Source organism: Bradyrhizobium sp. USDA 10063 (assembly GCF_054063735.1).
Genome location: NZ_JBSSGP010000002.1, coordinates 3,093,942 through 3,151,612 on the forward strand (window position 1 = coordinate 3,093,942; position 57,671 = coordinate 3,151,612).

Consider the following 57,671-nt stretch of genomic DNA (forward strand, 5'->3'; position numbering starts at 1 on the left):
TGCGGGATCGTGACGGCAGAGACGGTGCCGAGCTCGGGAATCGAGACCTGGAAGTCCGACAGCAGTTCGAGCAGGAACGCCTCGAACTCGTCATCGGCGCGATCGATCTCGTCGATCAGCAGCACGGGGGCCTGCTCGCGGCGGATCGCGGCGAGCAGCGGCCGTTCGAGAAGATACTTTTCGGAGAAGATCCGGTCCTCGACCGCGTCGGCATCCTCGCCATGATGGGCCTGGATCGCCAGGAGCTGCCGCTGGTAGTTCCATTCGTAGAGCGCGGCGGACTGGTCGAGCCCTTCATAGCATTGCAGGCGGATCAGTCCGGTGGAATAGGCCTGCGCCAGCGCTTTCGCGACCTCGGTCTTGCCGACGCCCGCCTCGCCCTCCAGCAGCAGCGGGCGCCGCAGCAATTGCATCAGCGAGATCGCGGTCGCAAGCTCCGCATCGGCGATGTAACCCGATCTAGCCAGCGCTTGCGCGATCTCCTCACGTCCCTTCATCTAGGCGACCGCTCCGAGAGTCTTCGCCGCCTTCCAGTTGCGCCAGAAGTCGTGCGGCATCTGGATGTGGGTCGAGCCGAGGAACGAGAAGGCGTCGTTGACGGCGTTGGAGAACGCCGGCACGCCGCCGACATTCGGGCTCTCGCCGACACCCTTGGCGCCGATCGGATGATGCGGCGACGGCGTTACCGTGAAGTCGGTCTCCCAGTGCGGCGTCTCAACCATGGTCGGCATGAAGAAATCCATGAACGAGCCGGTCACGACGTTGCCGGTGTCGTCGTAGCGGATCTCCTGGCCCATCGCGATCGCGAAGGCCTCGGTGAGCCCGCCATGCACCTGGCCCTCGATGATCATCGGGTTGATCCGAGTGCCGCAATCGTCGAGCGCATAGAAGCGCCGGACCTTGTACACGCCTGTATCGACGTCGATGTCCATCACGCAGAGATAGGCGCCGAACGGATAGGTCATGTTGGGCGGATCGTAATAGCTCACCGCCTCCAGCCCCGGCTCCATGCCCGGCGGCACGGAGTTGTAGGCCGCCCAGCAGATGTCCTTCATCGACATGAACTTCTCCGGCAGGCCCTTGACGCGGAAGCCGTCGATGTCCCACTCGAGATCGTCCTCGTGGACTTCGAGCTTGTAGGCCGCGATCATCTGCGCCTTCGCCTTGATCTTGCGCGCCGCCATCGCGATCGCGGCGCCTGCGACCGGCGTCGAGCGCGAGCCGTAAGTGCCGAGCCCGTAGGGCGCAGTATCGGTGTTGCCCTCCTCGACCATGATGTTGTCGGCGGGAATGCCGATTTCGGTCGCGATGATCTGAGCCCAGGTGGTCTCGTGGCCCTGGCCCTGGCTCTTGGTGCCCATGCGCGCGATGCCCGCACCGGTCGGATGCATGCGGATCTCGCAGGAGTCGAACATCGCGATGCCGAGGATGTCGCAATTCTTCGACGGGCCGGCGCCGACGATCTCGGTGAAGAAGGACACGCCGAGCCCCATGATCTCGCGCGTCTCGCCGCGCTTGAAGGCCGCGCGCCTCGAAGCCTGCTCCTTGCGGAGCGCGGCGTAGTCAGTCACCTCCATCATCTTGCGCATAGCGGTGTGGTAATCGCCGGAGTCGTACTCCCAGCCAAGCGCCGAGTGATACGGGAACTGCTCCGGCTTGATGAAATTCTTCAGCCGCAGCTCTGCCGGGTCCATGCCGAGCTTCTGCGCCAGGATGTCCATGGCACGCTCGATGCAATAGGCCGCCTCGGTGACGCGGAAGGAGCAGCGATAGGCAACCCCGCCCGGCGCCTTGTTGGTGTAGACGCCGTCAACGGCCAGATGCGCAGTCGGGAAGTCATAGGAGCCGGTGACGATGTTGAAGAAGCCCGCCGGCCATTTCGACGGGTCGGCGCAGGCATCGAAGGCGCCGTGATCGGCGAGCACATGGACGCGAAGGCCGGTGACCTTGCCCTCCTTGGTCGCGGCGATCTCGGTCGTCATATGGTAGTCGCGCGCAAACGAAGTTGCAGTCAGGTTCTCGATCCGGTCCTCGACCCATTTCACCGGTTTGCCGGTGACGATGGAGGCGACCGCCGCGCAGATATAGCCGGGATAGGCGCCGACCTTGTTGCCGAAGCCGCCGCCGATGTCGGGGGAGATCACGTGGATCTTCTGCTCCGGCAGTTTCGCTATCAGCGACACAACCGTGCGGATCACGTGCGGCGCCTGGAAGGTGCCCCAGATCGTCAGCTCGCCCTTGACCTTGTCGAAGGAGCAGACGCACTGGCAGGTCTCGAGCGGCGACGGATGGGTGCGGTGATAGGAGATCATCTCCTTGATCGTGACCTCCGCCTTACGGAAAGCCGCATCGGTCAGGTCCTTGTCGCCGACCGTCCACTCGAAGATATGGTTGTGGTGCTTGCGCGGGCCGTGCGCGCCGGTGGTCTTTCCGGCGAGATCCTCGCGCAACACCGGCGCATTATGGTCCATCGCCTTGAACGGATCGACCAGCGGGGCGAGCTGCTCGTATTCGACCTCGACCTTGTTGATGCCGTCATCGGCGGCGTAGCGGTCGGTCGCGACCACAAATGCCACCTCCTGATTCTGGAACAGCACCTTGCCGTCGGCCAGCACCATCTGCACGTCGCCGGCGAGCGTCGGCATCCAGGCGAGGTTGACGGTCTTCAGCGTCTCGGCGGTGATCACCGCGAGCACGCCCGGCACCTTCAGCGCCTCTTCGGTCTTGATCGCCTTGACGCGCGCATGCGCATGCGGCGAGCGGACGAAATCACCATGCAGCATGCCCGGCAGCTTGACGTCGTCGACATAGTTGCCCTTGCCTTGCGTGAAGCGGATGTCCTCGACGCGCTTGCGCTTGCAGCCCATGCCTTCGAGGGCGGCGGTGCGTTGTTCCCGCGTGGGAGTCATGTCGTTCATTCCGCGGCCTCCTTGAATTCGACATTGTTGAGCTTGGCGGCGGCGTACTGGATCGCCCGAACGATGTTCTGGTACCCGGTGCAGCGGCAGAGATTGCCCGACATGCCGATCCGGATTTCCTGCTCGGTCGGCGACGAGTTCTCTTGCAGCAGCCGGTGCGCGCGCATGATCATGCCTGGCGTGCAGAAGCCGCATTGCAGTCCGTGCATCATGCGGAAACCTTCCTGCAGCGCCGACAGCGAGCCGTCGGGATTGGCCATGCCTTCGACGGTGGTGATCTCGGAGCCGTCGGCCTGCACCGCGAACATCGTACAGCTCTTCACCGACATGCCGTCGAGGTCGACGGTGCAGGCGCCGCAATGGGTGGTCTCGCAGCCGACATGGGTGCCGGTGAGTTGCAGGTTCTCGCGGATGAAATGCACGAGGAGCGTGCGCGGCTCGACCAGCCCTTCGACCTCCGCGCCGTTGACCTTCATGGTCACGTGTGTCTTTGCCATCTGTTCCCTCCCTCTAAAGCTTGAGCATGATCTTTTCGGAAAACCGGCTTCCACTTTTCCGGATCATGCTCTATGCCGCCCGGCCCGCGGCGCGCTGCAGCGCCCGCATCACCATGATGCCGCCGACCTGCCTGCGGTATTCGACTGGACCTCGGGCGTCCGCCGCCGGCGACATGATCGCTTCCGCTGCGGCCGCGGCTTGCTTCAAGGTGGCTGCATCGAGACTGGTGCCGATGACAGCATTGGCAGCGTCCGTCGCCAGCAGCGGTGTCTCGTGCAGATTGGTCAGCCCGATCGCGCAGGTCGCGACCTTGCCGCCCGCCATGGTCAGCACGACGGCCGCGGCGGCGGTGGCGTAATCGCCCACCTTGCGCTTCAGCTTCTCATAAGCGTAGCCGTGACCGGCCGGCGGAGCCGGAATGAAGATCGACGTCAGGATTTCGCCAGGCTCAAGTGCGGTAAAATAGGCGCCCTGATAAAATTCGCTCGCCGCGACCTCGCGCTCACCGCCGGGTCCGGTCAGACGGAAATTCGCGCCGAGCACCATCATCAGCGCCGGCATGTCGTTGCCGGGATCGCCATTGGCGACATTGCCGCCGATGGTGCCGAGATAGCGGACCTGGGGATCGGCGATCAGGGCGGCTGCCTCCTGCAGGACCGGCAAGGATTGCCGGATTTCCCCGGAGGCAAGCAGCTCGTGCTGGGTGGTCATCGCGCCGATCACGATCGTTTCGCCGTAGCGACGGATGCCCTTGAGATCGGCGACGCCGTGAAGGTCGACCAGATGAGCGGGCGCGGCGAGCCGCAGCTTCATCATCGGCACCAGGCTGTGCCCGCCGGCCAGGGGCCGGGCGTCGTCGCCCAGATCGGCCAGCAATTTGACGGCGTCGGCCAGGCTTGCCGGCCGGTGATAGCTGAAGGGTCCCGGGATCATCGCTTCCTCCAATCGTCCTTTGGCGCCGGTCGGGCGCGCGGACGTTGGCGGGACGGTCTCTCCGGTTTTTCCCGATCGCAATCGTTCGGGCACGGAATGGGGTTTTTCGCACGAAATGCGGATGGCGGGACACGAATTGCGTCAACCGCTGCGACCTACGGCCGGCGGCTGGGCCTAGGCATGGCGACGGGTAAGACCAAGTCGCGCCTTCACCTCGGCAATCTTGGCGCGGCTGACAGGGACGCGATGCGGCGACGAACCGTCAAGCTCGATGATGGCGCCGTCGCCCTCCCTGCGGACAAAAGCGACATGGGGGATCGCGACGATATGGCTGCGGTGCACCCGCATGAACAGGGCGGGATCGAGTTGCGCTTCAGCCTCCGAGATCGACCACGGGCACATCCGCTCCCGGGTGCCGTCATGGATCCGGGTATAATGAGCATCAGCCCTGACGCTGCGCACATCCGCGATATCTATAAAGTGTGTGCCATCGGCGCCCTCCACCGGCAGTCGCGGCGCAGGTGCCGGACGGGGCGGCCGGCCGACACCGCCAAGCGGGGCCACGCTCATTCGCGGTGCAGCAACGCTGGCCGCGACCTTGTCGGGCCCGAGCGTGTCGGCAGGCAACGCGACCTCACCGGCCATCGCAGGAACCAGATTCTGCCGTCGTGGATCCGGGACCAGCGACAGCAGGAAGCCAGCCGTGATCACGAAGCAGAGCACGGCAACGATGATCGAGAGAATCTGTTGCGATGCAGCAAGGCTGCCGCCAAGATGCTGATGCGCGCCTGCCGCGAGCGGCACGAAATGCATCCCGGCCATCGCCGTGTAATGCATGCCGGAAACCGCGACACCGAAGACGATCGAACTGACGACCAGGCGAAAGCCCTCCTGCTGTGCCAGGAAGGCACGCAGGCCGCCATAGGCTGTCACCATCGCGACGATCACCGACAACAGGACGAACACGCCGTCATGTTCGATCGTGAAGCGACCGGACAGGCCGTGGATGCCGACATAATGCATGCTGGCAATACCGGCGCCGAGCAAAACGGCGGACGAGACCACCCGTTTGAGCGAAGGTTCGCCAATGCTGACGAAGAACAGGGAGATGCCGACCACCAGCGCGCAGATCAGGAACGAGATGATCGTGGGCAGGACCAGATAGACGGTGTCGGGCGGCAGCGGCGCGGCCAGCATGCCGACGAAATGCATGGTCCAGATGCCGACAGCCAGAAACGCGGCGGCGCCCGCGAGCAGGATGCGGTTGCTGCCGCCCGGCGTGCCGCGAATCCGCGCCGCCAGGCTGAAGCCCGTATATCCACCCAGGATCGCGATCGCCACCGACAGCGCGACGAGATAGGGATCGTGTCCTTCGAACATGATCGTCTCGGCCGCCCGTCTCCACGGGCTGGCCCCTCCCTAGCCTTCCTACATAACCGGACAGCTAGAGACAGTCTACCGCTGCAGCGGCACCTTGTTCCCCTCGCAAATGCAATGTTAATTGCAAGGCGATACCGTCATCAGCTCAAGGGCGAATGGCGGCCTATCTCCAACTCGATCGCAGGAGAGGCAACGCTGGTAAATGAAAGTCTCGTCCACGATCTCGAAGAGCTTGTGGTTGCGCGTGCACGTTCAATTGCGAAAGACATCGTCGCGCGCGTTGTCATTTTGTAACCACGTAACATTTGGCCGCATACAAGGAGATGAACCCATGGACAAGGTCGCGCCATTCGGGGCCGCCATCCTCATCCTGCTTCTGACGATTCCGCCAAGCCACGCCGGTCCCTGCGAGGACTCGATCGCACGCGTTCAAGCCCAGGCCGATGCCGCCATCGAGAAGCGCGCCGGCGCCGGGGGTTGGCAGAAGGAGAGTCTCGACGCGACGCGGAACTATCAGCCGACGCCGCGATCGATCGCGGCCACCGAGGGCAAATATGGGCGGCGTCTGCAACGCGTTCTCAACGCGCTCGACCTCGCCCGCGCCGCCGACCGCGCAGGGGATGTGGCGCAATGCAACGCCCAACTGAACAGGGCCACGCGCGCGCTCGCGGCGGCGCGCTAAGCGGTCAGATGCGGCCAGCGTTACTGGGCAGCTTCGCCGGCAGCATAGTGCGCGTTTCGCCACTGGGCCGGCGTGCTTCCCGCGATCCGCTTGAACACCGTGGTGAAATGGGCCTGGGTCTGGAATCCGACACTGAAAGCGACCTCGACGATGGTCATCGTCGTGTGTCGAAGCAGTTCGTCGGCGCGGCGGATGCGCTGCCGCAGCAGATATTCGTGCGGCCGAAGGCCGGTCGCCATCCGGAACTGGGAGGCGAAATGCATCCGGCTCAATCCCGTGACGGCCGCCAGATCAGACAGCGTGATCTTCTTCGATAGATGGCTGTCGACATATTCGGCGACGCGCTTGAGGCGCCATTTCTGCAATCCCCCGATCGGTCGCTCGGCCGGAGCCGCGGGAGCAAATCTTCTATCGTCGATGAACGACCCGTTCCCGTCCTGCAAGCCGAGCAACCTGATAGCGACGGCGAGCCGCAGCGCATCGGCGCGAATTCCGGCATGACGATCATGGGCCTCTCCGGCATCCCCGAGCGCATCCGACAGGCATTTGATGACGGGATCCTTGAGCCGTTCGATCGCAGCCTTGTGCTGGAAGACGTCGAGGCTGTTGGCGGCGTTCAGCAGCGCATCGCGTTCAGCGCCATTCCCCTCGGCATAACCCTGCGCTGCGATCGCGAGCATGACGTGCAGGCGTTCAAAGGCGAGTGCCAAAGGGTCGGTTACGGCTGTCTTGCCGCGATATGGTCTTTCACGGACAGTCGCGTGAAATGGCAGATTATCGTTGACGTGAACGGTGTCATCTCGTCGAAGCTGAATCTGCGGCATGGTACCATCTCTCCGTCGCCATGGTGACCGTAAGCCGGAAGGCCTCTTCAAGTTGGCAATCGAGAGATCACTCTTCTTTGAGCGCCTCGGAGCGGCAGCATTCCGACTTGTGCCTTGGAGAATATCGAGCACTACCGCACGCTCCATTCTACGGGCGTTTTCGCGCACGTATATTGTGGGCTAGGGACATCATACCTTGGTATCTGCTGCGTGCGTTCGGCGGGTGTGGCGTGCGTTCTTGAAATACCGTCGCGGAAGCCGGGAAGTAACTTTTCGGAGAGCTTAACCTCCGGAGAGCCGTCCTATGACAGGTCTGCTTCGGTCGAAGCGAAACCAGCTTTCGCGTACGTCCGGACGACTATCCCCGATCGCCGTACTCGCCGCTTGCATATCGCTGTGGCTCGCCGTCGAATCGATCTCGTTCGAACCCGCAAGCGCGCAGGCAGCGACGCCTGGCGTGCAGCCATTTTCGAATCTCACCTCGCCGTTCGGCTCGGCAACGGGCTCCGTCGTCCGGCCGGCGGGCATTCCGCTGGCATCGACCGAACTTGCGATACCCGGCACAAGTCCGGTCCTGCCGCAATCCGGCGTCAACATGAGCTTTGGAAACGAGAACTGTTTCATCGCCAGCAAACCGGGAGCGGTTTTCGATGGCGGCGGCCTGTCGGGGAATTCATCGACCGGCTGCGGCGCGCGCGGCACCACAAGCATCGTGCGTCCCGCGACTTCGACATCGTCATCCGTGGGACTGAGCGGAATTCCCCTGGGCTCAACTGAACTGGGCGGCGCAGGCCTCAGTCCGGCACTGTCGCTCCCATTACCTACGTCATCGCCAATAGACTCTTCGCCTCCAGCCGAAGCAATGCCTTGCCCGATGGATGGCGCGACAACAACGACAACGGCGCCAAGCGGCTGCTGAGACAGACACATTTGCGAGGCATGCCGTGAAGCGAAAGATCGCGATCGCATTGGTCGTTCTGCTCGTGGTGCTTGCGGGCAGCGGATTCTGGTATTTCAGGCGCTCGCTGCCGTCTGAGCAAGCCGCCGCAGTGCCGATGCCGGCGCCGATCCCGGTGGTTGCGGCGACCGTCACCAGCGGCGACGTTCCGATCTATCTGACCGGCGTCGGCACGGTGATCGCCTACAATACCGACGTTGTGCGCAGCCAGATCCAGGGACAGATCACCCAAATCACCTTCGTCGAAGGACAAACCGTCAAGGCGGGAGATCTGCTGGCGCAGATCGATCCGCGGCCCTATCAGGCGGAGATCGAGCAGCTCACCGCGAACCTCGCCCGCGACAATGCGCAGCTCGAGAACGCGCAGGCCAATCTGGCGCGCTACACCCAGCTCGGCAACAAGGGCTATGCCACCCCGCAACTGGTCCAGACCCAACAGGCGCAGGTGGCGCAACTGCAAAGCGCGGTGAAGGCGGATCAGGCCCAGATCGACGAGGCCAAGATCCAGCTCAGCTACACGCGCTTGACGTCGCCGATTCCCGGCGTGACCGGCGTGCGCCAGATCGACGTCGGCAACATCATTCACCCGACCGATCCGAACGGACTGGTGGTCGTCACCCAGATCGAACCGATTTCACTGATCTTCACCCTGCCCGAAACCTATCTGCCGAAGATCCAGCAGGAGATGGCCAAGGGGCCGCTAAAGGTGATCGCCTACAGCCAGGACAACAAGATCAAGCTGGATGAAGGCAAGCTGCTCCTCGTCGACAACGAGATCGTGCAGACGACAGGGAGCATCCAGCTCAAGGCCGAGTTTCCGAATACCGCGCATCGGCTCTGGCCCGGCCAGCTCGTCAACGTCAACCTGCTGCTCGAAACCCGAACGGATGGGCTGACGATCGCCGCCTCCGCGGTCCAGCAGGGCCAGACCGGCTCCTATGTCTACGTGGTGGCGCCGGATGGCACCGCGCAGTTGCGCTCCGTGAAGGTCGGGCAGATCAGTCAGGGGCAGGCGCTGATCGACGACGGGCTCAAGGCCAACGAGACCGTCGTGGTCGATGGACAATACAGGCTGCAGCAGGGCAGCCGCGTCAGGGAATTGCATGGCAAGGCCGCGACGGAAGCCGACCTGCAAAGCTCGGTGCAGAAGGCCATTCCATGAACCTCTCGGCACCGTTCATCGCCCGGCCGATTGCGACCGTCCTCCTGATGGCCGGGTTATTGCTGTGCGGGCTTGCCGCCTATCCGCTGTTGCCGGTCGGCGCACTGCCAAATGTCAACTACCCCACGATCCAGATCTCGGCGCAATTGCCCGGCGCCGATCCGCAGACGATCGCATCTTCCGTCGCAACGCCGCTCGAGCAGCAATTGAGCCAGATCCCCGGCGTCACGCAACTGACGTCGTCGAGCGCGCTCGGTGTCGCCCAGGTCGTCGTGCAGTTCGAGCTCTCGCGCACCGTCGACAGCGCCGCCGTCGACGTGCTCTCGGCGATCAATGCCGCCAGCCCCTATCTGCCCCAGAACATCCCCTACCCACCGACGATCCGAAAGGTGAACCCGGCCGAGACGCCGATCATGCTGATCGCGCTGACCTCGGAATCGCTGCCGATGACCACGGTCGATGCCTATGCCGAGAACATCCTGCTGCCGAAGATCTCACAGATTCCCGGCGTGGGCCTCGTCGGCATCGGCGGTCAGCAGAAACCCGCCATCCGCATCCAGGTCAATCCGCAGGCGCTTGCGGCACGGGGAATAAGCCTGGAGGACGTTCGCACCGTCATCGCCGGCGCCAATGTCGATCTGCCGAAGGGCACGCTCAACAGCCCGCGCGTGACCTACACGCTCAATACCAACGATCAACTGCTCAACCCCCAAGCCTATGACGAACTGATTATCGCCTACCGCAACGGCTCTCCAGTGCGGATCCGCGATATCGGCAAGGCGATCGAGGCTCCGGAAAACGACCTGCTGGCCGGGTGGTATGACAAGCAGCCGGCGATCATCCTCGCGGTCCAGCGCGTGCCCGGTGCCAACGTCATCGAGACCGTGGACCGAATCAAGAAGCTATTGCCCACGCTTCAGGCTTCCATTCCGCCCGCGATCAAGGTGACGATCGCGGCCGATCGCACCACCACCATCCGCGCCGCCGTCGCCGACGTCCAGTTCACTCTGATGCTGACGGTCGCATTGGTGGTGATGGTGATCTTCCTGTTCCTGCGGAATCTCTGGGCGACCGTGATTCCGGCGGTGACCGTGCCGCTATCGCTGATCGGCACCTTCGCGGCGCTCTACGTGCTGGGCTACAGCCTCGACAACCTGTCGCTGATGGCGCTGTCGATTGCGGTGGGCTTCGTCGTCGACGACGCCGTCGTCGTCATCGAGAACATCGTGCGTCATCTCGAGAAAGGCCTCACCCCGATGCAGGCTGCGCTCAAGGGCTCAGCCGAGATCGGATTCACGATCGTGTCGATCACGCTGTCGCTGATCGCCGTATTCATCCCGCTGTTCCTGATGGGCGGCTATGTCGGCAAGCTGTTCCAGGAATTCGCGATCACGATCACCGCCTCATTGCTGCTGTCGCTCGTGATCTCGCTGACGCTGACGCCGATGATGTGCTCGCGCCTCTTGAAGGACGACAGCCACAAGAAGCATGGCAGGATCTATCTTGCTTTCGAATGGGGCTTCGATTCCCTGCTCGCGCTTTATGCCCGCGGCCTGAAAGTCGTCCTGCGCCATCGCTTCATCACCTTGATGGTGATGCTGGGCACGATCGCGCTCACCGGATATCTCTACGTCATCATTCCGAAAGGCTTCTTCCCGCAGGAAGACACCGGCCAGATCGTCGGCATCACCGAGGCCTCGCAGGATATCTCGTTCCCGGCGATGTCCGAGCGGCAGCAGGCGCTGGTCGACACGCTGCTGAAGGATCCCGCGATCGATTCGGTCGCGAGCTACATCGGGCCGGGCGGGCCGACCGCGACGCTCAATCAGGGCCGCATCTTCATCATGCTCAAGCCCAAGCCGCAGCGCAAGGCGAGCGCGGACGAGATCATCAACCGCCTGAGGCCGCAGCTCGCTCATATCCAGGGTATCACCCTCTACATGCAGGCCGCGCAGGACATCACCATCGGCGCGCGCCTGTCGAAGACCCAGTATCAGTACACGTTGACCGATGCTGATTCCGACGAGCTGACGCATTGGTCGGCGATCTTCCTCGAACGGATCAGGGCCCTTCCCTTCGTCACCGACGTCGCCAGCGATCAGGCCAACGCCGGACCGATGCTGGACGTGACCGTCAATCGCGAGGTGGCGTCGAGCTTCGGCATCCTGCCCTCCACCATCGACAACACGCTCGACGATGCGTTCGGCCAGCGCATCGTCTCGACCATGTTCACTGCACTGAACCAGTATCACGTCGTGATGGAGGTCTATCCGAGCTTCCAGTACGGGCCCGAGGCGCTGAAGGACATCTACGTGAATTCCGCGAGCGGCCAGCAGGTGCCGCTCAGCCAGCTTGTGAAGAGCGAGATCAAGCCGGCGCCGATCCTCATCAACCATCAGAGCATGTTTCCGTCGGTCACCATTTCCTTCAACCTGAAGCCCGGCGCGTCGCTGGGCGAGGCGGTGACCGGCATTCAGAGTATCGAAAAGGAAACCGGCAAGCCGGCGTCGCTCGCAACGTCGTTCCAGGGCAACGCTCAGGCCTTCCAGTCGTCGCTGTCGGGCACCCCGCTCCTGATCGGCGTGGCGCTGATCGTCATCTACATCATCCTCGGCGTGCTCTATGAGAGCTTCATCCATCCGATCACGATCCTGTCGACGCTGCCTTCGGCGGGCATCGGCGCGCTATTGTTGCTGATGGCCGTGCGCATGGATCTCACCGTCATCGCCATCATCGGCATCATCCTGTTGATCGGCATCGTCAAGAAGAACGGCATCATGCTGGTCGACTTCGCGCTGGAGGTCGAGCGCAACGAGGGCTTGAGCCCGGAAGAGGCGATCTATCGGGCCTGCACCATGCGGTTCCGGCCGATCCTGATGACGACCATGGCGGCGCTGCTCGGTGGCGTGCCGCTGATGGTCGGAACCGGCACCGGGTCGGAGCTGCGCCAGCCGCTCGGCTACACCATCGTCGGCGGCCTGATGCTGTCGCAGGTCCTGACCCTGTACACGACCCCGGTGGTCTACCTCTATCTCGACAGGCTGGGCGAATGGCTCGGCAATATCGGCAAGCGGCCCGCCAAGAAAGTGGTTGCGGCGGTCGCAGAACAAGGAAGCGGATATGGATGCACGTGAGCTGTTGAAACTCGACATGACCGCAGAGACGACGATCATCGTGACGCCGGAATTGACGGTCGCACATTTCGTGCCAGGCATGCCGCGGGTCTATGCGACCCCGATGATGATCCTGCACATGGAAATCGCCGCAGGCGCCGCCATCTCAGCCGCGCTGCCGAAAGGATTTGTCAGCGTCGGCATGGAGATGAACGTCCGCCATCTCGCGGCAACCCCGATCGGCCAGACCGTGCGCGCGACTGCTCGCGTCATCGAGCTCGATTCCAAGCACGTCCTGTTCGCGGTCGAGGCCTGGAACGAGGAGCGCAAGATCGGCGAGGGCACGCACCGCCGTGGCATCGTCAACGTCGCAGAATTCGAGAAGCGGTTCGGCGTGAATGAGAATGCGGCCGCCTGACCGCGATTTCTGCCTCACCTCGCTTGCGGCAGCGCGGCTGTGAGCGAGGCGGGCCTCATGGTTCGAGACGCGCCGCAAGCGGCGCTCCTCACCATGAGGGTCTAAGATTTCGCCGCGAAATCAGACCTCATCCTGAGGAGCCCGCCAACGGCGGGCGTCTCGAAGGATGGGCCGCAAAGGGACCGCTTACCAAGTTCTATTTGATATGCGATAGCCGTGCCGCTTGCGGGAAGAGAAAGTGATCTTCACTCGCTCCGAGTATCCCGCCCTAGCCCTGTTCCATCTCCGATCGCACAATCCGGACCGGAATTCCCTTCGACGACGGGGTGAAGCTCATGGGATCGTGCGCATAGAGCGGCACCAGCGGATTGGTCTCGGGATAGTAGGCGGCGCAGCAGCCGTTCGGGAAGGAGTAGCTGACGACCCGAAAATTGTGCACGCTGCGCTCCATCCCATCGGTCGACAGCGTAACGAGATCGACCCGGTCGCCGTCCGCAAGGCCGCGCTTCTTCATTTCCAGCTCGTTCAGGAACACCACGTCGCGCTGGCCGTATACCCCGCGATAGCGGTCCGACATCGAATAGAGCGTCGTATTGTACTGGTCATGGCTGCGGATGGTGCTCAGCCACAGCATCTCCGGATCGCTCTCGCAGCTATCCTCGCCCAATCCTTCGAACAGCAGGAAATTGGCTTTTCCCGACGGCGTCATCCAGATGCGCTCACGCGCCGTCGAGGTGAGATGGAAACCACCGGGCACGCGGATGCGGGCGTTGTAGCCCTGGAAGATCGGGAACACGTCCTCAATCGCATCGCGAATGCGGTCGTAGTCGGCGACGAAGGCCTCCCAATCCACCACGCTGCGGTCACCGAGGGTGGCGCGCGCGATTCCAGCGATGATCGCCGGCTCACTCAGCAGATGCTCGGAGGCCGGCTTGTTGCGGCCGCCCGAGGCGTGAACCATCGACATGGAATCCTCGACCGTGACCGATTGCGGTCCGGTCGCCTGAATATCGACCTCGGTGCGCCCGAGGCACGGCAGGATCAGCGCATCGCGCCCGTGGATCAGATGGCTCCGGTTGAGTTTGGTCGAAACATGGACCGTAAGGTCGAGATTGCGTAACGCGGCCTGCGTCTGCTGCCAGTCCGGGATCGCCGCGGCGAAGTTCCCGCCCATGGCGACGAACACCTTCACCTCGCCGCGCAACATCGCTTCCAGCGCCGTCACCACGTTATGCCCGTGCGCCGTCGGCGGCTTGAAGCCGAACCGATGCTCCAGCCGGTCGAGGAATTCCTTTGTCGGCACTTCGGTGATGCCGACGGTACGATCGCCCTGCACATTCGAGTGGCCGCGCACCGGACAGAGGCCTGCACCCTCGCGTCCGATGTGGCCACGCAGGAGCGCGAGGTTGGCAAGCTGCTGCACATTGCACGCGCCGCGCTTGTGCTGGGTGATGCCCATGCCATAGACGATGATCGCGCGCTCTGCTTTCATATAGACGTGCGCGGCATGCTTGAGATCTTCGCGCAACAGACCAGACTGCCGCTCGATATCAGGCCATTGCACAGCTTTCAGATCCGCAATGAGCGCCTCGATGCCGACGGTATGGCCGCGGATGAAATCCCAATCGAGGATCTCGGGCTGGTCGCTCGCGCGCGCGGCTTCGTCGGCCTCCACCATCACCTTCATGATGCCCTTGAGCGCGGCGATGTCGCCGCCCACGCGCACCTGATAGAGCGGCGAGCTGATCCTGGTTGCCGACAACGTCGCCATCTCGATGGGATTCTGCGGGTACTAGAAGCGCTCCAGCGCCCGCTCGCGGAACGGATTGAAGGAGATGATCGCGGCACCCCGGCGTGATGCCTTCCACAGATTTGTCATCATGCGCGGGCTGTTGGTGCCGGGATTCTGGCCGAAGATGAAGATGCAGTCCGCCTTGTCGAAATCGTCGAGCAGCACGGTGCCCTTCCCCACCCCGAGCGACTGCGGCAGGCCGACGCTGGTCGCCTCGTGGCACATGTTCGAACAATCAGGAAAATTGTTGGTGCCGTATTCGCGCGCGAAGAGCTGATAAAGAAAAGCGGCTTCGTTCGACGTGCGTCCCGAGGTGTAGAACTCCGCCATATCAGGGTCGGGCAGCGCGTTGAGGTGACGGCCGATGATCGCGAAAGCGTCGTCCCAGCCTACCGGACGGTAATGATCGGATGCCCTGTCATAGATCATCGGATGGGTGAGCCGACCAACCATTTCGAGATCGTAGTCCCTCCAGCCGGACAGCTCGGTGACGGAGTGCTCGGCGAAGAACTCCGGCGTGCAGCGTTTGGCGGTGGCTTCCCACGCGACTGCCTTGGCGCCGTTCTCGCAGAATTCGAACGACGACGTATGCTTCGGATCCGGCCAGGCGCAGCCGGGACAGTCGAATCCTTCGGGCTGGTTCATCCGGCTCAGCGTCGTCGCACCCTTTATCGGAACACGCTGCTCGATCAGATGCTCGCTCAACGCCTTGAGCGCTCCCCATCCGCCGGCCGGCTGATGATAGGGTCGGATGGATTTGCGAACGGTCATTGGCAAAGACCTTTGAGAATTGGCAGGACCGGTTGAGTTAAGGGGAGCCGTCCAATGGACGTCTTTCCAAAACGAGCCTGGTTTTGCGCAATCGCATCGCTCGCCGCGTCAGGAGCTTTCGCGTCGCGCTCACGCAACTGCGCGTCATCTGTCATCGCGGCAGTGCGTTCCGGAAAAAGCGTGTCATTGCGGAAAGTAAAACGAGCCGCGCCTGCCTAGCTCTCAGATGAACGGGCCGCTGATGAGCGGATCTGTGCCGGTTCGATCATCTCTTTGGAGTATCAAGCTCATGTTCTCGCGACGAGATCTTCTGGCAGCGTCGGCTGTCGGAGCCGCAATGACCGCATCCGCGCATGCTGCAAGTTTCGGTAACCCGGACGAGCCGCCGCAGGGCGCCATCAATGCCAAGTCGCCTGGAAGTTTGACCGATCCCGGTCCGCAGAATCCAGCTATTGCAAAGCAGTTTCCATCCGCATTCACTCCGCCTCCAACCGATGTAGGTGGTCTCCCCACGACATGGGCGTCCTTCAACAATGCACCGAGACGCATCCAGAACGGCGGCTGGGCGCGACAGGTCACGGTCGACGATTTCGCGATCTCAAAGGAAATCTCCGGCGTCAACATGCGCCTTTCCGCCGGCGGCATCCGCGAGCTGCATTGGCATCAGGCCGCCGAATGGGCGATCATGACCTATGGCACCTGCCGCGTCACCGTTCTCGACACGCAGGGGCGGCCTTATGTCGGCGACGTGAAGGCGGGCGACCTGTGGTATTTTCCGGCCGGCACGCCGCACTCGCTGCAGGGCCTCGGACCCGACGGCTGCGAATTCGTGATCTGCTTCGATGACGGCCACGCCGATGAATTCAATACGCTGCTGCTGTCGGACTGGATGGCCCATACCCCGCCAGAGTTGCTCGCCAAGAACTTCGGCGTTCCTGCGGACAGCTTCGCGAAGATTCCGCTGCACAACCTCTGGATATTCCAGGGCACCGTGCCCGGCGACCTGGCTGCCGACCGCGCCGCGATGAGCAAGAATGCGGAGATGCCGCCGCATCCGTTCATCTTCTCGCTCGAAGGCTCGCGCCCGCTCAAGCAATCCGATGCCGGCACGATTCACGTTGCCGACAGCACCAACTTCAATGTCTCAACGACCGTTGCGTCGGCGCTGGTCACCCTCAAGCCGGGCGCGGTCCGCGAGATGCACTGGCATCCGAACGCCGACGAGTGGCAATACTACATCAAGGGCAAGGGCCGGATGACGGTGTTCAACACCGGCCCCAACGCGCTGACGATGGACTTCAACGCGGGCGACATCGGCTACGTCAAGAAGAACTACGGACACTATGTCGAGAATGTCGGCGATACCGACCTGCAATTCGTCGGCGTGTTCCGCGCGCCCCGCTACGAGGAAGTCTCGCTGACGAACTGGCTCACGCATACGCCGCCCAAGCTGGTAGCGCAGCATCTCAACGTCGACGAAGCGACGATTGCGAAGTGGCCCGACAACAGCCCGGGTATCATGAAGGCATGAACCTGGGTATCATGCCGCGCTGCATCCACGACCGATGCTCAGCTCCCTCTCCCGCTTGCGGGGGAGGGCGGGGTGGGGGTCTCTCCGCGATTCACGCTGTTCAAGCGTGGGGATAGAGCCCTCACCCGCTGCGCCGAGGCGCAGCGACCTCTCCCGCAAGCGGGAGAGGTGAACCGGGCTCATTGCGCCCGCCTGACATCCTCATGGAGAGGCAGGGTGAACTGGAAGGTGGCGCCGGGACCGGCATTGCGGCAGGCGGACAGCTTTCCGCCATGAGCCTCGACGATCGAGCGGCAGATCGACAATCCCAAGCCAAGGCCGGTCGACTTGGTCGTGAAGAACGCATTGAACAATCGCTCTGCGTTCTCGTCGGAGAAGCCGACGCCGCAATCCGCCATGATCAGGATGGCCTGATCGGCGTCGAAACTGCGCTGCGATCGGATCAGCAATTCCCGCGGTCGATCCGTGACCGGCTGCATCGCCTCGATGCCGTTCATCACCAAATTGATGACGACCTGCTGCAATTGAACCCGGTCGGCCCGAACGATCAGCGGATCGTCCGCGAGTTCGGTGCGCAGCGTGATGTGCTTGCTCGAGAGCTCGCGCCGCATCAGCGCGCGGGCTTCGTTGACGACCTCGTTGATGTCAAGCAGCGCCCGCTCCGTATCGGTCTTACGTGCCAGCGCCCTGACACGCCCGATCACCTCGGCCGCCCGGCTGACGTCCTTGACGATCCATTCCACCGAACGCCGCGCATGCTCCAAGCCCGGCGTGCCGCGATCGAGCCAGCGCAGGCAGGCTTCGCCATTCGACATGATCGCAGCCAGCGGCTGGTTCACTTCGTGGGCGATGGAGGATGTCAACTCGCCGAGCGTGATGACGCGCGTGGCGTGCGCGAGATCGGCCTGCGCGTCGTTGAGCGCGGCCTCGGCCTGCTTGGCGGCTGTGACGTCGGTCACCGCACCGATGAATTCGAGGCCATCAGAATCCTTCACGGCATGGGCCAGGGCACGGATATGCTTCACCGCGCCATTCGGCATCACCAGCCTGGCTTCGTGATCGAAATCCACGCCATCCCGGGAAGCTTGCTCGACGTTCTGCTGCACGAACTCCCGGTCTTCGGGATGCATGCGCTGCAAAACGAGTTCCAGTGTCGGCGTTGTCGCCGGATCGCATTCGAAGATCCGAAACGTTTCCTCCGACCAACTGATCTCGCCGGTTGCCGCCTTCCAGCCGAAACTGCCGGTCCGGCTCAGCCGCTGGGCCTCAGCCAGGTACATTTCGCTCCGCAGCAGGCGGGCCTCGGTCCGCTTCTGCCCTTCGAGCGCGGCCAGCAGGTCGCGGCGGGAAAGCTCCAGTGATCTCGTCGCCTTTCGCTGCGCCGCACTGATCCAGTTGACGAACAGCGCCGTAATCAAGAACAGGCCCACTCGCGGGATCTGATGAATATCGAGCTCGAACGTATTGATCGGACTCGCGACAAAATACTCGAACGCCAAGCCCGCAAGCGCAGTCGACAGCAGGCCGGGGCCGATGCCGCCAAACCAGGCAGCAAACATGATCGCGCACAGAAACAGCGATACGTACGGCTCGATGTCCAGATACTCAACCGCGGCCTTGGAGGCGAACAGAGCTGCGGCAACCGACAAGATCGCAACCGCGTAACGGGAGAACGTCACCCAAGGCGTCTGATCGATATCGGTCAGTCCCAAACGCCAATCTGAAGAGGCCCGCGGCGGATTGACGGACAAGGCGGGCGCACCTGTGTCGCTGCTACGCTGGCCCGGATACATGCCGAATGCTCCTTGTGCCGCCCGATCGTGGTATACCTGCTTACGGTCGCCCAGGACTTCTTCCAACTCAAGAGCCGTTGAATTTCCGTGTGGCAGGACTGGACGAGCCGTGAAGAGCGACCGAGCTGCGGTTCTGGTGATATCCGGACCTGTCCGGCCTGCCGACCGATGGCATCGGAAAGGCGGCCGGCTGAGGAATTCAGACCTTACCGGTCCGGACCTTGCCCATCATCCCCCTGCAGCGCCTGTTCAAGGTTTTGAATCAGATTGTCTGTCTCGAAGGGCTTGGTCAAGAGACAGACCGCGCCCGCGCTTGCGGCCTGCGCGGACACGGCCGCCTCGGGAAAGGCCGTGATGAAGATGAAAGGTATCTGCTTGCCCCGGGCGCGCAGACGAAACAGGAGCTCGACGCCGCTGGTCCCGGGCATATTGACGTCTGCAATCACGCAGGAGGTCTGGTCGAGCGCATCCGACTGCAGAAACTCGTCAGCCGACTCGAACGTGAGAACGCCATAACCAAAAGACCTCAGTAGATTGTCGGTCGCGGTACGGACGGACGCATCGTCGTCGATGATGGAAATCATCGGTGTTGTCGGCAAAATCGCTGTCCTTTGGGGAAACGGGAATAGGATCCGCTAGCGCGAGATGACTTTTCCTCGGATCGTCAGCCCGCCCTAGATTGCTGTTTCGGACACGATCTGCGCGCAAACCCTCCCCGTTTGTCGCGCGGAAAAGCCGGTACCCGCTTCTCCGGACCGTGCGCTGGTAATGATAAAATGCGCTCTATCAACGCACGGGGAAATCATACTTAGGTTTCTCGCCCACACTTATGGGCGGCGAATCCCGATCATTTCGGCCATTCTGACCAGCTCGGCCAGCGATTTTGCGCCCATTTTCCTCATGACGCGGCCGCGATGGATCTTGACGGTGATCTCGGCAACTCCGATCTGCGCCGCGATCTGCTTGTTCATGAGCCCCGCAGCCACCAAAGCGAGCACTTCGCGTTCACGTTCGGTCAGGGTCTCGAAATGTTCTCGCAGGCCGGTAACGGCCTTCTCCGCCTCGCGCCTTTCGCGATCGCGCTTGATCGCCGTCATCACGGAATCGAGCATGTCCTGATCGCGGAACGGCTTGGTCAGGAAATCGATCGCTCCACCCTTCATGGCCCGGACGCTCATCGGAATGTCGCCGTGACCAGTCATGAAGATGATGGGAATGTGGATGCCGGCCCTGGTCAACTCGAGCTGGAGGTCGAGCCCGCTCAATCCCGGCAGCCGGATGTCCAGCACCAGGCAGCTCGCGACATCCGGCAGCTTGCTGCGCAACAGCTCTGCGGCCGAGCCGAACTCCTGCACCCCCAGGCCCACCGACTGGAACAGGTTCGCAAGCGCTCGTCGAACGCTCTCGTCGTCGTCGACGACGAAGACGACTGATTCCTGGTCTTTCGTCAGCTCGTGAGGCGACGCGAGCGGCTTCATGCGCCATCTCCGCATGCAATGGCCGTGTGAGAACACCGAACGGCTGCAGACGGGTGTTTTGGACTCAAATGTAAATTTTCCGGTACTTGGTGACCCCGACGTTAGAACACATCAAGGGAACCTCCGCAATTCTACGGAGGTGCCGGGAACAGGGCGCAACCATGCTCATCCGGCGCTCCTGCCATGCCTGCGACAAAACAGCCGACCCAGGATCGAGGGCCAAATCGCGGCAGGCTTAGCGGCCGACCTCGACACTCGCTGTCGTGCCGGCGACGAGGCGCACCCCATCGGGCACCTCGTCGATGTGAATATGCACCGGTATGCGCTGGGCGAGCCGCACCCAGGTGAAGATCGGGTTGACTGAAGCGAGCCCGCCCTGCCCCGCCTGCGCATTGGCGACAGTGATGCCGCGCGACACCCCGCCGACGTGGCCACGGATGAGCTGGCTGTAGCCCATCAAGCGCACGGTTGCCGGATCATTGTCACGGATCCTTCCAAGCGCGGTCTCCTCAAAATAGCCGTCGACCCAGAAGGAATCGGAGTCGACCAGCGAGACCAGGTTCTGGCCGATATTGGCGTAGTCGCCGCGCTGGGCCAGCAGGTTCGTCACATAGCCGTTGACGGGCGAGCGAACGGTGACGCGGCTGAGATTGAGCTCCGCCTTGGCGACCGCGGCCTGGTCCGCGGCAACGGCGGCCTGCAACTGATGCATCGAGCTTGCGGATTGCTGAAAGACGTCCACCGAGACCCAGCCTTGTCCCCGCAGCGTCTCCTGCCGTCCTTCGTTGGCGCGCGCGTAGTCGAGCGCGGCCTGGTCGCGCGCGACCTGGGCGCGGGCAGCGTCCAGCGCGATCTGGTAATCGTTCGGTTCGATCTCGAACAGCACGTCGCCCTTGTGCACCATCTGGTTGTCGGCAACCGGCAGGTTGACGATCCGCCCGGCAATCTCCGGCGCGACGGTCACGACATAAGCCCGCACCATGCCGTCGCGGGTCCACGGCCGCCCCATATAGACGTCCCACGCGAACCAGCCGAACAAAGCCGCCACCGCGACGGCACTTAGCGTGAGCAGTACCGGCATCACGGAACTGAGCGACATCCTGCGGCTCGCTCCGTTTGCCGAAGAGCGCAGCAGAACTTTGCTGTCGGCCGCGTCGCCAATGTGATCAAATCGCGTCTGAACTTCAGACATCGCTATACCTCAGTACCCTGCCGCCAAAACCACGCATGAAAGCACGATGATATAAACCGCGAGCACGAACAGCGCCGGATGCCAGACATGGCGGAGCAGGCCGAGACCGGCCACCATCCGTCGCAGCGCGACCAGGATAAGCCAGGCCGCCACCATCAGCAGCGAAATCGGGGCGACATAGACGCCAAACAGGTTGATCTCGGAAAAGCTCATGGCGGCGATGTTTCGAAATAGGTCTTGTGCTGTGCGAGCGTCTCCGACAGCACGAGGATGCTGCCGCGCGCCCGCTCCCTGACGCGCAATCCCGCCGTCGTGCGTGCCACTGCGGCAAGCTTGCCGTCGAAGTCGGCGAGACGCTCGATAGCGGCCACGGTATCTGCCTGGACGATGGCATCGAGTGCGCCGGAGAACTCCGGATCAAGATCGAAGCGTCCGGCGACCGGGCGAAGCCGGATCACGGCATTGCCCACCACCAGGGCCGACAGAAGGTCAGAGCGCGCCGCGGGCTCGGTCTGCTCGGGCAGCGCCTGCAGGTAGTTGTAGATCCGCTCTTCCCACGCGTCCGACGTCAGTTCGCGCCGATTGCTCGCAAGCTGCCGTAACTCCCGCAGCGTTCGCCCCAGCAGACGGCGGACGCGGAGCTCCGCCGATAGCGGTGGCACCAGGCGGAACGCCAGGGCGGCTGCGCCGAGTCCCACGAAGATCGCCAGCGCGACATTGTAGAAGGCCAGCGTATTGTAGGTCATCTGGTTCGCCGGCCCGAGCAGCGGAATGAAAGTCGCCGTCAGCGCGATGGATACGGGCGGCAACCATGGTTGCGTCATCACCGCGCCGGCCGGAACGAGCACGAGGCCGATCACAAGGCAAAGGCCGGCGAAGGACGTCATCTGCGGCAGGAGCGCGAAATTGGCGATGGCCGCGAGCACGGTGGTGATGGCGGCGCCGACCATGAACAGCATGGTGGTCGCATAGGCCTGATCGGGTCGGGCCGAGAACAAGGTGAGCGCGATTGCCGCGAAGGCGACGGCGAACGCGCCGTTCGGCCACGCCGTCACCACCCAGAACAATTCGACCGCGGCGATCGCGATGAACGCCCGCGCCGCGTTGAGAAGCGAAGGGGCATAGTCCGCGACTGGGCGCCTCACAGGCCGGTGCGCCCGAGCGGGCTGCGCGGGATCAGTCAACACGAGCAAGCCGCCAAGCGCCCTTCGAAGGGCAAGCAGCGACCGCGCCGCCTCATCGGCGACCAGCTTAACCGATGGCGTTGCACATGGGATGGCGAGCAATCCACGCACTGCCGCAGCACATGACATCCGCAAACGGGCGGGATCGTCTTGTGCTGCCATCACGGCGCCGGAGGATTGCGCTGTCAGTTCCGATGGAAAGCTGCGCGCGATCTGGCCGATCTCATGCCGGCTTTGCTCGCCTGGCAGCAGATCGAGATGGACGGCCACCCTTCGCCAGGCGGACAGCGCGCGGATAAGGCCGACCGACGCCGTCTGCAATTCCCGCAGGTGATAGCGGATCTCGTAAGACTCGCCGCTGGCCTCATCCATGACGGCATCGAGAGCGCCGATCCGTTGCGCCAGACCGAATCCGATCCGGCGGGATTCCGCCGGCTCCTCTCTCCTTCCCTTCAAGGTGCCGACGAGCTGAGCCAGGATTTCCGTCGCCAGCGCCGCCATCTCCCTTGCCAGCCGGCTTGGTGCATCGCCGAAATCCGTCATCGCCATCACCAGGCCCGCGCACACGATGCCGACGCAAATCTCGCTGGCGCGGCTCACCGCAAGGATGAAGACCTCGCCATTGGCGCCACCAGTGGCGCCAAGCAAGTCGCTTGCGACGATCGCCGCGGTATAGCCGGCGAGCGCTGCGGAATAGGACGCGAAATTGCGCAGGAGCGTAGCCATGAAAGCGCAGCCTGCGCCCCAAAGCGCCAGTCCAAGCAGGAAGCCGACCCGCTGTTGCGGAAAGAATGCCGCCAGCACCACGATTGCGACGGCGCCGATCACCGTTCCAATCAGGCGAAACCAGCCCTTGCGCAGCGCAGCTCCAAGGTGCGGCTGGCTCACGATGGCGGCCGACGCGCCGGCCCAGGAGGGATTCTCCAGTTGAAGCCAGAAGCTGAGATAGAGGGCGAGGCAAACGCCTGCCCACAGCCGCAACCCAAACAGCAGCGCCGACGCCGGCACACGCAGCCGGTCGGCGAGCCGTCCTGCTTCAGGAAGCCGACCCGCAGTCCAATCAATCAGGAACGATGCCGCCCTGCTCATGCCGCATCAGTAATGATCAGTCATGGGACCGACCTTGCCGCGGAATACGCGGTAGCCGATCACGACGTAGAGCAGCATGAGCGGGAACACGAACAGGCCCTCGCCCCAGAACATGAAGGCGAGGCTGGAATGCGGCGCGGCCGCCTCCTCGATCGTGAGGACCGAAGGGATCATGTAGGGCCAGAATGACAGCGCCAGTGTGCCGAAGGCAGTGACGAAGATCGTCGCCACCATGTGGAACGGCCAGTAATCGTCATGGTGCAGGATGCTGGTGGCAAGCACCAGCGCCGCTGCGGCACCGATCGCCGGAAACACGAACAGATACGGCCTGTCGGTCCACCGCTCCAGGATCGGAAGGTTCTCGGCGAGCGCATGGGCGAAGACGACGACCAGGAACACCAGCACGCTGATCGCAAGGAACGGGATCTGTCGACGCGCGGTGGCGCGAACCGAACCCTCGCTCTTCCTCACCAGCCAGCAGGCCCCGAGCAGCGCGTATCCGAGGCAAAGGCCGATACCGCACAGCACCGAAAATGCGGTGAGCCAGCCGAGCGCGCCGCCGGAATATTCTCCATTGGTGAATTGCAGTCCTTCGACCAGCGCCCCGACCATCGCCCCCTGCATGAAGCTCGCGGCAAGCGAGCCGGCCGAAAAAGAGAGATCCCATACCCAACGCGAGGCCAGCGCCTTGTTGCGAAACTCGAATGCCACGCCGCGCAGGATCAAGCCCAGCAGCATGACGATGACCGGGATGTAGAAGGCGGAGAGCAACACCGAATAGGCGGCGGGAAAGGCGCCCCACAGGATCACGCCCGCGACAACGAGCCAGGTCTCGTTGCCATCCCACACCGGCGCAACCGTGTGCAGCATTTCGTTGCGGTCCGACTTGCTGCTGGTCAGGCCGAACAGCATGCCGACACCGAGATCGAATCCATCGAGCAGCAGATAGATCAGGATGCTGATGGCGAGCAGCGCGACCCAGAACATCACCATGGCTATTCTCCTGCGCTGATATAGCTGCGCGCGGCGGCCGGCTGGTCGGCGAGCGACATCGGCCGGTTCGGCGCGGCGGTGTCGGGCGTGACAGTTGGTATCGCGCTGGGACCGGCGCGCAGCAGCCGATAGATGTAGTAGGTGCCGAACGAAAAGATGAACGCATAGACCATGACGAACAGGATCAGCGAGGTCATGGCGGCCGAGGCCGTCAGGAACGGCGTCATCGCGTCGGCCGTGCGCAGCACACCATAGACCGTCCAGGGCTGACGGCCGACTTCCGCGGTGTACCATCCGGTGAGGATCGCGATCCACGGCAGCGGAAAGCTGAGGAAGATGCCCCAGAGCAGCGGTCGGTTCCGCTCGAGGCGATGCTTGAAGCCGAGATAGGTCCCGAGCCAGGCCAGCCCCAGCATCACGAGGCCACAGCCGACCATGATGCGGAAGGTGAAGAACGGGATGACCACCGGCGGCCGGTCCTGCGGCGGGAAGCTGGTCAGCCCGACCTCCTTCGAGGTCAGGCTCATGCTGCCGATGATGCTGCCGAGGACGGGAATGCTGATCGCGTATTTGTTGGACTCCGTGCTCGAATCGGGAATTCCGATCAGCACTTCGGAGGCAGGCTGCTCGTCATGCCAGCGGGCCTCGATCGCGGCAAATTTCGCCGGCTGATAATCATGGACGTAGTCGCCGACGAGATGTCCGATGAAGAGCTGGATCGGAAGCAGCACCGCCGCAAGCGAAAGGCCCATGCGCAGCATCACCCGCGCCTCGACGTAGTAGGTTCGCCGCAGCAGGTACCACGCTCCCGTCGCCGCCACGCAGAACGCGCCGGTCAGATAGGATGCGAGCAGCATGTGCGGGAAGCGCACCCACACCACGCGGTTGAACAGGATCGCCGCCCAGTCGTCGGGCACGAACTGGCCGTTCTGCAGGACATAGCCGACCGGCGCCTGCATCCAGCTATTGTTCGTCATGATCCAGAACGCCGATAGCGTGGTGCCGAGCCCCACCATCGCGGTCGAGAACAGATAGAACCATGGCGCTACACGATTGCGGCCGAAGATGAGAATGCCGAAGAAGCTCGCCTCCAGCATGAAGGCGGTGAACGTCTCGTACGACAGCAGCGGGCCCTGGATCGGCCCCGACATCTTCGACAGCACGCTCCAATTGGTGCCGAACTGAAACGCCATGACGACGCCCGACACGACGCCCATGCCAAAGGCGACACCGAAGATCTTGAGCCAGAACTCGAACAGCGTCCGGTACACCGGCTTGCCGGTCCGCAAGTGCAAGGCTTCGAGCACGGTGAGCCAGGCGGCAAGGCCGATCGTGAACGACGGGAAGATGATGTGGAACGAGATGGTGAAGGCAAACTGCAATCGCGACAGGAGAAGTGCCGTGGCGTCCATCGGAGGTCTCCTGTCGCCTCAAGCTTGTTGCGCTGCCGACGCCGAACGAGCGGCCGGCGCCGGAATGTTGTCGACCTTCAGAACTTCGGCGGTGGTCGCACGGATACGTCGGCAGAAATCCGCATCATCGATCAGCGACACGCCATAGGACGGGATGATCTGTTTCAGCTTCGGCAGCCATGCGCTCGCCGTGAGCTCGCCGGCAAAGCACTTCTCGAGCACGCCGATGGCGATGAAGGCCGCGGTCGAGGCGCCCGGCGACGCGCCGAGCAGCGCGACCAGGGAATGGTCCGCGGCGCCGACCAGTTCGGTTCCGAATTCGAGCAATCCGCCGCGCTTGACGTCAGGCTTGATGATCTCGACCCGCTGGCCCGCGACCTGCAATCGCCAGTCCTTCGGATCGGCGTTCGGAAAATACTGGTCGAGCGTCGCAAGTCGGTGGCTTTCGGATTGCAGCACCTGCCCGATCAGATATTCCGTCAGGTCGAAATTGTCACGCGCCACCGCGAGCAGCGGTTCGACGTTGGCGGGCCGGAGCGACTCGAACAAATCGAGCAGCGAGCCGTGCTTGAGGAACTTGCTCGAGAAGCCGGCATAGGGACCGAACAAGAGCGAATGCTGCCCGCCGATGACACGGGTGTCGAGATGCGGCACCGACATCGGCGGCGAGCCGATCGCGGCCTTGCCATAGACCTTGGCATGGTGACGCTTGTTGATCGCGCCATCGTCGCAGCGCAGCCAGATTCCCGAGACGGGAAAGCCGCCATAGCCCTGCCCCTCCGGAATACCGGATTTCTGCAACAGCGGCAGCGCACCACCGCCGGCTCCGATGAACACGAACTTTGCCCTCACCGACCGCTTCTCGCCGCTGTCGGTATCGCGGACTTCGACCCGCCAGCGACCGTCCTGATCGCGGACGATATCGGTGACGCAGCTCTTGTAATGGACGGCGCAGCCGGGCTGGCTGACGAGATGGCGAACCAGATGATGGGTCAGTGAGCCGTAGTCGACATCGGTGCCGGTGATGATCCGCGTTGCGGCAACAGGATCGTCACCGCTGCGGCCCTCCATCACCAGGGGCACCCAACCCTCGATCTGCTTCGGGTCCTCGGTATATTCCATGCCCTCATAGCAATGATGGGCCGACATCGCCTTGAATCGCTTGTTGAGAAAGGCGACGTTGTCGGCGCCGAACACGAAGCTCATATGCGGCACCGGGTGAATGAAGGAACGCGGATCCGATATCGCGCCCTTGCCGACAAGATGGGACCAGAACTGCCGCGACAGGTCGAACTCGACGTTGACCTGCAAGGCCCTGGAAATGTCGATGCTGCCGTCGGGCCGTTCCGGCGTGTAGTTCATCTCACAATTGGCCGCGTGCCCGGTCCCGGCATTGTTCCAGGCGTCGGAGCTTTCCTGCGCGCAATCCTCCAGGACCTCGAACATCGAGATGGTGAGCGATGGTTCGAGTTCTTTCAGGAAGACGCCCAGCGTCGCGCTCATGATGCCTGCGCCGATGAGGATGACGTCCGGTTCGCCAGTGGGAGTGCTCTGCATGGATGCCTCCTTCGGGGTTGGATGTCGCTGTCCTGAATGGCTCACGCCGAGGCCGGCCGGCGTTCCTTGGTGCGGAACGGCACATGCGCGCCGGGCCGCAACACCACATACGCCCGGCGCCAGGACGAATCGTCGGTCAGCTTCCAGCTATGCCCGGAGCCGACGGTGTCTTCCGCCAGCAGGATGTCGCCGGGATGCAGCAGGAAATGCTCGCCGTCACGGGTCTGGAAATCGAGCGTCCCGGAAAGCGTGATCACCAGTTGACGGATCGGCGCGGTGTGCCAGGCGAACGCGCCGCCCGAAGCCGTCTCCTGGAAGGAGATGGTGACGACGTCGACCTTGCTGCTGAGCCAGTCGCCGCGCTGGCCCGGCTCGAGCTCGATGAGCCCTTCCTCGAAATGCGAATTGTTGTCCTCACCTGTCCATAGCCTGACGCATCTGATCATGGTGTGCTCCTTCAGCCCGCTGGGGTGCCGACTTTGGCGGGAGTGTTGCCCTGGGCCACGTAGGGCTTGACCATCTTGGCCGGATCGACGATGCGGTCGAACTCCGACTCGCTGACGAAGCCGAGCTTCAGCGCCGCCGCTTTCAGCGTGAGATCGTTGTCCATCGCATAGTGCGCGATCGCCGAGGCCTTATCGTAGCCGATTACGGGCGCGAGCGCAGTCACCAGCATCAGCGAGCGCTCGACATATTCCTTGATCTTCTTGCTGTTCGGCCTCGTGCCCTCGACCAGGAACTTGCGGAAATTCGTGCAGCCGTCGGTCAGGATCGTGATCGACTGCGCGATGTTGTGGATCATCAGCGGCTTGTAGACGTTCATCTCCAGATAGCCGCTGGCGCCGCCGAACCCGACCGCGACGTCGTTCGCCATCACCTGCACCGCGATCATGGTCAGCGCCTCGGCCTGGGTCGGATTGACCTTGCCCGGCATGATCGAGGAGCCCGGCTCGTTCTCCGGGATCATCAGCTCGGCAAAGCCGGCGCGCGGACCGCAGGACATCAGGCGGATGTCGTTGCCGATCTTGTAGAGCGAGACCGCGAGCGTGCGCAGCGTGCCGGAGAGCTGCACCAGCGCATCATGCGCGCCCTGCACGGTGAACTTGTTCGGCGCGCTGACGAAGGGCAGCCCGGTCAGGCGCGCGATCTCGGCGGCGACCGCCTCGGCAAAGCCCGGCGCCGCATTGATGCCGGTGCCCACCGCGGTGCCGCCAAGCGCGAGCCTAAACACGCCCTTGAGCGCGTCCTCGATGCGCGCGAGGTCGTCGGCGAGCATGCCGGCATAGCCCGACCACTCCTGGCCCAGCGTCAATGGCGTTGCATCCTGCATGTGGGTGCGGCCGATCTTGACCACGTCGTCCCACTGCCTGGCCTTGGCGTCGATCGCGTCGTGCAGAGCCCTCACCGCCGGAACAAGGCGCTGCGTCACATTGACGGCGGCGGCGATGTACATGGCGGACGGAAAACTGTCGTTCGACGATTGCGACATGTTGACGTGATCGTTCGGATGAACCGGATGCTTGCTGCCGAGCGGCGTGCCCGCGAGCTGGCAGCATCTGTTCGAAATCACCTCGTTGACGTTCATGTTGAACTGCGTGCCGCTGCCGGTCATCCAGACGTGCAGCGGAAACATGTCGTGATGCTGGCCCTGCAATATCTCGTCGCAGACATGGACGATCAGCTTGTGGACTTTGCTGTCGAGCCGCTTGCCGGCATGGTTGGCGTTCGCAGCCGCCTTCTTCAGGATCGCGTAGGACTGGATCATCTCGCGCGGCATCAAATCCTTGCCGATGCTGAAGTGCTCGAGCGAGCGCTGCGTCTGCGCGCCCCAGAGCTTGTCGGCGGGGACATCGACTTCACCAAGACTGTCGGTTTCCCTGCGGAGGTCATTCATCGTCGCCTCTCCTTGCGCGCGGTTCGGAAGCAGGCATTGGCATTGCAACAAAGCTACGTGCAGGGCCGCGTGCGGGCTTCCTGAAACGAACGTCTTTTACGGAATTGCATGGCAGGACCGCGCTGCCGCGATCTTCGCGAGTTTCTGTCGTCGGCAGGAGCGCCGGCTGCCGATTGGCTTCACCTCTCCCGCTTGCGGGAGAGGGAGCGCAGCTTCATCGCGGCTGCACCCAACCTGGGCGGTTCATGCTTAGCGACGCCACAGAGGCGTTCACACCGTTACAACGCCATCGTCCGCCTTAGCGGGACGCTGACGCATTCCCTGTGCGAAGACAATGCGATCGGGATGCGTGAACACTTCGTAGCCGTCGTCGCGCGCAACGGCGATCAAGGTGATCCCCGCTTCATCCGCGGTCTTGATCGCGAGCGTCGTCGGTGCGGAAACGGCGACGATGACAGGAGCGCCGATCATAGCCGTCTTCTGCACCATCTCGACCGAGATGCGGCTCGTGAGCAGAACGGCGCCGTTCGAGACCGACCTGTTGTGACGGATCAGCGCGCCGGAAAGCTTGTCGAGCGCGTTGTGGCGGCCGACATCTTCGCGCACGGGTCCGATGCCGCCATCGGCCTGCCAGAAGGCGGCCGCGTGCACGGCGCGGGTTTTCCTGTTGAGGTCCTGCAGCGGCGGGAGCGCACGCATGGCCTCCAAGAGATCGCGCGCATCGAACGTCGCACCCTTTTTCACCCTTGGAACGGCACGCCTCGCCTGCACCAGGCTTTCGATGCCGCATAGCCCGCAGCCGGCGGGGCCGATGGTGGCGCGCCGCCGTGCGAACAGGGCCTTTGTCCGGTTTTCTCCAAGCCAGATCCGGACCTCGATGCCAAGATCGGTCTCGATGAGATCGAGGCTCCTGATCTCGTCAGCGCGGGCAACGATGCCCTCCGTCAGGGCGAAGCCGACGCCGAAATCCTTCAGATCAGCGGGCGTCGCCATCATCACGGCATAGGTCGACCCGTCGAAGGTCAGCGCGATGGCGGTTTCCTCCGCCACCGCCCGCGAGGAGGAACTCGCGCGGCCGCCACGCCAGTCGAGGCCGGCACGTTCGATGAATGCAGAATCGGCGGCCATGAGGACCTCAGCTCGTTACAATCGTGCGGCCCAGGTCAGGAGTTCCTGTTCCGCGTCGCTTCGTAGAGGAACCAGGTCCGGCGCTCGGTCTCGTCGATCCAGTTTTCCAGCAGGCTCGCAGTGGCGACGTCGCCATACTCGTCACAGACATTGTGAACCTGGCGCATCTCGCGCGTGAGCTGCTGGTTGTCGCTGCCCAGTTCGGCGAGCATGTCCTGCGGGTCGACATAGTCGGCATCGTTGTCGAGGATGCGTTGCTGGCGCGCAATCTGACCGATCGAGCGGATCGTGGTGCCGCCGATCTTGCGCGCGCGTTCCGCGATCGGATCGGTCATCGCGAAGATCTGGTCGGATTGCTCGTCGAGCAGAAGATGGTAATCGCGGAAGTGCCTGCCCGACATATGCCAATGAAAGTTCTTGGTCTTGATATAAAGGGCAAAGACGTCGGCCAGCAGGCCGCCGAGCGCGGCTGAGATATCGCGAGTCGCTTCGGCTTTCAGGTCGGTCGGGCTCTGCAGTTCGGGACGCGTGGACTTGAGCATTCGTGCCATCCTTGTTTCTCGGTAAGCGGCCGCAGCGTTTCCGGGGCCGTGCTTGACGGTTGCGATACCGTGCATCGCCGAGCGTATCTTTCCAGAGCCTGCCGACTCTTTCGGATTCGCACGGATTTCGGGACATTCTTCCGCATTGCCTGGCGACCCGCGCGGACGGGGGACGTCAGACTTTGCGAAAACTTGCGCGGTACTGGCTCGGCGTGATCCCGAGGCGCTTGACGAACACGACGCGCATATGCTCGGCGCCGCTGAAGCCGCATTCATGCGCGACCACTTTCAGCGGCAGGTCAGAACCTTCGAGGCGGTTACGCGCGGCATCGACGCGCGCGCTTTCGACGAACTCGGCCGGCGTCACATTGGTCTCGCGCTTGAACGCGCGCGCAAAACTGCGCGGACTCATTCCGGCCACCTGCGCCAGCACATCGACGCCGTTCGGCTCACGCAGATGCGCCATCACATGGGCGTGGACGCGCGCGATCGGCGAATCCTTCTCGGCCGGCGGAACGAGATAGGGGCTGAATTGCGACTGCCCGCCCTGCCGCTGCGCGACGACGACGAGCCGCTTGGCGACGGCAAGAGCGACTTCCGGCCCGTGATCATCCTGCACGATCGCGAGCGCGAGATCGATTCCCGCGGTGACGCCCGCCGAGGTGAGCAGCGGCCCGTCGCGGAGATAGAGGCGGTCGAACTCGACCCTCGCTTTCGGGAACTGCCGGGCAAGATTGGGCGCATCCTGCCAATGCGTCGTCACCGTCTTGCCGTCGATCAGGCCGGCATGGCCAAGTGCGAACGCGCCGGTGCAAATCGAGCCATATTGGGGTGAACGCGCGGCGCTCTCGCCAAGCCAGTCGACCAGCCGCCGATCCGGCGGCGTGGTCGGAAGCTCCGGTCCGCCGGCGACCAGCGCGAGATCGAACGCCTGTTCCGCATCGGCAAACGTCATCTCGGGGATGATCGACATCCCGTTCGACGCACGGTACGGCTGCCGTTCGGCGCCGATCAGCGTGAGGCCGTAGCCGCGATCCGTTCCCACGAAAGCGTTTGTCTCCGCGAACACGTCGAGCGGGCCTGCGACGTCGAGCGCCTGCACTCCCGGAAAGATCGCCAGAGCGACCGCCTTCATCGATCAACAATCCAGTTCCTGCGCGTGGATACGCTCGCGATGACTATGCATGGAATCCTGCCAGCCGGCCATGCATTTCAGCCACGTGCTTCTTGCACGGACGCCATCGGCAGAAAAGCGTGGTGTTTTGACGGTTTCGCAGGGATCGGCGGCGTTGTTCGCGCCAGCGCAAAGCATCAATTGATCGGAAAGTAACTCACCGAAGACGCAAGGAGATCAGGTCATGACCAAGATCATTGCCGGTATCACCATTCCCGACAGCAAGCTGGCGCGAGAGGTCGACGAACTGGTTCGCGACACCGAATCCGAACTGCTCTACCACCATTCCAACCGCGTTTTCCTGTTCGGCGCGCTGGCCGGGCAGCGGCGCGGGCTCAAGGTCGACCCCGAACTGCTTTATGTCGGCGCGATGTTCCACGACATGGGCTTGCAGGCGCCCTATGCCAGCGCCGACGAGCGTTTCGAGGTCGACGGCGCCAATGCCGCCGCAAGCTTCCTCCGCGCCCATCGCATCAATGAGCGCGACGTCGAGGACGTCTGGGACGCGATCGCGCTGCACACCACGCCGGGCATCCCGAAGCACAAGCGGCCCGTGGTAGCGCTGGTGACCGCCGGCGTCGAGATGGACGTGCTCGGGCTCGAATACGACTCCTTCACCCCCACACAGCGCCATGAGATCTGCGCCCACCATCCGCGCGGCCACGACTTCAAGAACGGCATCATCGATGCGTTTGCCGCCGGCACGATCAAGAAGCCGGAAACGACCTTCGGCAACGTCAAGGCGGACGTGCTGGCGCTGCGCGACCCGACCTACCGCCGGATCAATTTCTGCGACGTCATCCTGAACTCGAAATGGCCGGAGTGACGAAGGCCCTAATCAACGATCAGGCACGGAGGACAAGCGCCCTTCGTCGGTCCTGCGCATTCCCACCTATGCGGATTCGGTCTGAACCTTCGATCTGACGGATGGTTGCCTTAGCATGCGATGCCCGGCATGCTACGGCGACTTGATCCGTTTCCTCCGAGAAGGCCTGAACACCGCAATGTCCGACCAGTTCTCCAACACCCAGCAAATCCGCAAACCGGCTGTCACCTCCAAGGGCGGCATCGTCGCTTCGCAGTCGCGAAGAGCCGCCGAGGTCGGCGCGGCGGTGCTGGCGGCAGGCGGCGATTGCATCGATGCCGTGGTCGCGACCACGTTTGCGCTCGGCGTGGTGGAGCCCTGGATGAGCGGGATCGGCGGCGGCGGCGCCATGGTGCTCTACCGCGCCCGCGAAAGCCGCTATGAGGTGATCGACTACGGCATGCGGGCGCCGAACAGCCTTCGCGTCGAGGACTATCCGCTGACCGGCGACGGCACCGCCTCCGACCTGTTTCCCTGGGCGCGCGTGAAGGACGACCGCAATCTCCATGGCCCCGGCTCGATCGCGGTGCCCGGCGTGGTGGCGGGCATGGAGGAAGCGCATCGCCGCCATGCCAAATTGCCGTGGAAGGAATTGCTCAAGCCGAGCGTCGATCTCGCCGCTGAAGGCCTGTTGGTCGACTGGTGGACCACGCTGATGATCGCGAGCTCAGCCGCCGACCTCCGCCGCTATCCGGCGAGCGCGGCCGCCTATCTGCAGGATGGCCTGCCGCCGAATCCGCAATGGGGCATCAAGTCGGTGGTGCGGCTGCCGCAGGACCGGCTCAAGGAAACCATGGCGCAGCTCGCCGCCGAAGGACCGCGCGATTTCTATGAGGGCGGCCTGGCGCGCAGCATCGCCGCCGACATCCGGGATAGCGGCGGCGCGCTGTCGGTCGAGGATCTGGCGGCGTTCCGCGCCCATCTGCGCGAGCCGCTGCGCATCCCCTATCGCGGCGGCTACGTCTATGCGACGCCTGAATTGACCGCCGGGCCGACGCTCGCACATACGCTGCGCCTGCTGCAGCAGAGCGTGCTGCCATCACGCGCCCCAGACGCCGCCGCCTACACGGCTTACGCGCAGGCGCTGCAGACCGCCTATCGCGAACGCCTGCAAGGCATGGGTGATGCCGACGGCCGCCGCTCGCTCGGCGCGGAGGCGGTCGCGCCCGCCTGCACCACGCATTTCTCCGTCGTGGACCGCGACGGCAACATGGCGGCGGTGACGCAAACGCTGCTGTCGACCTTCGGCTCGAAATTCGTGACGCCGCAGACCGGCATCACCATGAACAACGGCATCATGTGGTTCGATCCGACGCCGGGCACGCCGAATTCGCTGGCGCCGGGCAAGCGCTGCCTGACCAACTACACACCGGTCGTGGCGCAGGCCGCCGACGGCCGGCGCCTCGCCGTCGGCGCCTCCGGCGGCCGGCGGATCCTGCCGGCGGTGACGCAGCTTCTCTCGTTCGTGATGGATCACGGCATGGACCTCGATGCGGCGATCCATCAGCCGAGGATCGACGCCAGCGAAGGCGCGATCGTGATCGGCGACGCGCGGCTGCCGCCATCGGCGCGCGAAGCGTTACGCTCACGGTTCGACTATGAAGAAGCGCGCATGCAGACGATGCCGCTGAAATTCGCCTGCCCCAGCGTCGTGCTGCGCGACGGCGCCACCAACAGCGGCGCCACCGAGCCGTTCCACGCCTGGAGCGAAGCGGTGGCGGAAGGTTGATGATTCCCGGCTCTCTCAACGAGACGACCTCCTCACCTCTCCCAAAGGGAGAGGTCGGCGCGTAGCGCCGGGTGAGGGGTTACGGTCTCTCATGGGCACCAGCCCCCTCACCCGGATCGCATTGCATGCGATCCGACGTCTCCCCGCTGGGGAGAGGTGAAGCAGAGCAACTCAGTTCACCCCCATCACCAGATCATCGATCCGGATCGGGAAGCGGCGCGCGCGAACGCCGGTGGCGTGCCAGACTGCATTGGCGACGGCACCGGCACTGCCGGTGACGCCAATCTCGCCGACGCCCTTGATGCCGAGCACGTTCACATGCGGATCGTGCTCGTCGACGGTCAGCACATCCAGCGACGGCACGTCGGCATTCACGGGGATGTGGTACTCGGCCAGGTTCGCGTTCAGGATCCGGCCGGAGCGGGGATCCATGACGGCTTCCTCATGCAGCGCGAACGATACGCCCCAGATCATGCCGCCAAAGAGCTGGCTCTGGACCAGGCGCGGATTGATGATGCGGCCGGCGGCAAAGGCGCCGACCAGACGCGTGACGCGGATCTGGCCGAGTTCGGGGTCGACCTTCACCTCCGCGAATACTGCACCATGCGCGTGCATGGCGTAGTTCGACTGCGCCGCCGGATCGGCCGCGCCGCCGCCGCTGGCCTCGATCTCGGCGAGGCCGGCGCGCTTGAGAATGTCCGCATAGCTCTCGCTGCGCGCTTCGTCGTCACGGCGGAACAGCCGCCCCTCCCGCGCGATCACGCCGGCATTGCCGGCGCCGAACAACGGCGAACGTTCGTCATTGGTCGCGAGATCGGCGAGCTTCGCGATCGCAGCCGCACCGGCATTGTGGATCGCAGCACCGGCAGTTGCAGTATGAGCGGAGCCACCCGCGATGCCGGCATCCGGCAGATCCGACGTGCCCGACCTGAATTCGACCTGGTCGATGCCGAGCCCGAGCCCGTCGGCCCCGATCTGGGCGAGCGCCGTCCAGGCACCCTGCCCCATGTCATGCGCGCCGCTCTCCATCACGCCCGAGCCGTCGCTGCGGATCACCGCGCGCGCCTGCGCCTGGAACATCAGCGCTGGAAAGGTCGCGGTGCCCATGCCCCAGCCGACCAGGAAACCGGCATCGTCACGCATCTGCCGCGGCGCGAGCGGACGTCCTGCCCAGCCGAAACGTTCGGCGCCTTTGGCATAACACTGCCGCAGCGCCTTCGATGAAAACGGCTTTCCCGAGATCGGCTCGACCTCGGCATAGTTCCTGAGACGGAAGTCGAGCGGGTCCATGCTGCACGCCACGGCAATCTCGTCGATTGCGCTCTCCAGCGCGATCGAGCCGCTCGCCTCTCCCGGCGCGCGCATGAACAGCGGCGTGCCGGTGTCGACGCGTACCGCTTCATGCGAGGTCTTGATCGCGGGGCTCGCATAGAGCGTGTGCGAGGCGTCGGCGGCCGGCTCGTAGAAGTCATCGAACGTGCTGGTCGTGACCTTCGCGTGATGATCGATCGCGGTCAGCCGGCCCTCGCTATCGGTGCCGATGCGCAGCGTCTGCCGCGTCGGCGGACGATGACCGACCGGGCCGTACATCTGGTCACGGCGCAGCACGAGCTTGACCGGACGGCCGACCAATCTTGCGGCCATGATGCCCAGAACCTGGGGCCCGGAGACCAGTCCCTTGGAGCCGAAACCGCCGCCGAGGAACGGGCTGCTGATATGGATATTGCCCGGCGGAATGCCGAGCAGTCCGGCGAGCCGCATCTGGGCGATCGCCATGCCCTGGCTTGGGGTATCGATCGAGAGCTTGTCGCCGTCCCAGCTTGCAACGATCGCGTGCGGCTCCATCGCATTGTGATACTGCGCGGACGTTTCATAGGTCGCCTCGATGCGGTTCGATGCACCGGCGAGTGCGGCGTCGACATCGCCATGGCGAACTTCGGCCGGATTGGCAAGACCGACCACTGGCGGCACATAGCTCTCGGCGCCATCGAGACCGACGCGGGCGGGCTCGACGTGATATTGCGGCGACAGCAGTGCCGCGCCTTCGGTCGCGGCTTCCAGCGTCTCGGCGATCACGACCGCGATCGCCTGGTTCGCATAGCGCACCTCGTCGTTCTGCAAGAGCTCCATCTTGAACGCGAACGGATTGGGCTTCCCGTCCGGGTCCTCCGCAAGCGGCGGCTTGTGCGAGGGCGTCATGACATCGACCACGCCGGGATGGCGCCTGGCGGCCTCGATATCGAGGGACGTCACACGGCCACGGGCAATGGTGGAGACGGCAATGACGGCATAGAGCATCCCGCGCGGATGATTGTCCGCGGCATAGGGCGCTTCGCCCTTGACCTTCAGGATGCCATCGCGGCGCGTCAGCGGCTGGCCGATATTCGAGCCGTGCCTGAGATGGGCGGGATCTCGGGTGAGGTTGATCTCAGGCGACATGATGCACTCCTGAAACGGATGAGAAGGGAGAGCCGGGAAGCGCAGGAACGCGCTCCGGCGTGCCTGCGGCGGCGAGAGTCAATGCCCGCACCACGATGCGCTGGGCGAGCTCGATCTTGAACGCGTTGTCGCCGGAGGGTTTTGCATCTGCGAGCGCGATCCGCGCAGCCTCGCGGAAGCCCGCGGCATCGGGCGCGACGCCGGCAAGGATCTGCTCGGCCGCCCGCGCGCGCCAGGGTTTTGCCGCCACGCCGCCAAGTGCGAGCCGAGCCTCGCGAATCGTGCCCTGCTCCATCCGCAGGCTTGCGGCAGCGGAGACGACGGCGAACGCATAGGAGGTGCGCTCGCGGACCTTGATGTATCGCGCATGCGCGGCAAAGCTGCGAGCCTCGGCCGGCAGCCGCAGCGCGACGATCAGATCGCCGCGCTCGAGCAAAGTCTCCCGTTGCGGCGTATCGCCGGGCAGGCGGTGCAGCGCCTCCAACGCGACCTCGCGCCGCCCGCCCTTGCCTTCGATCTCCACGACAGCATCGAGCGCAACCAGCGGCACGCAGAAATCGGACGGATGCGTGGCGATGCAGGCCTCGCTCCAGCCGAGCACCGCATGCAGGCGGTTCTCGCCATGGCGCGCGTCGCAGCCCGCGCCGGGCCAGCGCTTGTTGCAGGCGCTGGGAGCGTCGTAGAAATAGGCACATCGCGTCCGCTGCAGCACGTTGCCGCCGACGGTCGCTGCGTTACGCAACTGCGCGGAAGCGCCCGACAGCAATGCCTCGGCGACAGAGGGAAAGGCGCGCGCGAACTCGGCGTCATGCGCGAGGTCGGCGTTGCGGACCAGCGCGCCGATCCTGACGCCGCCGTCGGCAAGATATTCGACGCGGTCGAACCCCGGCAGGCGCGTGACGTCGACCAGCCTGCTTGGATGGCAGACGCCGCCCTTCATGAGGTCGAGCAGATTGGTGCCCGAAGCCAGATAAGTTGCGCCCTTTTCGGACGCGGCCGCGACCGCCTCGGCGACGGTTAAGGGCCTGACGTAATCGAAATTCATCATGCGGAACGCCTCTGGTCTGAATTCGCGAGGGTTTTCTGCGCTTCGAGCACGGCTTCGGTGATCCCGGCATAGGCACCGCAGCGGCAGAGATTGCCGCTCATGCCTTCGCGCACGCGTTCGGGATCATCGCCGGCCTGGCCTTCGGTGATCAGTCCGATTCCGCTCATGACCTGGCCGGGCGTGCAGAAGCCGCATTGAAAGGCGTCATGCGCGATGAAGGCGGCCTGCACCGGATGGAGCTGGTCGCCGTGCGCGACACCTTCGATGGTGAGGATGTCGGCGCCGTCCTGGCTCACCGCCAAAGCGAGGCAGGAATTGATGCGCCGCCCGTCGACCAGGACGGTGCAGGCGCCGCATTGGCCGCGGTCGCACCCCTTCTTGGTGCCGGTCAGATCGAGACGCTCGCGCAAGAGATCGAGCAGGGTGACGCGGGGGTCGTCGAGCTCGATCTCCCGCCGCACACCGTTCACGGTGAGGCTGATGGAGAAATTCATGCAGGGCTCCGATCAGTGCTATGATGATTTTGTTACAGAGGTAACGCACCGCCTGCGGCCGCCGATGTCGATCGGCGAACCTTTGCAGGCCGGGGTATTCATCGCATATACGGAGGCGTCCTCCGTTTTACAAGGGAGGGGAAATCACAAATCCGATGGCCAGTCAGTTCGCAGGACTAGTTCGCAAGCCGCGCGCGGATGCCGTGCGCAATCGCGAGCGCGTGTTGGAAGCGGCGAAAGCCGTGTTCAGCGCCGGCGGTCCCGAGGCCAGCCTGGAGGCCGTGGCGCGGCACGCCGGCGTCGGCATCGGAACGCTCTACCGCCACTTTCCGACTCGCGAAGCCCTGTATGAAGCGGTGTACCGGCGCGAGGTGGATCAGCTCGGCGATCTCGCGGACCAATTGAACAATGAGGCGGATCCGGTCGAAGCGCTGCGGCACTGGCTGCACGCCAATGTCCAATTCGTCGCCACCAAGAAGGGCATGGCGGCGGCGCTGGCGCTGGTCGCCCACGGCTCCCCCGAACTTCACGCTTATTCGCTCGAGCGCCTGACCAGGGCGATCGGCGCACTGCTGGCGCGCGCAGTCGCCGCCGGCGAGATCCGCGCCGACATCAGCGCCGAGGACGTGCTGCGCGCACTGATCGGCCTGTGCTACATGCACGATCAGGCAGGCTGGCAATCGACCGTGCTGCGGCTGTTGGATGTGTTTATCGATGGGCTGCGCTTGCACCCGGCGAAGGTGACGGCGTCGAAGCAAAAGCCGGTGAAGAAGGCCGCGAAGCGGAGACGCTAACCCCACGCTCCGTCATTGCTGTGACGAAGCCACCTCTCCCGCTTGCGGGAGAGGTCGGCGCGAAGCGCCGGGTGAGGGCTCTCGCCACACGGATAGTCCCATCGTGGAGATACCCTCACCCCAGCCCTCTCCCGCAAGCGGGAGAGGGAGAACGGAGCAACTCACCCGAAGCGGTGATCGTAGCGGCTAATCGACAGCTCGCTCACATCGATCTCCGGCTTGCGTCCGGACAAGAGATCCGCAAGCACCCTGCCCGAGCCGCAGGCCATGGTCCAGCCGAGCGTGCCGTGGCCGGTGTTAAGATGGAGATTGCCATATCTTGTCGCGCCGATCACGGGCGGTCCATCCGGCGTCATCGGACGCAGGCCCGACCAGAACGTCGCCTTGGCAAGATCGCCGCCGCGCGGAAATAGATCCGTCAGCGAATGATCGAGCGTCGCGCGGCGCGCAGCGTAGAGCTTGTCGGAATAGCCTGAAATCTCAGCGGTGCCGCCGACGCGGATGCGGTCGCCGAGCCGGGTGATCGCGACCTTGTAGCTCTCGTCCATAACAGTCGATTCCGGCGCGCCGCTGGCGTCCATGATCGGCACCGTGATCGAATAGCCTTTCACCGGATAGACCGGCAGCGAAATGCCGAGCGGCTTCACGAGCCGCGGCGACCAGCTTCCGAGCGCGACGACATAAGCGTCGGCCTGCAGCACACCCTTGCTGGTCGCGACGCCGCTGACGCGCGAGGCCTCAGCGATCAATCCGTCGATGGCGACATTGAACAGGAATCGCACACCGAGCTTTTCCGCCTCGACCGCCACCGCCTGCGTGAACATGTGGCAATCGCCGGTCTCGTCCTGCGGCAGGCGCAGCCCGCCGGCGATCTTGTCCTTCACGGCGGCGAGCGCCGGCTCGGCGGCAATGCAGCCCTCGCGATCGAGCACCTCGAAAGGCACGCCATATTGCTTGAGGACTGCGATGTCGTCGGCGGTGTGGTCGAGCTGGGAGGCGTAACGAAACAGTTGCAGCGTGCCGCGGGAGCGCTCGTCATAGTGGATGCCGATCTCGCCGCGCAACGCACGCAGGCAGTCGCGGCTATATTCCGCGATCGGAATCATCCTGCTCTTGTTGACCGCGTAACGCTCCGCGGTGCAGTTGCGCAGCATCTTGAGCAGCCAGGTCCACATCGCGGGATCGGGCTTCGGGCGGACCACCAGCGGCCCGTACTTCATCAACAGCCATTTGATGGCCTTGATCGGCACGCCGGGGCCGGCCCAGGGCGAAGAGTAGCCGGGCGAAACTTCGCCGGCATTGGCAAAGGAGGTTTCCAGCGCAGGCTTCGGCTGCCGGTCGACAACCGTCACCTCATGACCGGCGCGCGCGAGATAATAGGCCGACGTGACGCCGATGACGCCGCTGCCGAGGATGATGACTTTCACGCTTTTCAGGCTCCTGCCGCGGCATTACTTGCCGCTGCAAATAATCTCCGCAACGGCTGGAGCAAGGGTCAGGCGACGCGCTTGATGACGTCGCCGAGGATCGACACCATCTCGTCGATATGGCTGCGCTCGACGATCAGGGGCGGCGACATCGCCAAGGAGTCGCCGCTCTGGCGAAGGTAGAGGCCGCGGTTGAAACAATCGACCATCATGTCATAGCCGCGTGCGCCGATCGCATCCTTCCGCGGAGCGACTTCGACGGCGCCCATCAGGCCGACATTGCGGATGTCGATCACGTTCGGCAGGCCCTTGAGCTGGTGCAGCGCATCGCGCCAGTACTCGGCGAGCGAAGCGCCGCGCGTCAGCAAGCCTTCATCCTTGTAGATGTCGAGCGTCGCGAGACCGGCAGCACAGGCCACCGGATGCGCCGAATAGGTGTAGCCGTGGAACAGCTCGATCTGGCTTTCCGGACCGGTCATCAGCCCGTCATAGATCTTGCGGCTGGCGAACACCGCGCCGCAGGGAACGGTGCCGTTGGTGATGCCCTTCGCGGTCGTCATCAGATCGGGGGTCACGCCGAAAAACTGCGACGCGAACGGCGTGCCGAGCCGGCCGAAACCGGTGATGACTTCGTCGAAGATCAGGAGGATGCCATGCTTGTCGCACAATTCGCGCAGCCGCTGCAGGTAGCCTTTCGGCGGCGGCAGCACCGCGGTCGAGCCCGGAACCGGCTCGACGATGACGGCGGCGATCGTGTCGGCGCCATGCAGCGCCACCAGGCGCTCGACGTCGTCGGCGAGTTCGGCGCCATGCTCCGGCTGGTCCTTCGCAAAGGCGTTACGGGCCAGATCGTAGGTGTGGCGGATATGGTCGACACCAGGCAGATGGGTCGCAAAGGCACGGCGATTGGCCACCATGCCGCCGACCGACATGCCGCCAAAGCCGACGCCGTGATAGCCACGCTCGCGGCCGATCAGGCGCGTGCGGGTCGGCTGGCCGGCGGCGCGGTGATAGGCGAGCGCGATCTTCAGCGCGGTGTCGACCGATTCCGATCCCGAATTGGTGAAGAAGACGCGGTCGAGTCCGGCAGGCGCCAGCGCCGCAAGCCTTTCTGCAAAGTCGAACGCGATCGGATGGCCCATCTGGAACGACGGGGCGAAGTCCAGCGTCATCAACTGCCGCTCGACCGCTGCGGCGATCTGCTTGCGGCCGTGGCCGGCATTGACGCACCAAAGCCCGGCCGAGCCGTCGATCACCTTCCGCCCGTCGACGCTCGTGTAATACATGCCCTCGGCGGAGGCGAACAGCCGCGGCGTCTCCTTGAACTGCCGGTTCGCCGTGAACGGCATCCAGAACGAATCGAGCTTGATGGTGTTCGGAATCTGATGAACGGTCACGGCGTCGCTCCACTGCTGACATCGCAGCCGAACACGCTCTCAAACGCGCAACAAGTCCTTTTCTGCTCCTCCGCAACCCATTGATCTCATTGGGGCGAACGCGGCATATTTGCGCGATCCGCAACACCTGCAACAGGGATTCTCCATGAGCGTCGATATCGGGGGCCGGCTGCGATTCATTCGCGCGCAGCAAAAGCTGTCGCAGCGCGAACTCGCCAAGCGGTCCGGCGTCACCAATTCGACGATCTCGCTGATCGAGTCCAACCAGATGAACCCGTCCGTCGGGGCGCTGAAGCGCATCCTCGATGGAATTCCGATGGGACTGGCGGAATTCTTCGCGCTCGAACCGGAGCGCCGCCGCAAGGTGTTCTATCGCTCCGACGAGCTGACCGAGATCGGCAAGAAGCCGATCTCCTATCGCCAGGTCGGCGACAATTTGTTCGGCCGGAGCCTGCAGATCCTGAAAGAGCGCTACGAGCCCGGCAGCGATACCGGCCGCGTGCCGCTGGTGCATGACGGCGAGGAAGGCGGCATCGTGGTGTCCGGCAAGCTCGAGGTGACCGTCGATGACGAGCGCCGCATCCTCAATCCCGGCGACGCCTATTATTTCGAAAGCCGCCGCCCGCATCGCTTTCGCTGCGTCGGCGGCAAGCCCTGCGAGGTGATCAGCGCCTGCACCCCGCCGACATTCTAGTTCCGCTTGTTTTCCCGCGCTTCAGAGATCGCGGGTCTGCCGGTCGCCCCAGGCGATGGCCGCAGCGATGGTCACGAAGATCGCCGTCACGCCGATAATGACCAGGATGGTGTCGACTGTCATGGCTCTTCTCCATATTCAATGAAGAAAAGCTAGCGGATTGCCGCCGCAGCGCTTTGCGCTCGATCAATCCTGCGGGGAAAATCCGGCGTCCTCCGCCCCCGACAGCGTCCCTGGTGGCTCAGCCGAAATATCGCGCCAGCACGCTCTTATCGACCTTGCAGATGTAGGTGTATTTCGGGTTGACCACCTGGGTGCAGCGCGCTTCCGCGATCTGGCCGAGCAGCATATAGCCTTCGGCGGCCGGGATCTTCCAGTCGTCCTCCAGCCAATACACCATCTCCTCGAACGCGATCCGCATGGCATCTTCGAGCGGCCGGGCGCAGCCGAGCGTGCCGATATGCGTCGGCGTCTCGATCCGGGGATGGTTCAGACGCGACGGCGCCTTCTCGAGCGACACTCTTACCGTCAGCGTCGCTGCGATCTCGATCGCGCCCATACCATTGCATTCGCCGTCGCCCTGGATCGCGTGGCAATCGCCCATGAACAGATGCGTCCCGTCCTTGTTGACGCGGAACATGACGGTGTTGCCGCTGGTGATTTCCTGGACGTCGAGATTGCCGCCGTGTGGACCATTGTCGACCGTGAGCACGGCGCCGTGAACCGGGGCGACGCCGAGCACGCCGATCATCGGCTTGATCGGCAGCTTGAGGTGCTCGTTCCAGTGCACCAGGCCGTCCTTGACCTCGACCACCCGGGTCTGGATGCCGAATTCCTTGCGGCGAACCCAATCGGGAAACATGCCGATGCCGGGCCACAAGGCCGTGAAGCCGAGCCGGTCCAACTCCATCTTGACGATCTCGACCTTCAACATGTCGCCGGCTTTCGACCCACGGACCTCGATCGGCCCGGTCGCACCGTTGACGAATGGAAAGGTGACATCCTTTTCGGTCAGTTGCTGGCCGAGGTGGCGGATCGTGCCATCATTGGCGTTGATCGCGCACTCCACCACGAAGGTTTCCCCGGGCTCGACGCTGGCGATGAAGCGCTCGTCGCCTGACAGCGCATATTTGATGTTGTTTTCCTTGGCGATGCGCTTGGACATCTTCACTCCGGGTTGGATTGACCGCTGCAGAATTCAAAGACGGCGCCAGGGCATCAGCAGCCGCTCGATCTTGCCGACGATGAAGGTCAGGATCAGCGCCAGCGCGATGGTGGCGACCAGAGCCGCGAACACCTTTGGAATCACGTAGAGCGAGCCCGCCTTGAAGATGGCGTGGCCGAGCCCTTCCGACGACGACATGAACTCGCCCACGATCGCGCCGATCAGGGCGAAGCCGACCGTGAGCTTCAGCCCTGCGAAGATGTCCGTCAGCGAGGCCGGCACCACCAGCTTGCGAAAGATCTGGAATTTCGAGGCGCCGAGCGTCCGCATCAGGTTGATCTGGTCCGGATCGACGCCGAGCGCGCCCTTGTAGGAGGTGACGAGCGCGACGATGACGACCGACAGCGTCGACATCGCGACCTTCGAGATCAAGCCGGTGCCGAACCAGATGATGATGATCGGCGCCAGCGCGATGATCGGGATTGACCCGATCGCGGTCACGAAGGGCTCGACGACCCGGGACACGAAGCGCGAATACCACAGCGACAGGCCGATCACCGTGCCGACCAGGTTTCCGACAAAGAAGCCGAGCAGGGTTTCGCTGCCAGTCACATAGAGGTCGCGCCACAGGCTGCCGTCGCGCGCCATCTGGAGCAGAAATCCGGCGATCGCCGAGGGCGAACCGAACATGAAAGCGGCCGCGCTGTTGCGCGAGGTCATGTGATCCCAGAACGCGAGGAACGCAATCAGGATCGCGACCTGCGTCGCCAGCACGTGCGCGGTTGCGCGCAGCCGCTTCCACCGTCGCCGTGCGGCCGTATCCGGGATCGGCGTGGAGGCGCCCGTCGGACGAGCCATTCCAGCATCCATCTCCGCCGTCATTGCAGGACCACGTCGAGATCGGCCCAGATGCGCCGTACATAATGACTGAATTCGGGACTTTGGCGCAGGCCGATCATGTCGGTGCGCTCGGCGCCGAGCGCGATGTCGTAGACCGCCTTGATCCGGGTCGGCCGCTTCGACAGCACGATGACGCGATCCGCCAGCGAAACCGCCTCCTCGATATCGTGCGTGATGAGCAGCAGCGAACGCCTGCCTTGCCGCACCAGCGCCGCGGTATCGTTCTCGATCAATAGCTTGCTCTGGAAGTCGAGCGCGGCAAACGGCTCGTCCAGCAGCAGGACGTCGGGCTCGTGCACCAGCGTCCGCGCGAGCGCCACCCGCTGCCGCATGCCGCCGGACAGCGTGGAGGGATAGTGGTCGGCGAAGCCGTGCAAGCCGAGCTGGTCGAGCATCGCTCGGCTGCGGTCCTCAGCCTCGGCAGCGGCGACGCCGCGAATTTCGAGCCCGAGCATGGCGTTGCCGAGCGCGGTCCGCCATGGCAGCAGCAGGTCCTTCTGCAGCATGTAGCCGACATTCTGCGGCTGACCGGTGACCTCGCGGCCATGCCAGCGAATTCGCCCGGAGTCCGGACTGAGCAGGCCGCACAGCGTATTGAGCAGGGTGGTCTTGCCGCAGCCGGACGGCCCGACAATGCTGACGATCTCCCCTTCCCGCAGCGTCAGGCTGAGATCGCCGATGACGGGCACGATCTCATTCTTGACCTCATAACTCTTGGAGACGTGCTCCACCACCAGCGGCGGAACGACGACGCTGCCGGCTACCGCGCTTGCATTACCGGCGGTCTTGCCGCTGCCGACTTCAGTCATTTGAGGCTGGCGACCGCCTTGTCGGCAAAGGAATTGTCGATGATCTGCTCGAACGGAATCGAGCCCTTGGCGTTGCCGAGATAGATCTGCATGTCCATCAGGTTCTGCCACTGGTCCTTCTTGGTCACCACCGACTGCGCGGGGATCAGGAATTTGAGCTCGGCATCGATCGCCTTGTCGACGACGTCGCCCGGCAGATCCGGGAACTCCTTGCGCGCGACCTCCTTGGCAAAGGCGGGATCGGCGTAGGTCTTGCGCGACGCCTCCTCGAACGAAGTCACCAGCGCCTGCACCATCTCCGGATCCTTCTGGATCGTGGTCGGAAGCACCATGATGCCGGTGTTGCAGAATGGGCCGATATAGCTGGAGAAATCGAACACCACCTTGGCGCCCTGTGCTTCGGCCGCGGCCACGCTGGGCTGATAGGCGATCGCGATATCCGCCTGTCCGGCCAGCATGGCGGCGATCTCGGTGCCCGGATTGACCGGCACGATGGTCGCATCGACGCCGACCTTGAGGCCGGCCTTTTCAAGCAGCCGCTTGGCGACGCTGTAGTTGGTGTTCGGCTCGGGCGAGGTCACGATCTTCAGCCCCTTGAAGGCCTTCGGATCGGTGATCGGTTGAAGCGTTTTCGACACCCCGAAGTAATGCGCGCGCTGCACCACCGTGCCGACCACGACGCCGGGTCCGCCGTTCTCGCGCGAGATCTGCGCCATCGTCGCATCGCCGATGGCGAAGTCCGCGGAGCCACCGAGCACAGCGGCAAAGGTCTGCGTGTCGCCCCCGGCGGCACTCACCTGCATCTCGAGGCCGTTCTTTTTGAAGATGCCGGCGTGCATGCCGACATAGAGGTTGATGTAGCCGAGATTGTGCACGGCTTCGCTGAAACGAACGGTCTTCAGCGTTGCCGCATGCGCACCGCGTGAGCCGACCAGCGACGACGCGCTGAGCCCGCCCGCGATTGCAGCCGCGTTGGAAAGGAAGCGCCGGCGGTTGAAGGAATGGCTGAAGAGCGAACGGAGATGATCGGGCATGGCTCAGGACTCCTCGCACAACAAACAGGCAACGAATGCGCGGGAGACTAGTGCGCCGATCGAACGGGCAGCAAGTTGAAAGAAACGACAGCCATTGCTCGGTTCGTGCCTCTACAATTCATTGCGTCACTCGCAGTGACACAATGATCGCGCGACTGATCGCGGCCTGTGACGTGCCTGCTTCAGAAAGCGGCACGATGAACAATCCGGCGCCATCGGACATCTCATAATGTCATTTTTGACATTATGGCCGCCCAAAGAAATGTCACCGCATGGCGCAAGGATTCAAGGCCCCGGTGCGCGCTCGCGCCATCAGGGATTGACCCGGAGCGACGCGAAGCGTCCGGTCAGCGCGCCGCCGCACTTTTTCGCCGCACTGCGGATCGCCTGCTCCTGCCGGCGCGCTTTGTCGTCGCCCACTACGGCGACCGGCGGTGGCGGATTGGCGGCGGGCTCGCGCAAGCATTCGAACAGATTGCTGACCAGGCCGCGCAGCCTCGCGTTTTCGGCGGCCAATTCCTTCATCTGCAGGACGGCCGGCACGTTGAGACCGCCGAACCGGCGGCGCCAACGGTAGAAGGTTCGCACCGACACACCGGCGGCCTTGCAGATTTCGGCAACGGAGACGCCGGCGCTTGCTTCGTAAAGCAGATGCAGGATTTCGTTTTCGGTGAACTGCGAACGCCTCATCGGATGCTCCCTTCAAACCTTCACGGGGCTGCTCTCACGCTTGATCATCGACCATAGCGCCGACAGGATTGATTGGGTTCTCGGCAATTCAGAAACCATGCCATGTCACAGACGCGTCGTCGTCGGCCGGCGCCGCAAAGCGTCTTCGACGTGCTCGCACGATCTGGCAGGCGATTTGCTTTCTCGAAGGGCGGAGTATCCCGCCATGCCGAGACGATACGAACTTCCGAGCACCCCTGATGTTATGGTATGGGGCTACCTTGATAGCTCCACCCCTCCCGTGCTTGAAGTCAACTCGGGCGACATCGTCACGCTGCACAGCTTTCCCGCCGGCGGGAAAGAGACGCTGCCCGACGATCTCAGCCTTGTCAGCGCCGATTACATCACCGCGCTGGAAACGCTGCCGCCCGGACCGGGCCCGCACTTCATCACCGGACCGGTCTATGTGCGCGGCGCGCGCGTCGGTGACACCCTGCAGATCGATATTCTCGACGTGAAGGTGCGGCAGGATTGGGGTTTTGTCTCGATCCTGCCATTGCTCGGCACGCTGCCGAGCGAGTTCACCGACTACGAGACCATTCACCCCTCGATCGATCGGGACCGCAATGTCTGCGTGATGCCGTGGGGCACGGAAATTCCGATCGATCCGTTCTTCGGCATCATCGCGACCGCGCCGCCGCCGAGTTGGGGCCGCTGCGGATCACCGGTGCCGCGCGCCTTCGGCGGCAACATGGACAACAAGGAATTGCGCGCGGGGACCACGCTGTATTTGCCGGTGTTCAATGACGGCGCGCTGTTCTTTGCCGGCGACGGACACGCGGTCCAGGGCGACGGCGAAGTCTGCATCACCGCGCTCGAGACCGGCGTCACCGGCAGCTTCCGCCTCATCGTGCGCAAGGACATGGCGATCGAGTGGCCGTTCGCCGAGAGCGCGACGCATCTGATGTCGATCGGGCTCGACGAAGACCTTGACGATGCCGCCAAGCAGGCGGTGCGGGAAATGGTCAAGCACGTCTGCGCCCGCACCAATCTCTCGCGCAACCAGGCCTACATGCTGTGTTCGCTGGCCGGCAATTTGCGGGTGACCCAACTGGTCGACGGCAACAAGGGCATCCACATGCTGTTGCCGAAATCGTGCCTGTGACGGGAGAGAAAGCTCACGCCATCGCCAGCCGCTGCCGCGAGCGGATCAGCAGCATCAGCATGATGGTGACGTTGAGCGCGTTCCAGGCGAGTCCGTTGGCGAAGGCGGCCGCGTAGGAGCCGGTGGCGTCGAAGATCACGCCTGAGACGTAGCCGCCGAGCGACATGCCGATCACGGAGGCGAAGATCACGATGCCGACGCGGGTGGCCGCTTCCGCCGCCGGCATCGCCTCGCGGATGATGATGGCGTAGCTCGGCACGATGCCGCCCTGGAACAGGCCGAACATCGCCGAGATGATGTAGAGCGAGGTCAGGCTGTCGAAGAACAGATAGAACAGCAGCGCAGTGCCCTGCGCGACCGAGCCGATCAGGAGCGTGCGGATGCCGCCGATCCGGTCGGCCAGGAAGCCCGAACCGATACGGCTGATGATGCCGAAGCCGAGCATCAGGGACAGCATCTCGGCGCCGCGCGCCACGCCATAGCCGAGGTCGCCGCAATAGGCGACGATATGCACCTGCGGCATCGCCATCGCCACGCAGCAGGCGACCGCGGCGAGCGCCAGGATCGCCGTCAGCGCGTTGGTGGAGAGCCGCACATTGACGCGCGGCGGCGCCGCGTTGAGATGGCTGTGCCGGCTTGCACCGTCCGTCAAGCGCCGCAGCACGAACAGCGCGACCGCCATCGCAACCGCGGTGAAGATGCCGATCGCGATGTGCGTCGTGCGCCAGCCGAACTGCTGCATGCCGAGATTCACCAGCGGCGGCCAGATCGCGCCACCGATGTAGTTGCCGCTGGCGGCGATCGCGACCGCGAGCCCGCGGTAGCGGTCGAACCAGTGCGAGGCTTCAGCCATCAACGGCCCGAACGTCGCCGATGACGACAGCCCGATCGCGAAATGAAACAGGATGAACGACCAGATCGACGGCGCGTAGCCGGCACCGATATAGCCGAGCCCGAGGATGCCGATGCCGAGCCCGATCGCGGTAACGATGCCGTAGCGATCGGTAATCTTGCCGGTCAGAACCCCGCCGGAGCCGAAGCCGATCATGACAAGGGTAAAGGCGAGCGACGCGGTCCCTCGCGTGGCGCCGAAATCCCCCTGCACCACCGGCAGCGCCACCACCACCGACCACATGCCGACGCTGCCGAGCGAGCCGATCACCACGGCAACGGCGAGCCGCAGCCATGCCCGGCGCGAGTCGGGAATGAACTGATCCGAATTTGGGCTGATCTGAGAAGGAATTTCCACGGCGGGGCCAAACTTCGTCGCGATTTGCCTTCCGGTCAAGCGTTTTGGCGAAATATTAGGCATGCGTCAGCCCCGGGGCACTTGGCGGAACGGGCGCCGGACGTTACGTTCACGCCGATGTTCGTGCGACTCACCAGACGGAAGCGGGTGCAAGCGGGGTGGTTTATCGCCCTGCTCTATCTGTTTTGTGTGTTCGCGCCGGGGGTTGCGCTTGCGCTCGGCAGCCCTGCGCCGGCGTTGCAGGTTGGGATCGAGCCGCCGGCGGTCGCGCCGGTGCACGACCACTCCGGCCACGGCGCGTCGCACCAGCACGATGGTTCACATGCGGCCCATCAGGCCGATGCCGACGGCGTCAAGCACAAGCATGACGACAAGACCTCGCCGGGCTGTTGCTGCGCCATGCTCTGCCTTTCCGCGATCGCGGCCGATTTGCCGGCGATCGCAAAGCCGGTGCAGCCGGTATCGCTCTGCGTTTCCGAGAATTTTCAGCGCCTTCCCCGCGAGGCGCCGCCCCTGCTCTACCGCCCTCCCATCGCCTGACCTGACGTAACGAGGCGGCACGAGGCGCGTCCGCGCGCGCGTGCCTGTGCTCCATCGACAGTTCAGGGGATGTTTTCATGTCTTCGCAGTTTTGGGCGAAGCTTTTCGCCATCAGCGCCATCGCCGCTGCGCTCGCGGCTGCGGGCTGCGTGCCGACCACGACGCAGATCGTCTCCGCCGACCCCGCCGATCCCGCGGCGAGGGTAGCCGGCGTCGGATACCGCTCCACGATCGCGCCATACACCAGCCTGCGCCCGTCAACGCCCGCGCCGTGGCGCGAGCGCAACGAGAATGTCGCGCCAAAATCCCAGCAGGAATCGCAATGAGCATCCGTCTTGCGATACGCGCGCCCGCGGCCGCCCTGCTGCTGACCACCACCTTCGCGCTGTCAGGCTGCGCATCGTTCACGCCGGACAGCGGCATGACGGTGGTGGCCACTGCTACGGAACAGACCATCGGCAAGGATGTCGCGTTCGTGCGCTCGGCTGATGATGAGGACCGGCTGCGCGGCACGGTGCGGCGCCTGCTCTCCCGCCCGCTTAACGTCGACACTGCGGTACAGGTCGCACTCTTGAGCAACAAGGGCCTGCAGGCGGCCTACAACGAACTCGCGCTGGCCGAGACCGACCTGGTCGAGCAGAGCCTGCCGCCGAACCCGACATTCTCAATCTCGCGGATTTCAGGCAATGGTGCGAGCGAGTTCGAACGCCAGGTGGTCGGCGACATCCTGGCGCTGGCGACGCTGCCGTTCCGCTCGGAGATCGCGCGCGAGCGTTTTCGGCAGGCGCAGCTCCGCGCCGCGCTGGAGACGCTGCGGCTCGCCGCGGAGGTTCGACGCGCTTACTTCCGCACCGTGGCCGCAAACGAGATGGTCGCACTCCTCACCGATGCCAAATCGACCGCGGAATCAACCGCGCAACTTGCGAAAAAGCTCGGCGAGACCGGCTCGCTCAACAAGCTCGACCAGGCGCGCGAGCAGGTGTTTTACGCCGAGACCACGGCCGACCTTGCCACTGCACGCCAAGAGGCGGGCAGTGCGCGTGAACGATTGGCGCGGCTGATGGGCTTGTGGGACGGCGATCTCGGCTTCCGCCTGCCGGACAAGCTCCCGCCTCTGCCGCGACGTCCACAGGCGCTGCCCTCGATCGAAGCCGATGCCGTGGCGCACCGGCTAGACCTCCAGATCGCGCGCATGGAGCTTGTTGCCTTGGCAAAGGCACTCGATCTCACCGAAGCAACGCGCTTCGTCACGCTGTTCGACCTCGCCGGCATCGCCAAGCGTACCCACGATCCCGAAAGCCCGCCATTCCGCGAGCGCGGTTTTGACGTGCTGTTCCAGATCCCGGTGTTCGACGGCGGCGAGGTACGCGTGCGGCAAGCCGCCGAAAGCTACAATCTCGCTTTCAATCGCCTCACCGAGAGAGCCGTCAATGTGCGCTCGGAGGCGCGCGATGCCTATCGCGTCTACCGCTCGACCTACGACATCGCGGCTCACTATCAGCGCGAGATCCTGCCGCTGCGCCAGATCATCACCGAAGAGATGCAGTTGCGCTTCTCCAGCATGCAGATCGACGTGTTCGCGCTGCTCACGGAAGCGCGCCAGCGCCTCGCCTCGCTGCGCGGCGCGATCGACGCCAGGCGCGCATTCTTCCTGGCGCAATCGGAGCTTCAGACCGTCGTCAATGGCGGCGGATCGGGCGCAAAAGAGCAACCAACGATCACGGCCGCAGCCGCACCAGTGGCAAGCGGCGTGCATTGAATGGAGAGGAAGATGTATTCACGCAGAGGATTCCTCGGCACGGCGGCCCTGATCGGCGCCGGCGCCGTCAGCGGCCGCGTCCAGGCCGCCGCGATTCCGGAAGCGCCGACGATGGACAAGGCGACCTCGCAGCCGCCGCTCCATCCGACCACAGGGCCCGACTATCGCCCGGTGGTGACGCTGAACGGCTGGTCGCTGCCCTGGCGCATGAACGGCGACTGGAAGGAATTCCATCTTGTCGCCGAGCCAGTGGTGCGCGAATTCGCCGACGGCATGAAGGCCAATCTCTGGGGCTACAACGGCCAGTCGCCGGGGCCGACCATCGAGGCGGTCGAAGGCGACAAGGTCCGCATCTTTGTCACCAACAGATTGCCCGAGCACACCACCGTGCACTGGCACGGCATGATCATCCCGAGCGGCATGGACGGCGTCGGCGGCCTCTCGCAGCCGCACATCAAGCCCGGCAAGACCTTCGTCTACGAGTTCGAACTGAAGAAGAGCGGGACCTTCATGTACCACCCGCATTCCGACGAGATGGTGCAGATGGCGATGGGCATGATGGGCATGGTCGTGGTGCATCCGCGCGATCCCGCCTTCCGTCCCGTCGATCGCGACTTCGTCTTCGTCATGAGCACTTATCTCATCGACCCCGGCACCTACCTGCCGAAGGTCAACGAGATGACCGATTTCAACATGTGGACCTGGAACAGCCGCGTGTTCCCCGGCATCGATCCGCTGCCGGTGCGGCTTAACGACAAGGTGCGGGTCCGGATGGGCAATCTCTCGATGACCAATCATCCGATCCACCTGCACGGCCACAGTTTTCACGTGACCTGCACCGATGGCGGCTGGATTGCGGAGAGCGCGCAATATCCGGAAGCGACCACCGACGTTCCCGTCGGCGCAGTGCGCGTGTTCGACGTGCTCGCCGACAATCCCGGCGACTGGGCGTTCCACTGCCACAAGTCGCACCACACCATGAATGCGATGGGCCACGACATGCGCAATCTGATCGGCGTGTCGCGCAAGGATCTCGCCAAAGCCGTCGGCAAGCTCGCGCCCGACGCGATGGTGATGGGCTCGACCGGCATGGCGATGGGCAACATGGAGATGCCCGCGCCCGACAACACGCTCCCGATGATGACCGGCAACGGCCAGTTCGGCCCGCTGGAGATGGGCGGCATGTTCACGGTGATGAAGATCCGCAAAGACCTCGCGCGCGACGATTATCGCGATCCCGGCCCCTACCAGCACCCGCCGGGCACCGTCGCCTATGAGGTCGAGACGCCCGACGCCGCGCCCGCGCGGCAGTCGTCGCCGGCGACATCGGCGCCGACAGGCAGCCGCGGCGGCAACAAACCGATGAAGGGAATGAAGATGTAACCATGCCCCGGCGCCGCACCCAGAAGAAACCCTCAAAGGAAATTCCGATGACGAAGATCACCACGGCCGGCCTTGCGCTGATTGCGCTTGTAAGCTCGGCTGCTGCCGCGTTCGCCCATGAACAGCACGGCCACTCATCCTATTCAGCCGGCGAACCCGGCAATCCAAACAAGCCGTCGCGCACCATCGAGGTCGAAATGAGCGAGATGGCGTTCAAACCCGCCAACATCGAAGTCAAGCGCGGCGAGCAGATCCGCTTCGTGATCCGCAACGCCGGCAAGGAGGACCACGAATTCCTCCTCGCCACCACCGCGGAGAACCTGAAGCACGCCGAGACGATGAAGAAGCACCCGCACATGGAGCACGATGATCCCAACGGCGTCCGCCTCGCGCCGAAGACGTCGGCCGAGATCGTCTGGAAATTCACTCGTGCCGGCAGCTTCGAATATGCCTGCCTGATCCCCGATCACCGCGACTACGGCATGACCGGCCGCATCACCGTGAAATGAGCAACGAGAAAGGAGAGCAACAATGAACAGGATCATCCGCATGGCCGCAGCGGCAGCACTGGCGACCAGCTTGCTGGCGCAGGCGGCCTCCGCGCAGAGCGCCGCCATCAACGGCGAGGTCAAGAAGATCGACGAGGGCGCCGGCAAGATCACGCTCAAGCATGGCCCGGCCAAAAGCATCGGCATGGACGAACCAATGACCATGGTCTACCGCGTCAAGGACCCCGCCATGCTGAAGCAGGTGAAGGTAGGCGAGAAGGTGCAGTTCGAAGCCGAAGAGGCCGCATCAGGCTATACGGTGACGAAGCTGCAGAAGGCAAAATGAGCGTCACGGACCTTTTATCGTCTCAACCCGCAAATTTTGAACGACAGGACCTTCCCGCGGCCGGCTGCTTGTGAGAAACTGGGTTCCATGGATATCCGCCAACTGTTCAAGCTGTTGCTGGCGCTGCTGGTAACGGCAGGCCTGACGGTGGCGCCGCTCGCCACGCCGGCAGCGGCGAAGGAATTGCTGTCGGCCGCCGGCATGCAGATGGCGGATGATCCTGATGTCGCCGACATGGCGTCTGCGATGCCCTGCTGCCCTGACCAGCAGAAGAAGAGTCCCGACTGCCAGGATTGTCCGCTGGTTGCGATCTGCATGCTGCAGGTTTTGCAGGTCGGCCCATCCAGCAACATGGTTGAGTTGGACCGGCGGCTGGACCAGCAACTGCATCCGCTCGACGACATCATCGCTGACGGGCTGGCGCGCCCGCCTCCCGACCATCCCCCTCGAACTTTGGCCTGACCGGCGTCACGGCGCCGGACGCTGCCGCGCGGCTCAAGACGCCGCGCGGATGACACGTGCTGCGCGAGCAGCAAGACCAAAGCAATCGAGGAATGGAAATGAAAGCGTTCAACACCACGCGCGCCGTCTCGGCGGCGCTCATCGGCATGGCCATGCTGGGCACGGCCGGCACCGCGCGGGCCGAGATCAAGGACTACGAATTCCGACTGGTCGATCAGACCGTCCAGGCGGGAGCGGACAAGATCATCGCGGTCCGGCTGGTCAACAAGAAGACCGGCAAACCGGTGCCGGATGCCGTGATCTTCGCCACCCGCCTGGATATGGCGCCTGACGGCATGCAGGAGATGGCGACCAAGGTCACTGCGGTGCCCGGCGGCGAGCCGGGATTGTACAAGTTCAAGGCCACTCTGGGCATGGCCGGCCGCTGGCAGCTTTCGCTCGGCGCCAAGGTGCAGGGCGAAACCGGCGCGGTCGAAAACAAGCTCGTCGTCACGGCGCAGAAATGACCCGCGCGATTCTGATCGGCGTCGCCGCTGCGAGTTTCGCAGCGGCGGGTATCGCCATTTTCGCCGGCGGAATCCCGTGGCTGAAGCCCACGGGATTCGCCGTCTCGCACGCGGCCGCCGCCGATGGCGGCGCACCGCTCTACTACCAGCACCCGGACGGCAAGCCGTTCTACTCACTGACGCCGAAGAAGACCGAGGATGGCCGCGACTATCGCGCCGTCCCCGCCGGCGCCGACATCAGCTTCGACGATCCGCCCGAACCGGCGCCGGCGGCGAGCGCCGAAGCCAAGGGTGACCGCAAGATCAAGTACTACCGCAACCCGATGGGGCTGCCGGATACCTCGCCGACGCCGAAGAAGGACTCGATGGGGATGGACTACATCCCCGTTTACGAGGGCGAGGACTCCGACGACGGCTCGATCAGGCTGTCGCCGGGCCGGATCCAGCGCACCGGCGTCAAGTCCGAGCCGGTGAAGCGCCACATCGTCAGCACATTGGTGCGCGCGCCCGGCACGATCCAGCTCGACGAGCGCCGCGTCTCCGTCATCGCCATGCGCGCGGAGAGCTATGTGCAGAAGGTCGCCGACGTCACCACCGGCAGCCGGGTGACAAAAGGCCAGCCGCTGATGGAGATCTACAGCCCGGCAGTCTCCTCGGCCGCCGCCGAATATCTCGCCACCATCACCTCGAAGACCACGGCGACCATCGAGACCTATGGCCGCGGCTCCCGCCAACGGCTGATGAATCTCGACGTGCCGGAGTCTGCCATCGCAACGATGGAAAAGACCAAGGCCGTCCCGATCGTGATCCAGTGGTCCGCGCCGCGCGACGGCATTGTGCTGGAGCGCAACGCCGTCGAGGGCATGCGCGCGCAGCCCGGCGACGTGCTGTTCCGCGTTGCCGACACCTCGCTCGTCTGGGCGGTCGTCGACGTGGCGGAACGCGATCTCGGCGGCGTGGCGGTCGGCCAACCCGTCACCGTGCGCGCCCGTAGCTTTCCCGGCCGCGCCTTCGCCGGCAAGGTCAGCGTGATCTATCCGCAGGTGAACCGCGAGACCCGCACGGTTCGCCTCAGGATCGAGCTCGATAATACCGACCTCGCGCTGCTTCCCGACATGTATGTCGATGCGGAGATCGAGATCGGCAGCCAGGACCCCGTGCTCGCCGTCCCGGACAGCTCCGTGCTCGACACCGGCAACCGGCAGACGGTCCTCGTCGATAAGGGCGGCGGCCGGTTTGAGCCGCGCGAGGTCAAGGTCGGACATCGCGGCGGCGGTTATGTCGAGATCACCGAAGGCATCGGCGAAGGCGATTCGGTGGTAACATCGGCCAACTTCCTGATCGACGCCGAGAGCAATCTCAAGGCGGCGCTGAAGGGCTTTTCCGAGGCAGGCAGCGCACAGGACACATCGTCGACCAGCGGCATGGGAGGACGGCCATGATCGCCCGTGTCATCGCCTGGTCCGCACGCAACCTGCTGCTGGTGCTGTTCGGCACCGGCTTCGCCGCGGCGGCCGGACTCTATGCGCTGCTTCATTTGCCGCTCGATGCCATCCCCGACCTTTCCGACACGCAGGTGATCGTCTACACCGAATATCCGGGACAGGCGCCGCAGGTGATCGAGGACCAGGTCACCTATCCCTTGACCACGGCCATGCTGACGGTGCCGAAATCGAAGGTCGTGCGCGGCTTCTCCTTCTTCGGCGTTTCCTTCGTCTATGTGATCTTCGAGGACGGCACCGATATCTATTGGGCGCGCTCGCGCGTGCTCGAATTCCTCAATGGCGCCACCTCGCGCCTGCCGGCCGGCGTGACGCCGACGATCGGCCCTGACGCGACGGGTGTCGGCTGGGTCTACCAATACGCGGTGATGTCGAAAGAGCTGAACCTCGC

Annotated in this window: 51 protein-coding genes and 1 pseudogene (2 of these 52 cut by a window edge); 20 read left to right on the top strand and 32 right to left on the bottom strand. The window is 64.1% G+C overall.

Features of this window, described 5'->3' with window-relative positions; translation table 11 throughout:
- The 5 genes from ACVJGD_RS17045 to ACVJGD_RS17065 form a co-directional block, all read right to left on the bottom strand.
- Positions 1-497: the 5' portion of an AAA family ATPase gene (locus tag ACVJGD_RS17045; protein WP_456635430.1), read on the bottom strand. The gene continues 376 nt to the left of window position 1, outside the view; only the first 497 of its 873 coding nucleotides appear in the window; the start codon lies at positions 495-497; its stop codon lies beyond the left edge, outside the window.
- Positions 498-2,918 (bottom strand): aerobic carbon-monoxide dehydrogenase large subunit, encoded by a 2,421-nt coding sequence (locus tag ACVJGD_RS17050; RefSeq protein WP_456635431.1) that lies wholly within the window; start codon positions 2,916-2,918, stop codon positions 498-500.
- On the bottom strand, positions 2,915-3,415 hold the full coding sequence (locus tag ACVJGD_RS17055) for a (2Fe-2S)-binding protein (protein ID WP_456635432.1): 501 nt from the start codon (positions 3,413-3,415) through the stop codon (positions 2,915-2,917). The genes ACVJGD_RS17050 and ACVJGD_RS17055 overlap by 4 nt, the downstream gene beginning before the upstream one ends.
- A gap of 70 nt (positions 3,416-3,485) precedes the next feature.
- Positions 3,486-4,349, bottom strand: a complete 864-nt coding sequence (locus ACVJGD_RS17060; RefSeq protein WP_456635433.1) for an FAD binding domain-containing protein — start codon at positions 4,347-4,349, stop codon at positions 3,486-3,488.
- 174 nt (positions 4,350-4,523) lie between these two features.
- Entirely contained in the window at positions 4,524-5,729 is a 1,206-nt protein-coding gene (locus ACVJGD_RS17065; protein ID WP_456635434.1) for an MHYT domain-containing protein, read from the bottom strand.
- Positions 5,730-6,060: 331 nt separating this feature from the next.
- On the opposite strand from ACVJGD_RS17065, the gene ACVJGD_RS17070 reads away from it, so the two are divergent.
- Positions 6,061-6,411, top strand: a complete 351-nt coding sequence (locus ACVJGD_RS17070; RefSeq protein WP_456635435.1) for a hypothetical protein — start codon at positions 6,061-6,063, stop codon at positions 6,409-6,411.
- 20 nt (positions 6,412-6,431) lie between these two features.
- Here the strand turns inward: ACVJGD_RS17070 and ACVJGD_RS17075 are convergent, their stop codons facing one another.
- Entirely contained in the window at positions 6,432-7,235 is an 804-nt protein-coding gene (locus ACVJGD_RS17075) for a helix-turn-helix domain-containing protein (RefSeq protein WP_456635436.1), read from the bottom strand.
- Between the two features lie 944 nt (positions 7,236-8,179).
- On the opposite strand from ACVJGD_RS17075, the gene ACVJGD_RS17080 reads away from it, so the two are divergent.
- The 3 genes from ACVJGD_RS17080 to ACVJGD_RS17090 are packed head-to-tail and all read left to right on the top strand — an operon-like array spanning position 8,180 to position 12,886.
- Positions 8,180-9,355 carry an efflux RND transporter periplasmic adaptor subunit gene (locus ACVJGD_RS17080; RefSeq protein ID WP_456635437.1) on the top strand — a complete coding sequence of 392 codons (1,176 nt, stop codon included), beginning with the start codon at positions 8,180-8,182 and terminating at the stop codon, positions 9,353-9,355.
- Positions 9,352-12,489, top strand: coding sequence for a multidrug efflux RND transporter permease subunit (locus ACVJGD_RS17085; protein WP_456635438.1), 3,138 nt, complete (start codon positions 9,352-9,354; stop codon positions 12,487-12,489). The genes ACVJGD_RS17080 and ACVJGD_RS17085 overlap by 4 nt, the downstream gene beginning before the upstream one ends.
- A complete protein-coding gene (locus tag ACVJGD_RS17090) occupies positions 12,476-12,886 on the top strand; it encodes a thioesterase family protein (RefSeq protein ID WP_456635439.1) in 411 nt (136 codons plus the stop codon). Before ACVJGD_RS17085 ends, ACVJGD_RS17090 begins: the two co-directional genes overlap by 14 nt.
- A 268-nt stretch (positions 12,887-13,154) precedes the next feature.
- On the opposite strand, the pseudogene ACVJGD_RS17095 reads toward ACVJGD_RS17090, so the two are convergent.
- Positions 13,155-15,449: pseudogene (locus tag ACVJGD_RS17095) on the bottom strand (FdhF/YdeP family oxidoreductase).
- A 289-nt stretch (positions 15,450-15,738) separates the two neighbouring features.
- Here ACVJGD_RS17095 and ACVJGD_RS17100 point away from each other — a divergent pair.
- The gene (locus ACVJGD_RS17100) at positions 15,739-16,980 is read left to right on the top strand and encodes an oxalate decarboxylase family bicupin (RefSeq protein ID WP_456635440.1); all 1,242 of its coding nucleotides are present in this window, start codon (positions 15,739-15,741) and stop codon (positions 16,978-16,980) included.
- Between the two features lie 179 nt (positions 16,981-17,159).
- Here ACVJGD_RS17100 and ACVJGD_RS17105 read toward each other — a convergent pair whose 3' ends face one another.
- The 14 genes from ACVJGD_RS17105 to ACVJGD_RS17170 all read right to left on the bottom strand — a co-directional run bounded on the left by ACVJGD_RS17105 (position 17,160) and on the right by ACVJGD_RS17170 (position 32,377).
- Positions 17,160-18,692, bottom strand: a complete 1,533-nt coding sequence (locus ACVJGD_RS17105) for an ATP-binding protein (protein WP_456635441.1) — start codon at positions 18,690-18,692, stop codon at positions 17,160-17,162.
- A 287-nt stretch (positions 18,693-18,979) separates the two neighbouring features.
- Positions 18,980-19,357, bottom strand: coding sequence for a response regulator transcription factor (locus ACVJGD_RS17110; protein WP_456635442.1), 378 nt, complete (start codon positions 19,355-19,357; stop codon positions 18,980-18,982).
- A 243-nt stretch (positions 19,358-19,600) separates the two neighbouring features.
- Entirely contained in the window at positions 19,601-20,251 is a 651-nt protein-coding gene (locus ACVJGD_RS17115; RefSeq protein ID WP_456635443.1) for a response regulator transcription factor, read from the bottom strand.
- A gap of 235 nt (positions 20,252-20,486) precedes the next feature.
- Positions 20,487-21,350, bottom strand: a complete 864-nt coding sequence (locus tag ACVJGD_RS17120) for an efflux RND transporter periplasmic adaptor subunit (RefSeq protein ID WP_456635444.1) — start codon at positions 21,348-21,350, stop codon at positions 20,487-20,489.
- A gap of 102 nt (positions 21,351-21,452) precedes the next feature.
- A complete protein-coding gene (locus tag ACVJGD_RS17125) occupies positions 21,453-21,656 on the bottom strand; it encodes a DUF1656 domain-containing protein (RefSeq protein WP_456635445.1) in 204 nt (67 codons plus the stop codon).
- Positions 21,653-23,716: an FUSC family protein gene (locus ACVJGD_RS17130; protein WP_456635446.1), complete on the bottom strand. Its 2,064-nt coding sequence runs from the start codon at positions 23,714-23,716 to the stop codon at positions 21,653-21,655. Before ACVJGD_RS17130 ends, ACVJGD_RS17125 begins: the two co-directional genes overlap by 4 nt.
- A 6-nt stretch (positions 23,717-23,722) precedes the next feature.
- A complete protein-coding gene (gene cydB, locus ACVJGD_RS17135; protein WP_456635447.1) occupies positions 23,723-24,709 on the bottom strand; it encodes a cytochrome d ubiquinol oxidase subunit II in 987 nt (328 codons plus the stop codon).
- A 2-nt stretch (positions 24,710-24,711) separates the two neighbouring features.
- Positions 24,712-26,121, bottom strand: a complete 1,410-nt coding sequence (locus tag ACVJGD_RS17140) for a cytochrome ubiquinol oxidase subunit I (protein ID WP_456635448.1) — start codon at positions 26,119-26,121, stop codon at positions 24,712-24,714.
- 18 nt (positions 26,122-26,139) lie between these two features.
- A complete protein-coding gene (gene mqo, locus ACVJGD_RS17145; RefSeq protein WP_456640276.1) occupies positions 26,140-27,825 on the bottom strand; it encodes a malate dehydrogenase (quinone) in 1,686 nt (561 codons plus the stop codon).
- Positions 27,720-28,124, bottom strand: coding sequence for a hypothetical protein (locus ACVJGD_RS17150; protein ID WP_456635449.1), 405 nt, complete (start codon positions 28,122-28,124; stop codon positions 27,720-27,722). Before ACVJGD_RS17150 ends, mqo begins: the two co-directional genes overlap by 106 nt.
- An 11-nt stretch (positions 28,125-28,135) precedes the next feature.
- Positions 28,136-29,572, bottom strand: coding sequence for a class II fumarate hydratase (gene fumC, locus ACVJGD_RS17155; RefSeq protein WP_456635450.1), 1,437 nt, complete (start codon positions 29,570-29,572; stop codon positions 28,136-28,138).
- A gap of 270 nt (positions 29,573-29,842) precedes the next feature.
- On the bottom strand, positions 29,843-30,700 hold the full coding sequence (gene fdhD, locus ACVJGD_RS17160; RefSeq protein ID WP_456635451.1) for a formate dehydrogenase accessory sulfurtransferase FdhD: 858 nt from the start codon (positions 30,698-30,700) through the stop codon (positions 29,843-29,845).
- 35 nt (positions 30,701-30,735) lie between these two features.
- Complete coding sequence (locus tag ACVJGD_RS17165) at positions 30,736-31,242, bottom strand: Dps family protein (RefSeq protein ID WP_456635452.1); 507 nt, start codon at positions 31,240-31,242, stop codon at positions 30,736-30,738.
- A gap of 175 nt (positions 31,243-31,417) precedes the next feature.
- Positions 31,418-32,377 (bottom strand): GlxA family transcriptional regulator, encoded by a 960-nt coding sequence (locus ACVJGD_RS17170; RefSeq protein WP_456635453.1) that lies wholly within the window; start codon positions 32,375-32,377, stop codon positions 31,418-31,420.
- 223 nt (positions 32,378-32,600) lie between these two features.
- Between ACVJGD_RS17170 and ACVJGD_RS17175 the strand changes: the two genes are divergently transcribed.
- Entirely contained in the window at positions 32,601-33,242 is a 642-nt protein-coding gene (locus ACVJGD_RS17175) for an HD domain-containing protein (protein WP_456635454.1), read from the top strand.
- Between the two features lie 178 nt (positions 33,243-33,420).
- On the top strand, positions 33,421-35,010 hold the full coding sequence (locus tag ACVJGD_RS17180) for a gamma-glutamyltransferase family protein (protein ID WP_456635455.1): 1,590 nt from the start codon (positions 33,421-33,423) through the stop codon (positions 35,008-35,010).
- A 171-nt stretch (positions 35,011-35,181) separates the two neighbouring features.
- Here ACVJGD_RS17180 and ACVJGD_RS17185 read toward each other — a convergent pair whose 3' ends face one another.
- The 3 genes from ACVJGD_RS17185 to ACVJGD_RS17195 are packed head-to-tail and all read right to left on the bottom strand — an operon-like array spanning position 35,182 to position 38,991.
- Positions 35,182-37,449, bottom strand: coding sequence for a xanthine dehydrogenase family protein molybdopterin-binding subunit (locus ACVJGD_RS17185; protein ID WP_456635456.1), 2,268 nt, complete (start codon positions 37,447-37,449; stop codon positions 35,182-35,184).
- A complete protein-coding gene (locus tag ACVJGD_RS17190) occupies positions 37,439-38,497 on the bottom strand; it encodes an FAD binding domain-containing protein (protein ID WP_456635457.1) in 1,059 nt (352 codons plus the stop codon). Before ACVJGD_RS17190 ends, ACVJGD_RS17185 begins: the two co-directional genes overlap by 11 nt.
- Positions 38,494-38,991, bottom strand: a complete 498-nt coding sequence (locus ACVJGD_RS17195; RefSeq protein ID WP_456635458.1) for a (2Fe-2S)-binding protein — start codon at positions 38,989-38,991, stop codon at positions 38,494-38,496. Before ACVJGD_RS17195 ends, ACVJGD_RS17190 begins: the two co-directional genes overlap by 4 nt.
- 155 nt (positions 38,992-39,146) lie before the next feature.
- On the opposite strand from ACVJGD_RS17195, the gene ACVJGD_RS17200 reads away from it, so the two are divergent.
- On the top strand, positions 39,147-39,785 hold the full coding sequence (locus ACVJGD_RS17200) for a TetR/AcrR family transcriptional regulator (protein ID WP_456635459.1): 639 nt from the start codon (positions 39,147-39,149) through the stop codon (positions 39,783-39,785).
- A gap of 161 nt (positions 39,786-39,946) precedes the next feature.
- Here the strand turns inward: ACVJGD_RS17200 and ACVJGD_RS17205 are convergent, their stop codons facing one another.
- Together ACVJGD_RS17205 and ACVJGD_RS17210 are read right to left on the bottom strand one after the other, a co-directional pair.
- Positions 39,947-41,212 carry a D-amino acid dehydrogenase gene (locus ACVJGD_RS17205; RefSeq protein ID WP_456635460.1) on the bottom strand — a complete coding sequence of 422 codons (1,266 nt, stop codon included), beginning with the start codon at positions 41,210-41,212 and terminating at the stop codon, positions 39,947-39,949.
- Between the two features lie 68 nt (positions 41,213-41,280).
- On the bottom strand, positions 41,281-42,609 hold the full coding sequence (locus ACVJGD_RS17210) for an aminotransferase class III-fold pyridoxal phosphate-dependent enzyme (protein ID WP_456635461.1): 1,329 nt from the start codon (positions 42,607-42,609) through the stop codon (positions 41,281-41,283).
- Positions 42,610-42,754: 145 nt separating this feature from the next.
- On the opposite strand from ACVJGD_RS17210, the gene ACVJGD_RS17215 reads away from it, so the two are divergent.
- Entirely contained in the window at positions 42,755-43,303 is a 549-nt protein-coding gene (locus tag ACVJGD_RS17215; RefSeq protein WP_130227448.1) for a cupin domain-containing protein, read from the top strand.
- 241 nt (positions 43,304-43,544) lie between these two features.
- Here the strand turns inward: ACVJGD_RS17215 and ACVJGD_RS17220 are convergent, their stop codons facing one another.
- The 5 genes from ACVJGD_RS17220 to ACVJGD_RS17240 form a co-directional block, all read right to left on the bottom strand.
- Complete coding sequence (locus ACVJGD_RS17220; RefSeq protein WP_456635462.1) at positions 43,545-44,468, bottom strand: acetamidase/formamidase family protein; 924 nt, start codon at positions 44,466-44,468, stop codon at positions 43,545-43,547.
- Between the two features lie 33 nt (positions 44,469-44,501).
- On the bottom strand, positions 44,502-45,326 hold the full coding sequence (locus tag ACVJGD_RS17225) for an ABC transporter permease (RefSeq protein WP_456635463.1): 825 nt from the start codon (positions 45,324-45,326) through the stop codon (positions 44,502-44,504).
- Between the two features lie 20 nt (positions 45,327-45,346).
- Complete coding sequence (locus ACVJGD_RS17230; protein WP_456635464.1) at positions 45,347-46,177, bottom strand: ABC transporter ATP-binding protein; 831 nt, start codon at positions 46,175-46,177, stop codon at positions 45,347-45,349.
- Positions 46,174-47,211: an ABC transporter substrate-binding protein gene (locus tag ACVJGD_RS17235; protein ID WP_456635465.1), complete on the bottom strand. Its 1,038-nt coding sequence runs from the start codon at positions 47,209-47,211 to the stop codon at positions 46,174-46,176. Before ACVJGD_RS17235 ends, ACVJGD_RS17230 begins: the two co-directional genes overlap by 4 nt.
- Positions 47,212-47,523: 312 nt before the next feature.
- On the bottom strand, positions 47,524-47,901 hold the full coding sequence (locus ACVJGD_RS17240) for a transposase (RefSeq protein WP_456635466.1): 378 nt from the start codon (positions 47,899-47,901) through the stop codon (positions 47,524-47,526).
- 205 nt (positions 47,902-48,106) lie between these two features.
- Between ACVJGD_RS17240 and ACVJGD_RS17245 the strand changes: the two genes are divergently transcribed.
- On the top strand, positions 48,107-49,045 hold the full coding sequence (locus tag ACVJGD_RS17245) for an acetamidase/formamidase family protein (RefSeq protein ID WP_456635467.1): 939 nt from the start codon (positions 48,107-48,109) through the stop codon (positions 49,043-49,045).
- A 13-nt stretch (positions 49,046-49,058) separates the two neighbouring features.
- On the opposite strand, the gene ACVJGD_RS17250 is transcribed toward ACVJGD_RS17245, so the two are convergent.
- Positions 49,059-50,294, bottom strand: coding sequence for an MFS transporter (locus tag ACVJGD_RS17250; RefSeq protein ID WP_456635468.1), 1,236 nt, complete (start codon positions 50,292-50,294; stop codon positions 49,059-49,061).
- 117 nt (positions 50,295-50,411) lie between these two features.
- On the opposite strand from ACVJGD_RS17250, the gene ACVJGD_RS17255 reads away from it, so the two are divergent.
- From ACVJGD_RS17255 to ACVJGD_RS17300, 10 genes are all read left to right on the top strand, one after another.
- Positions 50,412-50,834, top strand: a complete 423-nt coding sequence (locus tag ACVJGD_RS17255; RefSeq protein ID WP_456635469.1) for a hypothetical protein — start codon at positions 50,412-50,414, stop codon at positions 50,832-50,834.
- 77 nt (positions 50,835-50,911) lie between these two features.
- Positions 50,912-51,160, top strand: coding sequence for a hypothetical protein (locus ACVJGD_RS17260; protein ID WP_456635470.1), 249 nt, complete (start codon positions 50,912-50,914; stop codon positions 51,158-51,160).
- On the top strand, positions 51,157-52,593 hold the full coding sequence (locus ACVJGD_RS17265) for a TolC family protein (protein ID WP_456635471.1): 1,437 nt from the start codon (positions 51,157-51,159) through the stop codon (positions 52,591-52,593). Before ACVJGD_RS17260 ends, ACVJGD_RS17265 begins: the two co-directional genes overlap by 4 nt.
- 12 nt (positions 52,594-52,605) lie before the next feature.
- The gene (locus ACVJGD_RS17270) at positions 52,606-53,976 is read left to right on the top strand and encodes a multicopper oxidase domain-containing protein (RefSeq protein ID WP_456635472.1); all 1,371 of its coding nucleotides are present in this window, start codon (positions 52,606-52,608) and stop codon (positions 53,974-53,976) included.
- A gap of 47 nt (positions 53,977-54,023) precedes the next feature.
- Positions 54,024-54,485 carry a cupredoxin domain-containing protein gene (locus ACVJGD_RS17275; RefSeq protein ID WP_456635473.1) on the top strand — a complete coding sequence of 154 codons (462 nt, stop codon included), beginning with the start codon at positions 54,024-54,026 and terminating at the stop codon, positions 54,483-54,485.
- Between the two features lie 22 nt (positions 54,486-54,507).
- Positions 54,508-54,810: a copper-binding protein gene (locus tag ACVJGD_RS17280; protein ID WP_456635474.1), complete on the top strand. Its 303-nt coding sequence runs from the start codon at positions 54,508-54,510 to the stop codon at positions 54,808-54,810.
- Between the two features lie 87 nt (positions 54,811-54,897).
- Positions 54,898-55,272, top strand: a complete 375-nt coding sequence (locus ACVJGD_RS17285; RefSeq protein ID WP_456635475.1) for a hypothetical protein — start codon at positions 54,898-54,900, stop codon at positions 55,270-55,272.
- Positions 55,273-55,370: 98 nt separating this feature from the next.
- Positions 55,371-55,778: a FixH family protein gene (locus ACVJGD_RS17290; RefSeq protein ID WP_456640277.1), complete on the top strand. Its 408-nt coding sequence runs from the start codon at positions 55,371-55,373 to the stop codon at positions 55,776-55,778.
- Entirely contained in the window at positions 55,775-57,220 is a 1,446-nt protein-coding gene (locus ACVJGD_RS17295; RefSeq protein ID WP_456635476.1) for an efflux RND transporter periplasmic adaptor subunit, read from the top strand. Before ACVJGD_RS17290 ends, ACVJGD_RS17295 begins: the two co-directional genes overlap by 4 nt.
- Positions 57,217-57,671: the beginning of an efflux RND transporter permease subunit gene (locus ACVJGD_RS17300; protein WP_456635477.1), read on the top strand. The gene runs 2,737 nt beyond the window's last position; the window shows 455 of its 3,192 coding nt (coding positions 1-455); the start codon lies at positions 57,217-57,219; its stop codon lies off the right edge, out of view. Before ACVJGD_RS17295 ends, ACVJGD_RS17300 begins: the two co-directional genes overlap by 4 nt.

Excerpts from the sequence above, each read along its gene's own strand:
- ACVJGD_RS17050 (WP_456635431.1), bottom strand. The coding sequence starts at position 2,918 with ATGAACGACATGACTCCCACGCGGGAACAACGCACCGCCGCCCTCGAA.
- ACVJGD_RS17055 (WP_456635432.1), bottom strand. The coding sequence starts at position 3,415 with ATGGCAAAGACACACGTGACCATGAAGGTCAACGGCGCGGAGGTCGAA.
- ACVJGD_RS17060 (WP_456635433.1), bottom strand. The coding sequence starts at position 4,349 with ATGATCCCGGGACCCTTCAGCTATCACCGGCCGGCAAGCCTGGCCGAC.
- ACVJGD_RS17065 (WP_456635434.1), bottom strand. The coding sequence starts at position 5,729 with ATGTTCGAAGGACACGATCCCTATCTCGTCGCGCTGTCGGTGGCGATC.
- ACVJGD_RS17070 (WP_456635435.1), top strand. The coding sequence starts at position 6,061 with ATGGACAAGGTCGCGCCATTCGGGGCCGCCATCCTCATCCTGCTTCTG.
- ACVJGD_RS17075 (WP_456635436.1), bottom strand. The coding sequence starts at position 7,235 with ATGCCGCAGATTCAGCTTCGACGAGATGACACCGTTCACGTCAACGAT.
- ACVJGD_RS17085 (WP_456635438.1), top strand. The coding sequence starts at position 9,352 with ATGAACCTCTCGGCACCGTTCATCGCCCGGCCGATTGCGACCGTCCTC.
- ACVJGD_RS17090 (WP_456635439.1), top strand. The coding sequence starts at position 12,476 with ATGGATGCACGTGAGCTGTTGAAACTCGACATGACCGCAGAGACGACG.
- ACVJGD_RS17100 (WP_456635440.1), top strand. The coding sequence starts at position 15,739 with ATGTTCTCGCGACGAGATCTTCTGGCAGCGTCGGCTGTCGGAGCCGCA.
- ACVJGD_RS17110 (WP_456635442.1), bottom strand. The coding sequence starts at position 19,357 with ATGATTTCCATCATCGACGACGATGCGTCCGTCCGTACCGCGACCGAC.
- ACVJGD_RS17115 (WP_456635443.1), bottom strand. The coding sequence starts at position 20,251 with ATGAAGCCGCTCGCGTCGCCTCACGAGCTGACGAAAGACCAGGAATCA.
- ACVJGD_RS17120 (WP_456635444.1), bottom strand. The coding sequence starts at position 21,350 with ATGTCGCTCAGTTCCGTGATGCCGGTACTGCTCACGCTAAGTGCCGTC.
- ACVJGD_RS17125 (WP_456635445.1), bottom strand. The coding sequence starts at position 21,656 with ATGAGCTTTTCCGAGATCAACCTGTTTGGCGTCTATGTCGCCCCGATT.
- ACVJGD_RS17130 (WP_456635446.1), bottom strand. The coding sequence starts at position 23,716 with ATGAGCAGGGCGGCATCGTTCCTGATTGATTGGACTGCGGGTCGGCTT.
- cydB (WP_456635447.1), bottom strand. The coding sequence starts at position 24,709 with ATGGTGATGTTCTGGGTCGCGCTGCTCGCCATCAGCATCCTGATCTAT.
- ACVJGD_RS17140 (WP_456635448.1), bottom strand. The coding sequence starts at position 26,121 with ATGGACGCCACGGCACTTCTCCTGTCGCGATTGCAGTTTGCCTTCACC.
- ACVJGD_RS17150 (WP_456635449.1), bottom strand. The coding sequence starts at position 28,124 with ATGATCAGATGCGTCAGGCTATGGACAGGTGAGGACAACAATTCGCAT.
- fumC (WP_456635450.1), bottom strand. The coding sequence starts at position 29,572 with ATGAATGACCTCCGCAGGGAAACCGACAGTCTTGGTGAAGTCGATGTC.
- fdhD (WP_456635451.1), bottom strand. The coding sequence starts at position 30,700 with ATGGCCGCCGATTCTGCATTCATCGAACGTGCCGGCCTCGACTGGCGT.
- ACVJGD_RS17165 (WP_456635452.1), bottom strand. The coding sequence starts at position 31,242 with ATGCTCAAGTCCACGCGTCCCGAACTGCAGAGCCCGACCGACCTGAAA.
- ACVJGD_RS17170 (WP_456635453.1), bottom strand. The coding sequence starts at position 32,377 with ATGAAGGCGGTCGCTCTGGCGATCTTTCCGGGAGTGCAGGCGCTCGAC.
- ACVJGD_RS17175 (WP_456635454.1), top strand. The coding sequence starts at position 32,601 with ATGACCAAGATCATTGCCGGTATCACCATTCCCGACAGCAAGCTGGCG.
- ACVJGD_RS17180 (WP_456635455.1), top strand. The coding sequence starts at position 33,421 with ATGTCCGACCAGTTCTCCAACACCCAGCAAATCCGCAAACCGGCTGTC.
- ACVJGD_RS17185 (WP_456635456.1), bottom strand. The coding sequence starts at position 37,449 with ATGTCGCCTGAGATCAACCTCACCCGAGATCCCGCCCATCTCAGGCAC.
- ACVJGD_RS17190 (WP_456635457.1), bottom strand. The coding sequence starts at position 38,497 with ATGATGAATTTCGATTACGTCAGGCCCTTAACCGTCGCCGAGGCGGTC.
- ACVJGD_RS17195 (WP_456635458.1), bottom strand. The coding sequence starts at position 38,991 with ATGAATTTCTCCATCAGCCTCACCGTGAACGGTGTGCGGCGGGAGATC.
- ACVJGD_RS17200 (WP_456635459.1), top strand. The coding sequence starts at position 39,147 with ATGGCCAGTCAGTTCGCAGGACTAGTTCGCAAGCCGCGCGCGGATGCC.
- ACVJGD_RS17215 (WP_130227448.1), top strand. The coding sequence starts at position 42,755 with ATGAGCGTCGATATCGGGGGCCGGCTGCGATTCATTCGCGCGCAGCAA.
- ACVJGD_RS17220 (WP_456635462.1), bottom strand. The coding sequence starts at position 44,468 with ATGTCCAAGCGCATCGCCAAGGAAAACAACATCAAATATGCGCTGTCA.
- ACVJGD_RS17225 (WP_456635463.1), bottom strand. The coding sequence starts at position 45,326 with ATGGCTCGTCCGACGGGCGCCTCCACGCCGATCCCGGATACGGCCGCA.
- ACVJGD_RS17230 (WP_456635464.1), bottom strand. The coding sequence starts at position 46,177 with ATGACTGAAGTCGGCAGCGGCAAGACCGCCGGTAATGCAAGCGCGGTA.
- ACVJGD_RS17235 (WP_456635465.1), bottom strand. The coding sequence starts at position 47,211 with ATGCCCGATCATCTCCGTTCGCTCTTCAGCCATTCCTTCAACCGCCGG.
- ACVJGD_RS17240 (WP_456635466.1), bottom strand. The coding sequence starts at position 47,901 with ATGAGGCGTTCGCAGTTCACCGAAAACGAAATCCTGCATCTGCTTTAC.
- ACVJGD_RS17245 (WP_456635467.1), top strand. The coding sequence starts at position 48,107 with ATGCCGAGACGATACGAACTTCCGAGCACCCCTGATGTTATGGTATGG.
- ACVJGD_RS17255 (WP_456635469.1), top strand. The coding sequence starts at position 50,412 with ATGTTCGTGCGACTCACCAGACGGAAGCGGGTGCAAGCGGGGTGGTTT.
- ACVJGD_RS17260 (WP_456635470.1), top strand. The coding sequence starts at position 50,912 with ATGTCTTCGCAGTTTTGGGCGAAGCTTTTCGCCATCAGCGCCATCGCC.
- ACVJGD_RS17265 (WP_456635471.1), top strand. The coding sequence starts at position 51,157 with ATGAGCATCCGTCTTGCGATACGCGCGCCCGCGGCCGCCCTGCTGCTG.
- ACVJGD_RS17270 (WP_456635472.1), top strand. The coding sequence starts at position 52,606 with ATGTATTCACGCAGAGGATTCCTCGGCACGGCGGCCCTGATCGGCGCC.
- ACVJGD_RS17275 (WP_456635473.1), top strand. The coding sequence starts at position 54,024 with ATGACGAAGATCACCACGGCCGGCCTTGCGCTGATTGCGCTTGTAAGC.
- ACVJGD_RS17280 (WP_456635474.1), top strand. The coding sequence starts at position 54,508 with ATGAACAGGATCATCCGCATGGCCGCAGCGGCAGCACTGGCGACCAGC.
- ACVJGD_RS17285 (WP_456635475.1), top strand. The coding sequence starts at position 54,898 with ATGGATATCCGCCAACTGTTCAAGCTGTTGCTGGCGCTGCTGGTAACG.
- ACVJGD_RS17290 (WP_456640277.1), top strand. The coding sequence starts at position 55,371 with ATGAAAGCGTTCAACACCACGCGCGCCGTCTCGGCGGCGCTCATCGGC.
- ACVJGD_RS17295 (WP_456635476.1), top strand. The coding sequence starts at position 55,775 with ATGACCCGCGCGATTCTGATCGGCGTCGCCGCTGCGAGTTTCGCAGCG.